The organism is Stutzerimonas decontaminans (assembly GCF_000661915.1).
In the GTDB taxonomy this organism is placed as follows: Bacteria; Pseudomonadota; Gammaproteobacteria; order Pseudomonadales; family Pseudomonadaceae; genus Stutzerimonas; species Stutzerimonas decontaminans.
This window is the reverse complement of sequence record NZ_CP007509.1, coordinates 2,187,501-2,245,171: the sequence shown is the minus strand read 5'-3', so window position 1 is coordinate 2,245,171 and position 57,671 is coordinate 2,187,501. Positions and strand designations below refer to the sequence as shown.

General features: G+C 60.6%; 49 protein-coding genes, 2 tRNA genes and 3 rRNA genes (2 of these 54 cut by a window edge). 29 read left to right on the top strand and 25 right to left on the bottom strand.

The window, feature by feature from the left end; genetic code table 11:
* Positions 1–496 carry the end of a substrate-binding protein gene (locus tag UIB01_RS10435; RefSeq protein ID WP_038659835.1) on the top strand. 743 nt of this gene lie to the left of the window's left edge, so the window shows 496 of its 1,239 coding nt (coding positions 744–1,239); its start codon lies beyond the left edge, outside the window; it ends in the stop codon at positions 494–496.
* A 5-nt stretch (positions 497–501) separates the two neighbouring features.
* Here UIB01_RS10435 and UIB01_RS10430 read toward each other — a convergent pair whose 3' ends face one another.
* Genes UIB01_RS10430 through pedF form a run of 4 tightly spaced genes read right to left on the bottom strand, consistent with a single transcriptional unit; the run spans position 502 to position 3,627 of the window.
* The gene (locus tag UIB01_RS10430) at positions 502–1,431 is read right to left on the bottom strand and encodes a quinoprotein relay system zinc metallohydrolase 1 (protein ID WP_038659834.1); all 930 of its coding nucleotides are present in this window, start codon (positions 1,429–1,431) and stop codon (positions 502–504) included.
* A gap of 47 nt (positions 1,432–1,478) precedes the next feature.
* Positions 1,479–2,225, bottom strand: coding sequence for a quinoprotein dehydrogenase-associated SoxYZ-like carrier (locus UIB01_RS10425; protein WP_038659831.1), 747 nt, complete (start codon positions 2,223–2,225; stop codon positions 1,479–1,481).
* A gap of 50 nt (positions 2,226–2,275) precedes the next feature.
* On the bottom strand, positions 2,276–3,190 hold the full coding sequence (locus tag UIB01_RS10420; RefSeq protein ID WP_038659828.1) for a substrate-binding periplasmic protein: 915 nt from the start codon (positions 3,188–3,190) through the stop codon (positions 2,276–2,278).
* On the bottom strand, positions 3,190–3,627 hold the full coding sequence (pedF, locus tag UIB01_RS10415) for a cytochrome c-550 PedF (RefSeq protein WP_038659825.1): 438 nt from the start codon (positions 3,625–3,627) through the stop codon (positions 3,190–3,192). Before pedF ends, UIB01_RS10420 begins: the two co-directional genes overlap by 1 nt.
* A gap of 310 nt (positions 3,628–3,937) precedes the next feature.
* Here pedF and exaA point away from each other — a divergent pair, with 310 nt between their 5' ends.
* The 4 genes from exaA (at position 3,938) to UIB01_RS10395 (ending at position 8,803) form a co-directional block, all read left to right on the top strand.
* Positions 3,938–5,809, top strand: coding sequence for a quinoprotein ethanol dehydrogenase (exaA, locus tag UIB01_RS10410; protein ID WP_038659822.1), 1,872 nt, complete (start codon positions 3,938–3,940; stop codon positions 5,807–5,809).
* 161 nt (positions 5,810–5,970) lie between these two features.
* Positions 5,971–6,624: a pentapeptide repeat-containing protein gene (locus UIB01_RS10405; RefSeq protein ID WP_038659819.1), complete on the top strand. Its 654-nt coding sequence runs from the start codon at positions 5,971–5,973 to the stop codon at positions 6,622–6,624.
* 123 nt (positions 6,625–6,747) lie between these two features.
* The gene (locus tag UIB01_RS10400) at positions 6,748–8,064 is read left to right on the top strand and encodes a methyl-accepting chemotaxis protein (RefSeq protein WP_038659816.1); all 1,317 of its coding nucleotides are present in this window, start codon (positions 6,748–6,750) and stop codon (positions 8,062–8,064) included.
* A 103-nt stretch (positions 8,065–8,167) separates the two neighbouring features.
* A complete protein-coding gene (locus UIB01_RS10395) occupies positions 8,168–8,803 on the top strand; it encodes a 3'-5' exonuclease (protein WP_080695079.1) in 636 nt (211 codons plus the stop codon).
* 27 nt (positions 8,804–8,830) lie between these two features.
* Here the strand turns inward: UIB01_RS10395 and UIB01_RS10390 are convergent, their stop codons facing one another.
* From UIB01_RS10390 to UIB01_RS10375, 4 genes are all read right to left on the bottom strand, one after another.
* A complete protein-coding gene (locus UIB01_RS10390) occupies positions 8,831–9,994 on the bottom strand; it encodes an MFS transporter (RefSeq protein WP_038665667.1) in 1,164 nt (387 codons plus the stop codon).
* A 516-nt stretch (positions 9,995–10,510) separates the two neighbouring features.
* Positions 10,511–11,170 carry a response regulator transcription factor gene (locus UIB01_RS10385; RefSeq protein WP_038659812.1) on the bottom strand — a complete coding sequence of 220 codons (660 nt, stop codon included), beginning with the start codon at positions 11,168–11,170 and terminating at the stop codon, positions 10,511–10,513.
* Positions 11,167–12,432 (bottom strand): sensor histidine kinase, encoded by a 1,266-nt coding sequence (locus tag UIB01_RS10380; RefSeq protein WP_038659809.1) that lies wholly within the window; start codon positions 12,430–12,432, stop codon positions 11,167–11,169. The genes UIB01_RS10385 and UIB01_RS10380 overlap by 4 nt, the downstream gene beginning before the upstream one ends.
* Positions 12,433–12,473: 41 nt before the next feature.
* On the bottom strand, positions 12,474–12,911 hold the full coding sequence (locus UIB01_RS10375; RefSeq protein ID WP_038659806.1) for a cupredoxin domain-containing protein: 438 nt from the start codon (positions 12,909–12,911) through the stop codon (positions 12,474–12,476).
* 391 nt (positions 12,912–13,302) lie between these two features.
* On the opposite strand from UIB01_RS10375, the gene UIB01_RS10370 reads away from it, so the two are divergent.
* The 8 genes from UIB01_RS10370 (at position 13,303) to UIB01_RS10335 (ending at position 21,252) form a co-directional block, all read left to right on the top strand.
* The gene (locus tag UIB01_RS10370; RefSeq protein WP_038659803.1) at positions 13,303–15,474 is read left to right on the top strand and encodes a methyl-accepting chemotaxis protein; all 2,172 of its coding nucleotides are present in this window, start codon (positions 13,303–13,305) and stop codon (positions 15,472–15,474) included.
* A gap of 138 nt (positions 15,475–15,612) precedes the next feature.
* Positions 15,613–16,800 carry an ABC transporter substrate-binding protein gene (locus UIB01_RS10365; protein ID WP_038659800.1) on the top strand — a complete coding sequence of 396 codons (1,188 nt, stop codon included), beginning with the start codon at positions 15,613–15,615 and terminating at the stop codon, positions 16,798–16,800.
* A gap of 8 nt (positions 16,801–16,808) precedes the next feature.
* A complete protein-coding gene (locus UIB01_RS10360) occupies positions 16,809–17,282 on the top strand; it encodes a tetratricopeptide repeat protein (protein ID WP_373278847.1) in 474 nt (157 codons plus the stop codon).
* Positions 17,283–17,300: 18 nt separating this feature from the next.
* Positions 17,301–18,272 carry a YVTN family beta-propeller repeat protein gene (locus UIB01_RS10355; protein ID WP_038659794.1) on the top strand — a complete coding sequence of 324 codons (972 nt, stop codon included), beginning with the start codon at positions 17,301–17,303 and terminating at the stop codon, positions 18,270–18,272.
* Positions 18,269–19,000 (top strand): ABC transporter ATP-binding protein, encoded by a 732-nt coding sequence (locus UIB01_RS10350; protein ID WP_038659791.1) that lies wholly within the window; start codon positions 18,269–18,271, stop codon positions 18,998–19,000. Before UIB01_RS10355 ends, UIB01_RS10350 begins: the two co-directional genes overlap by 4 nt.
* Before the next feature lie 76 nt (positions 19,001–19,076).
* The gene (locus tag UIB01_RS10345; protein WP_038659788.1) at positions 19,077–19,868 is read left to right on the top strand and encodes an ABC transporter permease; all 792 of its coding nucleotides are present in this window, start codon (positions 19,077–19,079) and stop codon (positions 19,866–19,868) included.
* Between the two features lie 103 nt (positions 19,869–19,971).
* A complete protein-coding gene (locus UIB01_RS10340) occupies positions 19,972–20,535 on the top strand; it encodes a PQQ-dependent catabolism-associated CXXCW motif protein (protein WP_038659786.1) in 564 nt (187 codons plus the stop codon).
* 51 nt (positions 20,536–20,586) lie between these two features.
* Positions 20,587–21,252: a response regulator transcription factor gene (locus UIB01_RS10335; RefSeq protein WP_015276861.1), complete on the top strand. Its 666-nt coding sequence runs from the start codon at positions 20,587–20,589 to the stop codon at positions 21,250–21,252.
* Between the two features lie 28 nt (positions 21,253–21,280).
* Here the strand turns inward: UIB01_RS10335 and cysG are convergent, their stop codons facing one another.
* The 6 genes from cysG to ftsK form a co-directional block, all read right to left on the bottom strand.
* A complete protein-coding gene (gene cysG / locus UIB01_RS10330) occupies positions 21,281–22,675 on the bottom strand; it encodes a siroheme synthase CysG (RefSeq protein ID WP_038659783.1) in 1,395 nt (464 codons plus the stop codon).
* A 120-nt stretch (positions 22,676–22,795) separates the two neighbouring features.
* The gene (gene serS / locus UIB01_RS10325; protein WP_038659780.1) at positions 22,796–24,076 is read right to left on the bottom strand and encodes a serine--tRNA ligase; all 1,281 of its coding nucleotides are present in this window, start codon (positions 24,074–24,076) and stop codon (positions 22,796–22,798) included.
* Between the two features lie 72 nt (positions 24,077–24,148).
* Positions 24,149–24,523 (bottom strand): fluoride efflux transporter CrcB, encoded by a 375-nt coding sequence (gene crcB / locus UIB01_RS10320; RefSeq protein ID WP_038659777.1) that lies wholly within the window; start codon positions 24,521–24,523, stop codon positions 24,149–24,151.
* Positions 24,520–25,845, bottom strand: a complete 1,326-nt coding sequence (locus tag UIB01_RS10315) for a replication-associated recombination protein A (RefSeq protein WP_038659773.1) — start codon at positions 25,843–25,845, stop codon at positions 24,520–24,522. Before UIB01_RS10315 ends, crcB begins: the two co-directional genes overlap by 4 nt.
* A gap of 61 nt (positions 25,846–25,906) precedes the next feature.
* The gene (gene lolA / locus UIB01_RS10310) at positions 25,907–26,533 is read right to left on the bottom strand and encodes an outer membrane lipoprotein periplasmic chaperone LolA (protein ID WP_038659770.1); all 627 of its coding nucleotides are present in this window, start codon (positions 26,531–26,533) and stop codon (positions 25,907–25,909) included.
* Positions 26,534–26,550: 17 nt separating this feature from the next.
* Positions 26,551–29,004: a DNA translocase FtsK gene (gene ftsK / locus UIB01_RS10305; protein ID WP_180983623.1), complete on the bottom strand. Its 2,454-nt coding sequence runs from the start codon at positions 29,002–29,004 to the stop codon at positions 26,551–26,553.
* A 161-nt stretch (positions 29,005–29,165) separates the two neighbouring features.
* On the opposite strand from ftsK, the gene trxB reads away from it, so the two are divergent.
* The 4 genes from trxB to infA all read left to right on the top strand — a co-directional run bounded on the left by trxB (position 29,166) and on the right by infA (position 31,924).
* The gene (gene trxB / locus UIB01_RS10300) at positions 29,166–30,113 is read left to right on the top strand and encodes a thioredoxin-disulfide reductase (RefSeq protein WP_038659764.1); all 948 of its coding nucleotides are present in this window, start codon (positions 29,166–29,168) and stop codon (positions 30,111–30,113) included.
* A 51-nt stretch (positions 30,114–30,164) separates the two neighbouring features.
* Entirely contained in the window at positions 30,165–30,845 is a 681-nt protein-coding gene (aat, locus tag UIB01_RS10295) for a leucyl/phenylalanyl-tRNA--protein transferase (RefSeq protein WP_038659762.1), read from the top strand.
* A 52-nt stretch (positions 30,846–30,897) separates the two neighbouring features.
* Complete coding sequence (locus UIB01_RS10290; RefSeq protein WP_038659759.1) at positions 30,898–31,605, top strand: arginyltransferase; 708 nt, start codon at positions 30,898–30,900, stop codon at positions 31,603–31,605.
* Between the two features lie 100 nt (positions 31,606–31,705).
* Positions 31,706–31,924 carry a translation initiation factor IF-1 gene (infA, locus tag UIB01_RS10285; RefSeq protein WP_002553999.1) on the top strand — a complete coding sequence of 73 codons (219 nt, stop codon included), beginning with the start codon at positions 31,706–31,708 and terminating at the stop codon, positions 31,922–31,924.
* Positions 31,925–32,066: 142 nt separating this feature from the next.
* Here infA and clpA read toward each other — a convergent pair whose 3' ends face one another.
* On the bottom strand, positions 32,067–34,337 hold the full coding sequence (gene clpA / locus UIB01_RS10280; RefSeq protein WP_038659756.1) for an ATP-dependent Clp protease ATP-binding subunit ClpA: 2,271 nt from the start codon (positions 34,335–34,337) through the stop codon (positions 32,067–32,069).
* Between the two features lie 29 nt (positions 34,338–34,366).
* Positions 34,367–34,729, bottom strand: a complete 363-nt coding sequence (clpS, locus tag UIB01_RS10275) for an ATP-dependent Clp protease adapter ClpS (protein WP_038665664.1) — start codon at positions 34,727–34,729, stop codon at positions 34,367–34,369.
* Positions 34,730–34,947: 218 nt separating this feature from the next.
* On the opposite strand from clpS, the gene cspD reads away from it, so the two are divergent.
* A complete protein-coding gene (gene cspD / locus UIB01_RS10270) occupies positions 34,948–35,211 on the top strand; it encodes a cold shock domain-containing protein CspD (protein WP_038659753.1) in 264 nt (87 codons plus the stop codon).
* Between the two features lie 62 nt (positions 35,212–35,273).
* On the opposite strand, the gene icd is transcribed toward cspD, so the two are convergent.
* Positions 35,274–36,530, bottom strand: coding sequence for an NADP-dependent isocitrate dehydrogenase (gene icd, locus UIB01_RS10265; protein WP_038659750.1), 1,257 nt, complete (start codon positions 36,528–36,530; stop codon positions 35,274–35,276).
* Between the two features lie 361 nt (positions 36,531–36,891).
* On the opposite strand from icd, the gene UIB01_RS10260 reads away from it, so the two are divergent.
* From UIB01_RS10260 to UIB01_RS10210, 11 genes are all read left to right on the top strand, one after another.
* The gene (locus UIB01_RS10260; RefSeq protein ID WP_038659747.1) at positions 36,892–39,120 is read left to right on the top strand and encodes an NADP-dependent isocitrate dehydrogenase; all 2,229 of its coding nucleotides are present in this window, start codon (positions 36,892–36,894) and stop codon (positions 39,118–39,120) included.
* A 101-nt stretch (positions 39,121–39,221) separates the two neighbouring features.
* The gene (locus tag UIB01_RS10255; protein WP_038659744.1) at positions 39,222–39,662 is read left to right on the top strand and encodes an NUDIX hydrolase; all 441 of its coding nucleotides are present in this window, start codon (positions 39,222–39,224) and stop codon (positions 39,660–39,662) included.
* A gap of 69 nt (positions 39,663–39,731) precedes the next feature.
* On the top strand, positions 39,732–40,859 hold the full coding sequence (gene mnmA / locus UIB01_RS10250) for a tRNA 2-thiouridine(34) synthase MnmA (protein WP_146031070.1): 1,128 nt from the start codon (positions 39,732–39,734) through the stop codon (positions 40,857–40,859).
* Entirely contained in the window at positions 40,856–41,494 is a 639-nt protein-coding gene (gene hflD, locus UIB01_RS10245) for a high frequency lysogenization protein HflD (RefSeq protein ID WP_038659738.1), read from the top strand. Before mnmA ends, hflD begins: the two co-directional genes overlap by 4 nt.
* Before the next feature lie 87 nt (positions 41,495–41,581).
* On the top strand, positions 41,582–42,952 hold the full coding sequence (gene purB, locus UIB01_RS10240) for an adenylosuccinate lyase (protein WP_038659734.1): 1,371 nt from the start codon (positions 41,582–41,584) through the stop codon (positions 42,950–42,952).
* Positions 42,953–43,028: 76 nt separating this feature from the next.
* Entirely contained in the window at positions 43,029–44,195 is a 1,167-nt protein-coding gene (locus tag UIB01_RS10235) for a ribosomal protein uL16 3-hydroxylase (protein ID WP_038659731.1), read from the top strand.
* Positions 44,188–44,613, top strand: a complete 426-nt coding sequence (locus UIB01_RS10230; protein WP_015276841.1) for a GNAT family N-acetyltransferase — start codon at positions 44,188–44,190, stop codon at positions 44,611–44,613. Before UIB01_RS10235 ends, UIB01_RS10230 begins: the two co-directional genes overlap by 8 nt.
* Positions 44,614–44,619: 6 nt before the next feature.
* On the top strand, positions 44,620–45,249 hold the full coding sequence (locus UIB01_RS10225; protein WP_038659728.1) for a DUF7931 domain-containing protein: 630 nt from the start codon (positions 44,620–44,622) through the stop codon (positions 45,247–45,249).
* On the top strand, positions 45,246–46,055 hold the full coding sequence (locus tag UIB01_RS10220; protein ID WP_038659725.1) for a secretin N-terminal domain-containing protein: 810 nt from the start codon (positions 45,246–45,248) through the stop codon (positions 46,053–46,055). Before UIB01_RS10225 ends, UIB01_RS10220 begins: the two co-directional genes overlap by 4 nt.
* Before the next feature lie 483 nt (positions 46,056–46,538).
* Entirely contained in the window at positions 46,539–48,134 is a 1,596-nt protein-coding gene (locus tag UIB01_RS10215) for an isocitrate lyase (RefSeq protein WP_038659722.1), read from the top strand.
* A 189-nt stretch (positions 48,135–48,323) separates the two neighbouring features.
* Entirely contained in the window at positions 48,324–50,318 is a 1,995-nt protein-coding gene (locus UIB01_RS10210) for a PhoX family protein (RefSeq protein ID WP_038659719.1), read from the top strand.
* Between the two features lie 53 nt (positions 50,319–50,371).
* Here UIB01_RS10210 and UIB01_RS10205 read toward each other — a convergent pair whose 3' ends face one another.
* The 8 genes from UIB01_RS10205 to UIB01_RS10170 form a co-directional block, all read right to left on the bottom strand.
* A complete protein-coding gene (locus UIB01_RS10205; protein ID WP_038659717.1) occupies positions 50,372–51,430 on the bottom strand; it encodes an AI-2E family transporter in 1,059 nt (352 codons plus the stop codon).
* Positions 51,431–51,553: 123 nt separating this feature from the next.
* Entirely contained in the window at positions 51,554–52,870 is a 1,317-nt protein-coding gene (locus tag UIB01_RS10200) for a Na+/H+ antiporter family protein (protein WP_038659713.1), read from the bottom strand.
* 233 nt (positions 52,871–53,103) lie between these two features.
* On the bottom strand, positions 53,104–53,460 hold the full coding sequence (queD, locus tag UIB01_RS22760) for a 6-carboxytetrahydropterin synthase QueD (RefSeq protein WP_102857212.1): 357 nt from the start codon (positions 53,458–53,460) through the stop codon (positions 53,104–53,106).
* A gap of 220 nt (positions 53,461–53,680) precedes the next feature.
* Positions 53,681–53,796: ribosomal RNA gene (rrf, locus tag UIB01_RS10190) — 5S ribosomal RNA — on the bottom strand.
* Positions 53,797–53,945: 149 nt separating this feature from the next.
* Positions 53,946–56,836: ribosomal RNA gene (locus tag UIB01_RS10185) — 23S ribosomal RNA — on the bottom strand.
* Positions 56,837–57,091: 255 nt separating this feature from the next.
* Positions 57,092–57,167 (bottom strand) — tRNA-Ala (locus tag UIB01_RS10180).
* Between the two features lie 30 nt (positions 57,168–57,197).
* Positions 57,198–57,274, bottom strand: a tRNA-Ile gene (locus tag UIB01_RS10175).
* Between the two features lie 91 nt (positions 57,275–57,365).
* Positions 57,366–57,671 (bottom strand): 16S ribosomal RNA (locus UIB01_RS10170) (it continues 1,231 nt past the right edge of the window).
* The 16S, 23S and 5S rRNA genes sit together here with 2 tRNA genes alongside, the layout of an rRNA operon.

The window sequence follows — 57,671 nt, the reverse complement described above, 5'->3', positions numbered from 1 at the left end:
GATCATCGTGCCCAACCTCACTCAGAGCATCGTCGAGCAGGCCGGACCACTGGTGATGGAAAACGTCATCGGCACGGAAGCCTGGACTTGGCGCGTGCCGAAGCTGGTCGGCCGCACCGAAGGCCAGGCGTTTGCCGATCGCTACATCGCACTGCACCAGGCCTATCCCGGCAGTACCGCTGCCTCAGCCTATGGCATCGTCCGGCAGTGGGCGGACGCTGCCCAACGCGCCGGCAGCACTGACGCCGAAGCGGTGATCGCGGCCTTGGAAAACCACCGCTACCAGCTACTCAAGGACGAGCAGTACTGGCGCGACTTCGACCACCAGAACGTGCAGAGCATCTACGCCGTGCGGGTCAGGAACCGCAGCGAAATCATGCAGGACCGCTTCAAGCAGGACTACTTCACCATCATTCATCGCATGGACGGCGAAGCGGCTGCCCCGAGCCTGGATGACTGGCAGCAGGAGCGCGGTGATCAGCTGGAGCTGCAGTGACGCCTTTACTGGTCGACGCGCTGCAGCGCGTCGACCTCGTAACGCGGGTACAGGTGGCTGACGCTGCGGATCAGCTCGTAACGGGTCAGGCTGATGCCGGCGAAACGCTCGGGTATCGGGCTCTGGATCACCTCGTTCATGTCCGCCCCGCTACGCGCCGCATCGCGCAGCAGGCCGTCCAGCCAGCCGAGGTAATCACGCATCTGCCGGAACGGCTCGGCGTCGTCAGCAACCGGGCCGTGGCCGGCAACCAGCCGTTTCCAGGGCAACGCCTCGAGTGTCGTCAGATCGTCCAGCCAGACGTCCAAGCCCGGGCTGTTCGGCGTGGTCAGGGCGCGCTGGAAGAAGAGAATGTCGCCGGCGAAGAGCACGCCACTGCGCTCGTCGAGAATGGCCAGATCGGCGCCGGTATGCCCGCGCAGTGCCAGCAAGCGCAGGGGCCGCCCAGCCACTTCCAAGGTGCCGGGGGCAAGGGTTTCGTTCGGCAATACCACTTCGGTGCCGCGCATCCAGTCGCCAACCAGACGATACATGTTCTCGGCCATGGCGTTGCCCTGCTCGCGCAGCAGCTCGGTGGTGCCTGCCAGCGCCGCGATAGGCACATCGGCGAAGGCCTGATTGCCCAACACGTGATCGGGGTGATGATGAGTAAGCAACACCTTGACCACCGGGCGGTCGGTGACGCGGGAGATGGCCGCGCGCATTGCCTCGCCATAGAGCCTGGACGGACCAGTGTCGATAACGATGACCCCTGCATCACCGACAATGAAACCTGTATTGACAATATTGCCGCCATTGCGCTTGTCGAAATTGTCGGTCGAGCCTTCCAGCAGCCAGACCCCATCGGCGATCTGCCGTGGCTGCAGCGTGTAGCTCAGCTCGGCCTGCACGGGTAGCGTCACACAGAAGGCGAAGATCAGCATGAACAGGCGCATGACACCTCCTTGGCTTGGTTTGCTTACTCGCAGATTGCGCGGTGCAGTCAGAATGCGGCTTCGAACTCGTTGCCGTTGTTGTCGCGCAGCCACAGACGGGTTTCCTGACCGCCCTTCACTTCCAGGCTCAAGTTCGGGTTTTCGGCAACGGCGGGATACAGCTCCAGCTCCGCCATCACCTTGCCGTCTGCATCGCGCAATTCGGCCTGGTTGAGGAAGAACTCCGGAATGCCGCCGACCAGGCCGTTATCCATGGGGTGGGAGACCTGCAGGCGCAACCGGCTGAACTCGCCGCGGGGAAAGCGCGCACCCACCACCTCACCCAGGCGGTCTTCCCAACCTGCCTCGGCGCGCACGACGCTTGGTGCCGTGCAGCCGCCACCGGCCGCATCGACCCGCGCCGAGCCGATGTGCCAGACGCCATCGCGGGTCAGCACAGCGGCACGGATCGGCGTCGCCTGTTGCACCCGAATGCGAATGGCCACCAGCGGCACGACCTGATCGCCTGGGGTAAATGTGAAGATACGTGGGATCGGGTTGAGGTCGGCCCAGGCCTCGATGCGCACCACCTCGTCGCCCAGGGCGCGGGCGTCGATATGCACCGGCACCTGGCGCGAATCCTCGGCAAACGGTGGCACCTGCACCTGTACGCGCTCGTCGAACACGTAAGGCTCGCTGTTGAGCAAGCCCTTATGGTGGTACTCCCACATCACCGATTGCAGCGGGTCGGCCTCGGCGGCCAATGCGCTCGATGCATGGAAGGCAAACAGCAGCAGCAAGGCTCGGATGCTCATGTCGACTCCTCGAACGGCGATCCGCAAGCGGATCGGCATGGCGCAGCCGGTCAGTTCCCGGCCACGTCGCTCTCCACATCCTGGTACAAGCCAGGCAATTCGTAGGTCAAACCGTGGCGGGTGTAGAGCTTCTCCAGCTCGCCGTCGAGGATAAGCGGCTCCAGCACTTCCTCCAGCGCGTACGCCAGCTGCCGGTTGGATTCATGGACCGCCATGCCCAGATCCCAGACCTGCTTACCCATGTTCGGGTAGGCATTCTCGGCGAGTTTCAGGTGGTCATCGCTGGCCTGGTGGAGCAACCACTCGACTTCCCCGCGCATGGCCATGGTGGCGTCCACTTCGCCTTGCTGCATGGCGGCGAACGCCTGCGACACACTCGGGTAATGATGGGTGTTTTTCGCCAACCGGCCCTCGAATACCGAGGACAGGTAAAACGAGGGCACGCTGTCCACTTCGACGCCGATGGGGTGGTACTGGAAGATCGCCACACTGGGCACTTCGTCGATCCTGCGCTCGTCATAAGCGGCCTGCCAGCGCTCGCGCTGGTACGGGCCGAACATCACCACCAGTTCGTTGATCACCTCGCCCAGCTCGTTGCGCTTGTAGGCAAACTCGCGGTCGTAGGGCACGCGCAGCATGACGTCGGCCAGCACGTCCGGTCGCAGGTAGTGCCCCTTCCAGATGAAATTGCGCAGATCGTCGTCGAGGGTTTCGTCCGGCGTCACCCACAACACCTGCAGCGTCAGGCCCAACCCTTCGGCGAGCTTGTGCGCAAGCTCCACATCGACACCACGCGGCTCGCCCTCATGCTGGTAGCTGTACGGTGGGAAATTCTCATACATCGCCACCTTGAGCACGCCAGACTCGATGATGTCATCGAAGGCGCGCACCTTGACCACGTCGGCCTGCGCCAGTGCACAGCACAGCGTCAGCCACAGCGCGAAGACCAGCCGCGCGGCGTTCATCACTGCTTGGCCGCTTCGCTTTCAATGTAAGTGCGGATCGCCCACAGGGCTTCCTGGCTGAGGGTGTCGGCCATGCGCGGCATGTACACCGCGCCATCGCGAACGGCCCCATTGATCACCCGTTCCTTGTACCACTCGTCGCCATCGTAGCTGGCTTCCAGCTCGCGCAGGTCGGGTGCGATACCGCCGGAAATGGCTTCCAGGCCATGGCAACGGGCGCAGTTCTGGTTGTAGGCGGAAGAACCGATCTGCACGGCCAGATCGTGATGCTCGCTCGGTGCGCGGTAGGGGTTTTCTTCCAGCCATTCTTCACCGAGCGCAGGCAAGCCCTTGGTGTTGACCGCTTGTGGTGTCACGTCGCCATGCGCCAGAACCAGGCCGGACATACCGAGGACACCCGCTGCCAGCAGTGAGCGCAAAAAGATCTTGTTATTCATGACTACCACCCTCTATTCGAGAACCTGTGCAAGGCAGCCCCATCGGAGCGCATGGTGGTCATGTTGGCCGCGTCAGTGCATCGGCAGAATCCTGCTTTGGATGCCTGCATCTCCTCCCTTGGTACTGGGTTTTGCTACCGCCTCCCGCCCCCCAGAGGTAGCAAGGCTAAATCATCTGGGGTTCGGGAAGGATTCCCGGCATCGGCGGGAGCTTTTCCGTGTCGGCGCCCGCGACGCACTCCCAATAATCGAATCGCCAGGCCACCGCTATACGGCGGCCTTGTCCGAATCGACCAAGGGAATCGCAACCATGACAACAAGATCGCACCCCGGCAGCAAACGTCCCCTCGCCATTGCCGTGCAATGCCTGGCGCTGACCGGCAGCCTCGCACTGGCCGCTGCCGCCCAGGCCAAGCCGGTCAGCTGGGAAGACATCGCCAACGATCACGTAACCACCAGCAACGTCCTGCAGTACGGCATGGGCACCAATGCCCAGCGCTGGAGCCCACTGGCGCAGGTCAACGAGAGCAACGTGTTCAAGCTGACGCCAGCCTGGTCGTTCTCCTTCGGGGACGAGAAGCAGCGCGGCCAGGAATCCCAGGCCATCATCCATGACGGCGTGATCTACGTGACCGGGTCCTATTCGCGCGTCTTCGCCCTCGATGCCAAGACCGGCAAGCGCCTGTGGAGCTATGCCCATCGCCTGCCCGACGACATCCGCCCCTGCTGCGACGTGGTCAACCGCGGCGCTGCCATCTACGGCGACAAGATTTACTTCGGCACCCTCGATGCCCGTGTGGTCGCACTGAACAAGGACACCGGCAAGGTCGTCTGGAACAAGAAGTTCGGTGATCACGCCGCCGGGTACACCATGACCGGAGCGCCGACGCTGGTGAAGGACGGCAAGACCGGCAAGGTGCTGCTGGTGCATGGCAGCTCAGGCGACGAGTTCGGCATCGTCGGCAAACTGTTCGCCCGCGATCCGGATACCGGCGAAGAAGTCTGGATGCGTCCGTTCGTCGAGGGCCACATGGGCCGACTCAACGGCAAGGACAGCACGCCCACCGGCGACATCAAGGCGCCGTCCTGGCCGGACGATCCCAACCACCCGACCGGCAAGAAGGAAGCCTGGAGCCAGGGCGGCGGCGCGCCGTGGCAGAGCGCGAGCTTCGACCCGGAAACCAACACCATCATCGTCGGTGCCGGCAACCCCGCCCCGTGGAACGGTTGGGAGCGCACCAGTGATGGCGGCAACCCGAAGGACTACGACAGCCTCTACACCTCAGGCCAGGTCGGCGTCGATCCGAGCACCGGCGAGGTGAAATGGTTCTACCAGCACACCCCGAACGATGCCTGGGACTTCTCCGGCAACAACGAGCTGGTGCTGTTCGACTACAAGGACAAGAACGGCGAGACCGTCAAGGCCACGGCCCACGCCGACCGCAACGGCTTCTTCTATGTCGTCGACCGCAAGGACGGCAAGCTGCAGAACGCCTTCCCCTTCGTCGACGGCATCACCTGGGCCAGCCATATCGATCTGAAAACCGGTCGACCGGTGGAGAACGAGGGCCAGCGTCCACCCAAGCCGGAGCCGGGCGAGAAGCACGGCAAGTCGGTTGAAGTCTCCCCACCCTTCCTCGGCGGCAAGAACTGGAACCCCATGGCCTACAGCCAGGACACCGGCCTGTTCTACGTACCCGCCAACCACTGGAAGGAGGACTACTGGACCGAGGAAGTCATCTACAAGAAAGGCTCGGCCTACCTGGGTCAGGGTTTCCGCATCAAGCGCATGTACGACGACCACGTCGGCATCCTGCGCGCCATGAACCCGACCACCGGCAAGATCGAGTGGGAACACAAGGAAAAACTGCCGTTGTGGGCCGGCGTACTCGCGACCAAGGGCAATCTCGTCTTCACCGGCACCAGCGATGGCTATTTCAAGGCCTTCAACGCGAAAACCGGTGACGAGCTGTGGAAATTCCAGACCGGTAGCGGCGTGATCTCCCCGCCAGTGACCTGGGAACAGGACGGTGAGCAATACATTGGCGTGACCGTCGGCTACGGCGGCGCCGTGCCGCTGTGGGGCGGCGACATGGCCGTGCTGACCAAGCCGGTCGCCCAGGGCGGCTCCTTCTGGGTGTTCAAGCTGCCGGATTGGGAGAAGAAGACCGCCAAACGATAAGCCGAGCCGCGCCCGCCACCGCGGGCACACCGAAAGCTCTCAAGGTACAGCGGTTCGCGCGGCATGCCTGGCCCAGCCGGCTCCGGGTTGGCGCTCTCGTCGACAGGCCAGAAACGCCGCGCAACCGCTTTTCACTCCCGCCCTGCCCCTGGTGACTCCACATGAACATCCCTTGCTGCTTGCTTCTGCCACTAGCCCTGATCGCCAGCACCTCTGTCTTCGCCACGGATGACGGCCCTCTGACCATCAACGGATGCCTGCTTCAGCCCGAGAGCCAATGTGCCAACGTCGACCTGCGCGGCGCCGACCTGAGCAACCAGGACCTGCGCCGCATCAACCTCGCCGGTGCCAACCTGGCCGGCGCCAACCTGCGTCACGCTAACCTCGACCTGGCCAATCTGGAAAAAGCCGACCTCACCGGCGCCACGCTGAACCGCGCCAGCCTGCAACAGGCCAATCTGCGCCTGGCCAATTTCGCCAACGCCCGGCTGATCGCCGTGCAGGGCTGGGGGCTGTTCGCGCAAGCGGCACAGTTCAAGGGTGCCGATCTCACGGGGGCCTATCTGGAATTCGCGCACATGAGCGGCGCGAAGATGCACGGCAGCAAGCTGAACGCCGCCGACCTGGAGATGACCTGGCTGAGCAAGGCCGATCTCAAGGGTGCCGACCTGACCGATGCCAACCTGCAGGAAGCCAAGCTCAATGACGCCAACCTGGCCGACGCCGTGCTGACCGGCGCGCGCCGGCATTACGCGACCTTCCAGGGCACCAACATGGAAGGCTGCAAGGACTGCCCAGTCGATTGGGAGAAATGAAACCGCGGCGATAGCCCAGGTCAATTGCGGGTATAGAAGAAATGATCAGCGCTCAAGCTCAGGAAAATCCCCTTTGCGCCGATCAAGTGGCTGGGCGGTCTTGCCCTCCACTGGATGCAAATAATGTTCAACAAAAACCTGAAACGGGAACTGGCGGAGTTGCGCGAGGAAGCAGCAACCAACCGGCAGATCAAAGACTCGTTGTACAGGGAGATGATGGTCCTGGAACTGGACCCGCAAGGACGCATTCAGCACGCCAACGAGTTGTTCCTCAGCGAAATGGGCTATCGCCGTGACGCTCTCATCGGACGCTCCGGCGACGAGCTATTCAGCCAGCAGTTTCGTACCGAACCGAACTACGCACGCCTCAAGACCGCCATGCAGCGCGCCGAGCATCTCAGCGGCGCCTACCGACTGCTGCGGGCTGACGGCCAGGAAGCCTGGCTGCGTTCCATCTGGCAGCCGATCAAGGGCTCGGATGGCGCGCTGCACCACTACACCCTGTGCGCTACCAACCTGACCCGCACCATCGAAACCTCTCGCGCGCACGAGAGCGTGATCAACGCGCTCCTGCGCTCCACCGCGGTGATCGAGTTCGACCTCGGCGGGCATGTCATCACCGCCAACCAGCGATTTCTCGACGGCATGGGCTACCGCCTCGAGCAGATCAAGGGCAAGCACCACCGCATGTTCTGTGAGCGTGAGGAAAGCGAGTCGCCGGCGTACCGCGAGTTCTGGGCTAGCCTCAACCGTAGCGAGTACATCGCCGAGCGCTTCAAGCGTATCGATGCCTATGGCCAGACCGTCTGGCTGGAGGCGTCCTACAACCCGGTGCTCGATGCCTACGGCAAGCTGTACAAAGTGATCAAGTTCGCCACCGTCATCACCGACCAGGTCAACCGGGAGATGGCCGTGGCGGAGGCCGCAACGATTGCCTACGACACCTCCCAGCACACCGACCTCAGCGCCCAGCGCGGCGCGCAGGTGGTTCAGCAGACTGTGGATGTGATGCATCGCATCGCCCAGCAGATGCAGGAAGCCTGCGACGGTATCGAGGCGCTGGACAAGCAGTCACAGCTGATCGGCGCGATCCTCAAGACCATCAGCGGCATTGCCGACCAGACCAACCTGCTGGCCCTCAACGCCGCCATCGAAGCGGCGCGGGCCGGTGATCAGGGCCGTGGCTTCGCCGTGGTCGCCGACGAGGTACGCCAGCTGGCGGCCCGCACCAGCAAGGCCGCTGAAGAGATTGTCGGCGTCGTGCAGAAGAATCAGGACCTGGCGCAAGCGGCCGTGCACAGCATGTCCGCGAGCCGCGGTCAGGCCGAACAGGGCCTGGAATTCGCCAATCAGGCCGGCGCGGTGATCGTCGAGATCCAGGACGGTGCACAGCGCGTGGTCAGCGCGGTCGGGCAGTTCGCCAGCCAGTTGAAGAATTGATGGCACGCCTTTCGACTGCTGATGGGCAGGAGGGCCGTGCCGCGGCCGCGCCGGCACGGCCGCCGCAGGCTGACTCGATCATCCGCGTTCGGAGGACGCCAGCTTGACGCAGAAGCTGATCATTCATATCCGCCAGCATACGAACATCGACGGGCTGCCGCGCTTCGATGGACTAGCCCCGGCGAGCATCGTCACACCCGCGACGACCGACCAGTTTCGTGCGGCTGTGGAGGAAATCATGGACGTTGCCTGCGTCGGTTTCGATACCGAATCCAAACCGACCTTCAAGGTGGGCGAAGTCTCCAACGGTCCGCATTTGATCCAATTCGCCACCCCGGTTAAGGCTTACCTGTTCAGGATCGGCATGCCCGGCTGCATCGACGCGGCCAGCGCCATTCTGCAATCGCCCGCACTGGTGAAGATTGGTTTCGGGCTGAAATCGGACCGTTCCAGGCTGCACAGCAAGCTGGGCATCCGCGCACCCCGTCTGCTGGACCTGGGTTCAGTGCTTCGCTATCAGGGCAAGAAGGGTCAGGTCGGCCTGCGCGGTGCGGTGGCCGCGGTACTCAACGCTCGGATCGACAAATCCCGCAGCGTGGCTACCTCGAACTGGTCGAATCCCGCGCTGACCGAGGCGCAGCAAGCCTACGCGGCCAATGATGCCTACGCCGCGCTGCACGTGTTTCTCGGGTTGGACGCGGACCAGCAGGCAATGCTGCTCGCGGCGCTACCGCGCTGACAGCGCTTCGGCGGCGGTCAACAGGAGTCAGGCCAGCCCATGCGCCCGGCGTTGCAGAAAGGTCAGCGCGGCGTACGCCAGCACGCCCAACCCCGCAGACAGCCACAGCGCCCGCGTGCCGAAGTCATCGATCAGCAGCGCGAACACCAGCGGCGAAAACGCCTGGGCGAAACGTGCCGGCACCATCAGCAGGCCCTGGCGCAGACCGTAGCCATGGGGCCCGAATATCGCCAGCGGCAAGGTGCCTTTGGCGATGGTCAGAATGCCGTTGCCACCGCCATGCAGAAGCACGAATGCGGTAGTCGCAGGCGCACCGGCAAGCATCACGCCAGCCGCGCCAATGGGGTGGGCGATGGCGGCGAGACGGGCCGAGATCAGTGGATGGAAGCGCTGCAGCAGGACGAACTCCAGGCAGCGCGCCCCGACCTGGGCCGGCCCGACCAGCGCCGCGATTCCGATGGCCGCGGCCGCTGACAGCCCGGACTCCTGCAACAGACGTGGCAGGTGCGCGGCCATAGCCGTACTGGTAAACCAGGTGGCGGCGAAGACGAAGGCCAGCAGCGCCATGGTCAATCCCGTACCTGAGCGTCCATTGGCCTGCGCTTGTTCGGCCGGGGTCGGAGCTGACTGAACGCCAACCGGAATCAGCAGCCGGTTCAATGGCAACCCAAGCAGCAGATGCGCCCCGGCCCATGTGAGGCAAGTGGCGCGCCAGCCGAACTCGGCATTCAGCCACCCGCTGATGGGCCAGCAGACTGTACTGGCGAAGCCGGCGAGCAAGGTAATGCCAGTGATCGCGCCGCGCGCATCGCGACCGTAGATGCCGGTAAGCGTGGAGAAGGCCGACTCGTAAAGGCCCAGCGCCATACCGATGCCGATCACCAACCAGCCGACCCAGAGCATCAGCGGCCCGTTGGCGAAGCCGAGCATGGCCAGGCCAACGGCAAAAATCACGCTGGATAACGCCAGCACATCGCGCCCACCGTGATGGTCGATGCGTTTGCCGGACAGCGGCCCGAGAATGGCAGTAACGATCAGCGCCAGAGAAAAAGCCGCAAACACGTTGCCCGTGGAGATGCCCAGTTCGCCGGCCATTGGCTCGGCGAGAATGGCCGGCAGGTAGTAAGTCGAACCCCAGGCCAGGGTCTGTGCGCTGCCGAGTGCGAGAACGATGCGCAGGCGTGACGACATGCTCAGCGGCACCCGCCAGAGGTTCGTTGCGAGACGTGGGTATTGCGATGGATGCGGTTCATCCTTGCTCCTGTGCTGCCGTCAACCAATCAGCCAAGCTCGCCAGCATACAGAATCAGCCGTGACGATTTGGCGTCAGCGCTTGTGCCGGGCGCAGGCCGAGCTGGGCATGCCGGCCTGACGCAAAGGCGCCGAGCGTAAAAGCCCCGCGCGCGTTCTTGCTGCTATGACTGATCGGTTATAGCGCATCCCAGCGATAACGTACGCCAGCGAGAATGCAAGCTCCGGAGCGGCAGATGGATTGGTCTTGTCGCCAGCGCAAGCGCATTGGCTCAGTCCCACGACGTTGGAAAGATGCAGGCGCCCCGCCCCGCCTTGTAAAGGCTGGGCGGAGTTTCCTTGAGAACAGGTGGGGAGGTGCTGCGGCTTCAGCACACAGGTATGTCGCGCTGCATCGCCCGCCGAAGCGAACCCACAGCGTCAGGTGCCAGGAAAACCGAAACGGTTAAAGGCCGATCAGGCCTCGCACACCATGCGGTCACCGACGCGAAGCAAACCCTGGTCGATGGCCAGGTGCACGAGCTCAGCCTGAGAGCTGACCTCCAGCTTGCTTTTCAGCAGAGCCATATGGTTCGAGACGGTCTTGCTGCTGATGCATAGCCGCTCAGCGATCTCGCGATTACCGATGCCACGCACGAGCATGATGAAGATTTCCATCTCACGCGGCGTTATCTCGGCCAGCCGTCCCTTGGCCGGTGAATGCGACGACCGCTGGCACGCGAGGTCCGTAGCCAGCGGCTGCTCGATGAAGGTTTGCCCAGCGAGCACCTTGCGTACCGCCTCGACCAGCACGTCCGGCGCGCAGCGTTTGGTCAGGTAGCCTGAGGCACCGGCATCCAGCGCCTGCCGGACCAGTGCCAGCTCGTCGTGCATGCTGAACACCAGCACCGGCAACAACGGCAACCGCTGACGCAAGCGCCTACAGGTTTCCAGACCGCTGATGCCCGGCAGTCCGAGGTCGAGCACGACCAGGCTGGGAATCGATTCCTGCACCTGCTCCAGCGCCTGCTCACCGCTGGCGGCTTCACTGACTGTCACTTCCGGAAGCAGTGCCTTGAGCAGGCTCGCGTAGCCCTGACGCACGACCGCGTGATCATCCACCAGCAGAATCTTCATGACGTGGCTCCTTGCAAAGGCAACTTGAGATAGAGCGCCCAGCCTTTGCCGGCGCGGTGGCGCACACGCAGCTGGGCACCCAGACAGCGCGCGTGCTCGACCATCGAACGCAGACCGACGCCCGGCCGTTCCGGCGGCAGCCCATGGCCATCGTCCCGTAGCAACAGGCGCAACCCGTGGTGATCCCCACACAGATGCAGGCACACGCGAGTCGCGCGCGCATGCCGCGCCACGTTGGTCAGCGCCTCCTGCACCATGCGATAGAGGTGCAGCTTGGCTTCCATCGACAGCGCGGGAATCGGGCCGCGCAGCTGGACTTCGCACGCGATGCCCTGGGTGCTCTGCCACTGCTCGGCGAGTTGCCTGATGGCGTCTTCCAGGTTCAGGTGATCGAGCATCACCGGATACAGGTCACGCACCAGCGTGCGGAAGCCGTTCTGCAGATCGAGGCTGTGCTGCTCGAGGTGCGCCGCGGTTTCACGGACGGCGTCGGGCTGGTCCGCCTGGATGCGCAGCAGGCAGGCCCGCGCGCGGATGCCGGCCAGATACTGGCCGAGGTCGTCATGCAGTGCTTGCGCCAGCCGGGTGCGCTCACGTTCCTGCAGCGCCAACAGCGCCTGGGTCAGTTGCTCGTTGTCGGCCCGCGCATCTTCGAGTGCAGCGGCCATGTGATTGAAGCGTTCGGCGAGCTTGCGCGACTCGGCGAAGCGATGCGACGGCAGGCGGGTGTCGAGTCGGCCGTCGGCGATGCTCACCAGTGCACCAAGCAATTCGCTGAGTACTTGCATGCCGGGGCGCACGGCCCAGCGAATCGCCAGCAGGCACAGCAGCAGCGCCAGGCCGAACAGCACCAGCAGCTGCAGCAACGAATCGCTGACCTCTTCGACTTCGTCATGCGGATCGACGCTGATGTGCAGCCGCTGGCCGTTGGACAGCTGGAGGACGCTGGGTGACGACAGTTCGGCGGGGTACAGCCAGGCACCTAGCCAGCCGTCGAGCGCTGGATCGACATCGGCTGGCATCGATTCAGAGGCATCCAGCCAGCGCACGCGAATGTGGCGCAGGCTATCGGTCAGGCCCGGGCGCAGGGAGTCGGGATCGCGCTCGGCCATCTCGCCGAGATAGCCAACCACCGCCGCCGCGGCATCGAGCTCACGCTGCACATCGTGGGCGGCCTGGCGCAGCAATACCGCCAGACAGACCATGGTGATCAGGGTGAAGAGCAGCGTGACCAGCAGATTGATTCGCCAGAGCGCGGACATATCGGCAACTCCCGGTGATCAGCGCCGTGCGCCAGTCCGCTTCACTTGACCACGAACCGGCCTTCCATGCCCTTGTTCTGCAGCCCCTTGCAGTAGAACGGGTAGCTGCCCGGCTTGACGGGCAGGAAGAAAATTTCCGCTTCGCCGGCATCCTCGAACTCCAGCTCGACCAGCGTGATCGCCTTGATCTCGACGCCACCGGCCTCGACCTTGCGCAGATAGATCGACTGGGCGAACTCGGGCGCCTGAAACGCGCACTCCTTCTGGCCATCGGAGCTGACCTTGAGCTGGTAGGCGACGCCGGTTTCCAGCTGGTACTCCTTCTGCGAGACGGCGTAGTCGCTCTCTTCGGAGCCGAACCTGAGATCCGGCAGTGCCTGAGTCCGACGAGTCAGGTCACCGGCAGCGTGGCTGTGGTCGAAGCCGATCAGGCTGCCAACGAACAGCAGGTTGAGCAGCAGCGCTTTGTAAGTGGGCATGGGGGGTGGCCTCGTTATTGTTGTCGGTGTCGCCATCCTAAGGCGCTGCGCCCGGCCCAGCTTCCTACCTTGGTATCGCTCAAGAGCCGCTAAATCGGGTGCGCCAGCTACGTTCTTGCCAGTTGCCGCTAGCCAAATCCACCGAAACACCGGCTGCCCCACCCGTTTTGGCAGCTTGAAGACGCGGCACCCAATTAGCAGCCGAGCCGAACCAGTACCAAAGTCGCAGTACCAAGGTACCGATCAACTTCCGGCCCGCGCGGCCGCAATATCCAGGCATACATGATGCCGTTTGGACATCATCCGATCTCTGGCCGCCCCGCGTAGACTCTCAACGGCCCCGGGGCCCGCCGCCGCTGGTTCTTTTGCGTTATCAGGAGTAGGAACCGTGATGTCACTCAGATCCATACAGCAGCGAATAGCGATCACCGGTGGTTTATGTCTGCTGGCGACGGCAGGCATCTTGATCGGATACAGCGTCTACCTTGCCAGCTCGACCCAGCACCTGGTGTCCGACCGGGTCAGTCAGCAAGCGCAGGAAGAGGCCTTGCAGACCCTGCAGCACCTCGGCGGGAAATACGCCGGAGAAATCCGTTCCGAGTTCACCGAAGCGCTGGAAGCGGCCCGCGGCATGGCGACGACCTTCGCGGTCGGCAAGTCGAATTCGGCGAACTCTGGAAGCCTTGAGATCGGTCGTGATCAGGTCAACTCAATCCTGCTGAACGTGCTCAAGAGCCAGCCAAACTTCAACGGCACCTATTCGTGCTGGGAACCGGACGCAATCGACGGCCAGGATTTCCTCTTCACCGATGGACTGAACGGCAACAACGAGCAGACCGGCCGCTTCACGCCGTACTGGACACGCGGTGCCGACGGCAAGATCGCCGTGCAACCGCTGGTGGAGTACGACACCATGGACAAGCACCCCAACGGCGTACTCAAGGGTGGCTGGTACATCGGGCCGCGGGAAACGCTCAAGGAGAGCGTGCTTGGCCCGCTGCCCTACATCGTGCAGGGCAAGCAGGTGTGGCTGGCGACGCTTTCGGTTCCGATCATCGTCGATGGCCGCTTCATGGGCGTGGCAGGCACCGACTACAACCTCGACTTCGTGCAGAAGATCAGCCACGAAGTATCCGGAAAGCTGTTCGATGGCCGAGGCGAAGTGGCGATCATCAGTGACCAGGGACTGATCGTGGCGGAGAGCCGCTCGCCAGATCTGATCGGCCAGCACTTCCAGAAGGTATTGCCGAACGAGTGGCAGACGGCGTTAAGCGCTGTGCAGAAGGGTGAAGAACTCGCCCGGCTGGACGCAGATGGCACGATCGTGGTGTTTGCGCCCATCGAGCTCGGCCGCACCGGCAAGCCCTGGTCGATGATGCTGAAGATTGACAAGGAAATCGTGCTGGCCAAGGCCACCGAGCTGAAGGCCGAGATGGATGCAAAGAGCGATCAGAGCATGCTGCAGCAGATCGGCGCAGGCGTGCTCATCTCGATACTCGCCGTGATTGCGCTGTGGTTTTCTTCCCGCTCGATCGCCCTGCCCATTCGCAAGGCCGCGCAGCTGGCCGGTGCCATCCAGAAAGGCGACTTTTCCCAGCGTCTTGGGCACCAGTCCGCGGACGAAGTCGGGCAGCTATCCGCCAGTCTCGACCGGATGGCCGACAGCCTGCAGGAGCAGGTACACGTGGCTGAACGCATCTCCCAAGGCGACCTGGCGGTGGAAGTTCGCCTGGCATCGGAGCACGACCAGCTCGGGCTGGCGCTCAGGCGGATGGTAGACAACCTCAACGAACTGGTATCCCAGGTCCAGCAAAGCTCAGGGCTGATCAACGACAAGGCCGGTCAGGTGACGAGCCTCAGTCAGGACCTTTCCAGCGGTGCAACGGAATCGGCCTCCGCGGTGACCGAGATCAGCGCCACCATCAGCCAGATGGCTGCGCAGATCCGCCAGACCTCCGAATACGCCAGCGAAGCCAACGCCCTCTCGCGTGATTCCGAGCATTCGGCCCGTGGTGGCAACGAGTTGATGGTCACGCTGAAAGCGGCGATGCAGGAGATCAACCAGTCGGGCCTCGACATAACCAACATCATCAGGGCAATCGAAGAGATCGCTACGCAAACCAACCTGCTCGCACTGAACGCAGCCATCGAGGCGGCCCGTGCCGGCGAGCATGGCCGCGGGTTCGCGGTGGTCGCCGATGAGGTCCGTCAATTGGCGGCGCGCAGTGCCGAGGCCGCACAACGCTCTACCCGTCTGATCCAGGAGTCCAACGCGCGGACGATCAAGGGCATGGAGCTCACCGACGACACGGCACGAGCACTGGAAGCGATCGTTCAGGGCGCGGCACAGGTTTCGCAGCTGGTCGACGAGATCGCCTCGGCGTCGAGCCAACAGGCATCCGGTATCGAACAGGTCAGCCTGGCCATCGGCCAGATCGATGAAGTGGTGCACCACAACAGCAGCAACTCCGAGCAATCGACCCAGGCCGCACAGGAGCTGACGCAGCAAGCACAGCAGATGATCCTGCAGGTCGGCCGATTCAAGGTCAGGCGAGTCCGCTAAGGGCCGGGGCGGCGCAGGGCCTGCGCCGCCTTTTCATCGTCACTTCTACGACCTTGGTACACAGCGACTGGTACTTTCTGCATATTCCCCCGCTCTGCCATGGTTCCTATGCTGCCTGCAACGTCACAGGAGCTGCCCATGAGCCACGTATTACGACGAGCCGGTTTCCTGATCGCCCTCACTTGCTGCTCGCAGTTCGCTGCAGCGGCTGCCAGCACGGAGCTGGCGATACGCATCGGTTATCTAGGTTATCGCCCAGACACCGGCCCGGTGCTCTCCAACGTCATTCCCGAGCCCGAAGACGCCGGCCTGCGCGGCGCCGAACTGGCGATCACCGACAGCAACAGCACGGGACGTTTTCTCAAGCACAGCTATGTGCTCGAAGCGGCCACCAGCGAAACGCCAGAAGAACTCCTGGAACAGGCGGGCAAGCAGTACGCCGACGGTCTGCGCCTGTTCGTGGTCAACGCTCCGGCTGCTTCCCTACGCCAGCTGGCGGACGCCATGCCGGAAGCGCTGCTGATCAACGCCGGCAGTGCCGACGATGCACTGCGTAGCCAGAGTTGCCTGGCCAATGTCCTGCACACCCTGCCTAGCCGCAGCATGCTCGCCGATGCACTCGGCCAGTTCCTCGCGGCACGCCGCTGGAACCGCTGGATGCTGATCGTCGGCCCGACCGCTGAGGATCAAGCCTATGCCGATGCGTTGCGCCGCGCGGCCAAGCGCTTCGGTCACCGCATCGTGGCGGAGAAGCCCTGGAGCTTCGATAACGACCAGCGCCGCAGCGCCCAGGCCGAGATGCCCCTGTTCACTCAGGGCGCCGAATACGATGTGGTACTGGTGGCCGACGAGCGAGGTGACTTCGGTGAGTACGTGCCGTATCACACCTGGTTGCCGCGCCCGGTAGCCGGCACCCAGGGCCTGACTGCCACCGGCTGGCACAAGACGGTGGAAACCTATGGCGCCGCCCAATTGCAGAAACGCTTCGAGGCGCATGCCAAGCGCTGGATGAACGACCACGATTTCGCCGCCTGGATGGGCGTACGCAGCCTTGCGGCGGCGGTCACTCGCCTGCGCAGCACCGACGCCACAGCAATCCGGCAGTTGTCACTCAGCGGTGAGCTGCCGCTGGATGGCTTCAAGGGTCGCAAGCTGAGCTTCCGCCCATGGAATGGCCAGCTTCGCCAGCCGATCCCGCTGGTACACCCGCGAGCGCTGGTATCGAACTCGCCGCAGGACGGCTTTCTGCACCCCACCAGCGAACTGGACACCTTGGGCTTCGATGCTCCGGAAAGCAGCTGCCGCCTGAGCGAGGGCCACCCATGAGTCGCCGGATGTTTGCCCTACTGGCCATGGCGAGCCTGCCCGTGCACGCGGACGAAATGGGCTACGAGGCCTACATCGACAGCCCCAAGCGGATCAAATGCCTCTACGGCTACGTCACCGCTAAAACCGGTAACTTCGATGCCGCCAGAGCGATCTTCGAAGACTGCGTGGTGCGCTGGAACGACGTCTATTCGCTGATCTCACTGGCGCAGATGTACGAAAGCGGTAATGGCGTCGAGAAGGACCTGAGCAAATCCGCTGCGCTGCTCAAGCAGGGCGCGGAGCAGCCGGACGACGTTAGCTATGTCAGTCTGGCGCGCTATCACTGGGGTGTCGCCCTGGCCGAGGGCCGCGGTGTCGATGCGGATCACGATGCCGCACGCACTTGGTTGCGACGCGCCGCCGCCGATGGTCAGCCAGAAGCTGACGAATACCTGCAGCGGCTCGATGAAAGCCGCGCGCCAGCGCCAATCACACAATAACGACAAGAGAACCAGGCCATGCCTAGAACCGCCCTTGCCACCGCCATTGCCCTAGCCTTCAGCGTCGCTGCCGGTTCGGCCGCCGCTGCCACTGCCTACGTTTCCAATGAGAAAGACGACAGCATCAGTGTCATCGACCTGAACAAGATGGAAACCGTCGAAACCCTTCAGGTCGGCATGCGCCCACGTGGTCTTACCCTTTCCCACGACAACAAGCTGCTCTACATCTGCGCCAGCGACTCGGACACCGTTCAGGTGATGGACCTGGCCACGCGGCAGATCATCAAACAGCTGCCATCCGGCGCGGACCCCGAACAGTTCGCCCTGCACCCCAACAACAAATGGCTGTACATCTCCAACGAGGACGACGCTCTGGTGACTGTGGTCGACGTCGACAAGGAGGAAGTGCTGGCGCAGATCGATGTGGGTGTCGAGCCGGAAGGCATGGCGGTGAGCCCGGATGGCAAGTGGGCGGTCAACACCAGCGAAACCACCAACATGCTGCACTGGATCGACACCAGCACCAACGAGCTGGTGGACAACACCCTGGTCGACCAGCGCCCACGACACGTCGAGTTCACCAAAGACAGCAAGCAGCTCTGGGCCTCCGCAGAAATCGGCGGCACGGTCAGCGTGGTGGACGTGGATAAACGCGAGATCCTCAAGACCCTGACGTTCAAGATCAAGGGCGTGCACCCGGATAAGGTGCAGCCGGTAGGCATCAAGCTCTCCGCCGACGGCAAGTACGCCTTCGTCGCGCTCGGCCCGGCGAACCACATCGCAGTGGTCGACGCGAAAACCTACGAGGTGCTCGACTATCTGCTGGTAGGCCGACGCGTCTGGCACATGGCGTTCAACCCCGATGAAAGCCTGCTGCTGACCACCAACGGCGTCAGCGGCGATGTTTCGGTGATCGACGTAAGCAAGCTGAAAGTCACCAAGTCGATCAAGGTCGGGCGTTATCCATGGGGCGTGGTGGTCACGCCATGAACGCACTGGAGGTCAGCGACGTCGGCTTTGCCTACGGCGCCAGGCGGGCGCTTGATCAAGTGAGCTTTACCGCGGCGCAAGGGCGCTTCACCGCATTGCTGGGTCCGAATGGAGCAGGAAAGTCGACGCTGATTGCACTGTTGACTCGTCTGTACGATCTGCAACAGGGCCAGATCCATATTGCCGGCTTCGGTTTACGCGAAACGCCACGCAAGGCTTTGGCCCGACTGGGCGTGGTGTTTCAGCAGAGCACGCTGGATCTGGACCTGACCGTGGAACAGAACCTGCGCTACCACGCGGCGCTACATGGCATGCCGCGAGCCGTGGCTAACGAGCGCATCGAAGTTGAACTGCAGCGTCAGCAGCTCGGCGATCGCCGCCGTAGCAAGGTACGCGAACTCAACGGCGGGCATCGTCGGCGGGTGGAGATCGCCCGTGCATTGCTGCACCGCCCCGACCTGTTGCTACTCGACGAAGCCAGCGCCGGACTTGATCCCGCCAGCCGCCAGGCGCTCAACCAGCATGTGCGCATGCTCTGCCAGGAGCAGGGCATGAGCGTGCTATGGACCACCCACCTGCTCGATGAGGTCCGCGCTGACGATGATCTGCTGGTGCTCAATCGTGGCCGCCTGGTAGCCCAGGGCCACGCCCACGAGCTGGCCGAGAACGGCGATACGCTGGAGCAGACCTTCAATCGACTGACTCGCAACGAAGCGGCGGTGGCCTGATGAACAGACAAGACTCGCTCCCGGTACCCTGCGTGGCATCGTCCGCATCCGTCGAGAATGCTCGGGAGCGCTCGACATGACGCTTTACTGGGAATGCCTGCGGGGAATCGTCGTACGTGAATGGCTGCGCTTCGTTCAGCAGCGCTCACGCTTCTTCAGCGCCCTGGTGCGGCCGCTGCTGTGGCTGGTGGTGTTTGCCGCCGGCTTTCGCGCGGCGCTCGGCATCGCCATCATCGAGCCCTACGACACCTACATCACCTACGAAACCTATATCGTGCCGGGTCTGACCTGCATGATCCTGCTGTTCAACGGCATGCAGGGTTCGCTGTCGATGGTCTATGACCGCGAGATGGGCAGCATGCGCGTGTTGCTGACCAGTCCGCTGCCGCGCAGCTTTCTGCTGGCCAGCAAACTCGTCGCCACGGCGCTGATCTCCCTGCTACAGGTCTATGCGTTTCTGGCGATCGCCTGGCTCTATGGCGTGCAGCCTCCACCGCTCGGACTAATCGTCGCCCTCCCCGCTCTGCTGCTGGTGGCGCTGCTGCTCAGTGCGCTTGGCTTGTTGCTCTCCAACGGCATTCGTCAGCTGGAGAACTTCGCCGGGGTGATGAATTTCGTCATCTTCCCGATGTTCTTTCTCTCCTCGGCGCTGTATCCGTTGTGGAAGATGCGAGAAGCCAGCGAGTGGCTGTACTGGATCTGCGCAATCAACCCGTTCACCCATGCCGTGGAGCTGGTACGAAACGCGCTCTATCTGCGCCTGGCGCCCACCGCCCTAATGGTCTGCCTTGGCCTGACGTTGCTGTTCAGTCTGCTCGCGGTTATCAGTTTCAATCCACAACACGCCGCACTGCGCCGCTCGGCATAAGCGAATTACTACTTTGGTAGCGGTTTTCCCCTCCATCGTAGGATTTAAAAGACAGGCCCATTGCTCTGTAATCGACCTATCGAAACGCCATGGAATACGGACTATGTTCAGGTCGCTGCTGCCCTTGCTGATCGCCGCGCTGCCTGGGATCTATATGCCCGTGATTGCCGCGGCCGAAGAACAGCTCGCCCTGTTCTCTGCCGACGGATATCGGCAGACGCAGTACCGCAGTCCGACACCTGCCACCGCGGAAGGCGCGCAGACCCTGGATACCTCGGCTCTGCGGACGTTACTCGCGAAAGAACCGGACGTGGTGCTGGTGGACGTGTATCGCAGCCAATGGCTGGCCGGTCGGTTCATTGACAGCGAACCCCATGCCAACCTGCCCGGCAGCCTCTGGCTGGCCAACACCGGCGATGGCGATCTGCAGCCCCAATGGGCAAGCTACTTCAGCGATAATCTCGCACGCGCCAGCCAGGGCAATCTCGAGCGACCAATCGTGTTCTACTGCCGCTCCGACTGCTGGCTCGGCTGGAATGCCACCAGGCGCGCCCATGCGCTGGGCTATAAGAAACTGTACTGGTATCGCGACGGGGTGGACGGCTGGGAACAGGCGGGCCTGCCCTTGCACCCTGCTACACCGGAGCCCCTGCCTGGCGACGACTAGCATCACTAACCAGCACGCCCCACCATAATCACAACAAAGAGGTGACCGGCCTTGTACAAGATTCTGATCGCGGACGACCATCCGCTGTTTCGTGAAGCCATCCATAACGTCATTCGCGACGGCTTTCCCGACAGCGAAATCCTCGAAACTGCCGACCTGGACAGCGCCCTGGCGCTGACGCTGGAGCACGATGATCTCGATCTGGTGCTGCTGGATCTGAACATGCCAGGCATGCATGGGTTGAATGGCCTGATCAATCTGCGCAACGAAGCGCCGACCATCCCGGTGGTTATCGTCTCCGCGGAGCAGGACAAGCAGATCGTGCTGCAGGCGATTACCTATGGCGCCGTCGGCTTCATCACCAAATCTTCGCCACGTGCACAGATGACCGACGCCATCGAGCAGATTCTCAACGGCAACGTCTACTTGCCTTCGGACATCATCCGCAGCCAGAAGCCGACCAGCCGCCACTCCCATCACAACGAACAGTCGATTCCACCGGAATTGCTGCAAGCGCTGACCCGCAAGCAGCTATTAGTACTCGAGCGCATGACCAAGGGCGAGTCCAACAAGCAGATCGCCTATAACCTCGATATCGCCGAAACCACCGTGAAGGCGCATGTCTCGGCAATCCTGCGCAAGCTCAACGTGCACAACCGTGTCCAGGCGATCCTCTCGGCTGGCGATATCGACTTCACGGCCTACCTGCGCCGCTGAAGCGCGGCGCCTCAGCGCTGGGCTGAAGCTAGGCGCTCGCCTGGGCGCCTTCGAACCAGGCCAGTTTCTCGCGTAGCTGAACCACTTCACCAATGATCAACAGGGTTGGTGCCTGGACCTGCTCCTGCGCGATCAGCTCGGCAAGCGTCTCCAGCGTGCCGGTGAAGACTCGCTGATTGCTGGTGGTGCCCTGTTGCACCAGGGCCGCCGGCGTACCCGCCGCGCGACCATGGGCAATCAGCTGCTGGCAGATAACCGGCAAGCCCACCAGGCCCATGTAGAACACCAGCGTCTGTGCTGGCGCGGCGAGCTCCGTCCAGGGCAGATCGCAACTGCCATCCTTGAGATGACCGGTGACGAAGCGCACCGATTGCGCGTGATCGCGATGGGTCAGCGGGATGCCGGCGTAAGCGGCGCAGCCGCTGGCGGCGGTAATACCGGGCACCACTTGGAACGGCACGCCATGGGCCGCCAGCTCTTCGATTTCCTCGCCGCCGCGACCGAAGATGAACGGATCACCGCCCTTGAGCCGCAGCACGCGCTTGCCTTCCTTGGCCAGGGTCACCAGCTTCTGGTTGATTTGCTCCTGCGGCACCGCGTGTTCCGAGCGCTGCTTACCGACGTAGATGCGGTCGGCATCGCGTCGACACAGGTCGATGATCGCCGGCGCCACCAGTCGGTCGTAAAGCACCACGTCGGCCTGCTGCATCAGGCGCAAGGCACGGAAGGTCAGCAGATCAGGGTCGCCCGGCCCGGCACCGACGAGATAGACCTCGCCCAGCGCACGCGGCGCAGCACCGGCGAGCTTTTCCGCGAGCAGGCGCTCGGCTTCGACGCTACGACCGGCCAGAGCCTGCTCGGCGATCGGCCCCTGAAAAGTCTCCTCCCAGAACACCCGCCGCTGCTGCACATTGGCAAACTTGGCTTTGACCTGAGCACGAAACTGCTTGGCCAGACCGGCCAGCTGGCCGTAAGCCGCGGGAATCCAGGTCTCGATACGCGCCCGGATAAGCCGTGCCAGCACCGGTGCATCGCCGCCGCTAGACACCGCAATCACCAGCGGCGACCGGTCGACGATTGCCGGAAAGATCACGCTGCACAGCTCTGGCGAGTCGACCACGTTGACCGGCATGCCCAGCGCATTGGCCTGCTGCGATACCGATGCGTTCAGCGGCTCGTCATCAGTGGCGGCGATGGCCAGCACACAGCCCTGCAGGTCCTGTGGGTCATAGCCGCGATCCAGACACTCGCCGCCGCCCGCCTCGACCAGCTCGACCAGTTGCGGTTCGATGCTAGGTGCCACCACCCGCAACCGCGCTCCAGCTTCACTCAACAGTCGGGCCTTGCGCAGCGCAATCTCGCCACCACCGACGACCAGCACCGTGCGGCCTTTGAGGTTGTGGAACAGCGGAAGGTATTCCATGGGCGAATCCTGGAGGGTCATTGGAGGTACGGGCATCACAGCCATTACGGCGGTAATGCCCCTTGTCGAATATCAAGGATCCAGTCTGATGCCTGGATCGCGATGCCGCAGCGTCAGATATCAGCCGATGATGTCGATGCCGCCCATGTAGGGCTTCAGCACTTCCGGTACTACCACGCTGCCGTCCGCCTGCTGGTAGTTCTCCAACACGGCGACCAGGGTACGGCCAACGGCCAGACCCGATCCGTTGAGGGTGTGTACCAGTTCGGGCTTGCCGGTTTCCGGGTTGCGATAGCGCGCCTGCATGCGTCGTGCCTGGAAATCGCCACAGTTGGAGCAGGAGGAAATCTCGCGATATTTGTCCTGGCTCGGCACCCAGACTTCCAGGTCATAGGTCTTGGTCGCGCCGAAGCCCATGTCGCCCGTGCACAGCGACAACACACGGTACGGTAGCTGCAGCAACTGCAGCACCTTCTCCGCATTGCCAGTCAGCTCTTCCAGCGCCTCGAAGGATTTCGACGGCTCGACGATCTGCACCATCTCAACCTTGTCGAACTGGTGCTGGCGGATCATGCCGCGAGTGTCACGACCGGATGCACCGGCCTCGCTGCGGAAGCACGGTGTATGGGCGACGAACTTCAGCGGTAGCTGCTTGGCATCGAGAATCTCGCCGGCAACGATGTTGGTCAGCGACACCTCGGCGGTCGGGATCAGGTAGAAATCGGCTTCGCCCTCACGGCTGATCTTGAACAGATCCTCCTCGAACTTCGGCAGCTGACCGGTGCCCTGCAGCGCCGGAGCCTGGACCAGATAGGGGGTGTAGGCCTCTTCGTAGCCGTGATCACGGGTGTGCAGGTCAATCATGAACTGCGCCAGGGCGCGATGCAGGCGGGCGATCGGGCCACGCATCAGAGCGAAGCGGGCACCGGACAGCTTGGCAGCGGTCTCGAAGTCCAGCCAGCCATGCTGCTCGCCCAGAGCGACGTGATCCTGAACGGCGAAGTCGAAAGTCTTCGGCGTACCCCAGCGGCGAACCTCGATGTTCTCGTCCTCATCCGCACCGACCGGCACCGACTCATGCGGCAGGTTGGGGATGCTCAGCATCAGCTGGTCGAGTTCGCTCTGGATGCGGTCCAGCTCCTGCTTGCCGGATTCGAGTTCCGAGCCCATGCGATCCACGTCCGCGAGCAACGGCGCGATGTCCTCACCGCGCTGTTTGGCCTGACCGATGGATTTGGAGCGCGCGTTGCGCTCGGCCTGGAGTTGTTCGGTGCGGGTCTGCACGGTCTTGCGCTGAGCTTCCAGCGCTTCGATGCGCGCCACGTCCAGCTGGTAGCCACGGGTGGCCAGGCGGGCCGCCACGTCCTGTAGCTGAGTGCGTACCAGTTTCGAATCAAGCATGGTGGGTCTCGTCTGTGAAAGCTTGGATGAAGGGCGAAGAGGGAGCGAAGTTTACTGTGAACGGTCGTCGGTTCATAACCTTGCGAGCGTGAGCCCAACCCAGGCTGCCAGTAGGCCGCCGAGCACGCTGCCGCCGACGTAGGCGAAGGCAGTCGCAAATTGACCACTTTCTAGCAACCGCAGTGCGTCCAGCGAGAAGCTGGAGAAAGTCGTCAAGGCGCCGAGAAAACCGATGATCAGCGCACCACGCAGCTCCGGCGAGATATCCGGCCGAGCGAGGAAGGTCGCGTAGAGATAGCCGATCAGCAGGCAACCCACCAGGTTCACTGCCAGCGTGGCCAGGTAGAAGTGCCGCGGCCACTGGGTGCTGACCCAGGTGGCAGCAGCGAAGCGCAGCAATGTTCCAATCACACCGCCGCAGGCGACGGCGAAGGCCATGCGGATCATCCCTTTCTCCGTTGTAGTGGGCTTTCGCGATCGAGCCGTGCCAGATGCTCGAGCTTGTCGCGGATCTTGCTTTCCAGTCCGCGCGGGGCCGGATGGTAGTAACGCCGCGGCTCCATCGCTTCGGGGAAATAATCCTCGCCGGCGGCATAGGCATCCGGTTCGTCGTGGGCGTAGCGGTATTCGTTGCCGTAGCCGAGTTCTTTCATCAGCTTGGTCGGCGCGTTACGCAAGTGCAGCGGCACTTCCTGCGAGCCGTTCTCGGCGGCATCGCGCATCGCGGCCTTGAACGCGGTATAGACGGCGTTGCTCTTCGGCGCGCAGGCGAGATAGACAATCGCCTGCGCCACGGCCAGCTCCCCTTCCGGGCTACCCAGCCGCTCCTGCACATCCCAGGCATTCAGGCACAGTGGCAGCGCGCGCGGGTCGGCATTGCCGATTTCCTCGCTGGCCATGCGCACGACGCGCCGGGCGATATACAGCGGGTCGCAGCCGCCATCGAGCATGCGCGCGAACCAGTACAGCGCCGCATCGGGATTGGAGCCGCGTACCGATTTATGCAGCGCCGATATCTGGTCATAGAACGCCTCGCCGCCCTTGTCGAAACGGCGTCGACTATCACCCAGCAAATCCTGCAGCAGGTCGGTGCTGATGCTTCCGCCCTCCTCGGCCAGGTCGGAGGCGTTCTCCAGCAGGTTGAGCAACCGCCGCCCGTCGCCATCGGCCGCCGCCAGTAGCATCTGGAAGCTTTCTTCCGGCAGTTCCAGATGCAGATCACCCAAGCCCTTGGGCTCGTTCAGCGCGCGCGCCACCAGTTTGCGCAAGGCCGCTTCGTCGAGGCTTTTCAGTACGTAGACACGAGCGCGCGAGAGCAAGGCGTTGTTGAGTTCGAAGGATGGATTCTCGGTGGTTGCACCGATGAAGATCAGCGTGCCGTCTTCAACGTAGGGCAGAAAGGCGTCCTGCTGCGATTTGTTGAAGCGATGCACCTCGTCGACGAACAGGATGGTGCGTCGGCCATATTGAGCCGCCTGCTGCTTGGCGATCTCGACTGCCTGACGGATCTCCTTGACCCCGGCGAGCACCGCCGAAACCGTCTCGAAATGGGCGTCGGAGACCTTGGCCAGCAGCCTCGCCAGGGTGGTCTTGCCGACTCCGGGCGGGCCCCAGAACACCATGGAGTGCAGCGCACCCTGTTCCAGCGCCTCGCGCAATGGCTTACCACGCGCGAGGAGGTGCTCCTGCCCGACGTACTCATCGAGGCTGGCGGCGCGCAAGCGCGCGGCAAGTGGCTGAGCGACTGGTTCGCGGCTGAACAGGTCCATTGCGGACGGTTACCTCGATTGCAGCGGCCTGCAGCTGCGCAGGCCGAGTGTCAGATGACGGTCACTCGGAAATGACGTCGGCGCCCTCGGGGATTTCGAAGGTGAACAGGTCCGCCTTCAGCGGCTGGTTCATCTTCACGCCCATGAACAGGATATTGGTGCGCTGACCGACGCTGTCGATCAGTTGCATGTCGTTAATCACGCCACCGCGAAACGAAAGGCGCAGATTATCGAACAGCGTGTCCTTGGCCTTCGGCTTGAGGGTGAAATCCACGACCTCGCCGGCCTCCTTATGGGAGACCTCGAAGTTCTCACTAATGGTCGACACGTCACCAGAGAGGAGCAGCGCCGGGGTATGCGTCAGACGCTGGTCGAGTTGCTGGACGGTCACCTGCTCCAGGTCAGGGTCATACAGCCAGACCTTCTCGCCGTTGGAGACCAGTAGCTGCTCCATCGGCGCATCGGTGTGCCAGCGGAACTGGCCGGGGCGCTTGAGCGCCAGCTCGCCGGAGGTTTCCTGCAGCTGGGTGCCGCTACCGTCGAGCGACAGCTGCGAGAAGCGGCCGGTCAGGGTTTCAGCCTGGCTGAGCAGATCAGTCAGTCGTTTGGTGGATGCAGCCTGGTCGGCGTGAGCCGGGGCCAGGGCAACCATCAGGACAGATGCACACAGCAAACGGATCAATTGCATGTAGCCCTCGAAGCGATTCAATCGCGCATAGGCGGCGGCGCGATGACTTCGCGCGAGCCATTGGTGTTCATGGAGGTCACCACGCCAGCCATTTCCATGGCTTCGATCATTCTCGCGGCGCGGTTATAGCCAATCTTGAGTTTGCGCTGCACGGCGGAAATCGACGCGCGGCGGCTTTCGGTGACGAAGCGAACGGCCTCGTCGTACAACGGGTCTTCTTCGCTGCCCTCTCCGCTGCCATCGCCACTGCTGCCATCGAAGCCGCTACCCGCCTCTTCGACGCCCGCGAGAATGTCTTCGATGTAGTCAGGCGCGCCTCGGGCCTTCCAGGCTTCGACGACACGGTGCACCTCTTCATCGGAAACGAACGCGCCATGTACGCGAATCGGCAGGCCGGTGCCAGGCGGCAGGTAGAGCATGTCGCCGTGACCCAGCAACTGCTCGGCACCGCCCTGATCGAGGATGGTCCGCGAATCGATCTTGCTCGATACCTGGAACGCCATGCGGGTAGGAATGTTGGCCTTGATCAGGCCAGTAATCACATCCACAGATGGGCGCTGGGTGGCAAGGATCAGGTGAATACCCGCCGCACGTGCCTTCTGCGCGATACGGGCGATCAGCTCTTCGACCTTCTTGCCGACGATCATCATCATGTCGGCGAATTCGTCCACCACCACGACGATAGTCGGCAGGGATTTCAGCGGCGGCGGCTGGTCATCCATGCTCTCGCGACGGAACAGCGGATCGGTAAGCGGCGTGCCCGCCTCTTCCGCTTCCTTGACCTTGCGATTGAAGCCCGCGAGGTTACGTACCCCCATGGCCGCCATCAGCTTGTAGCGGCGCTCCATCTCGGCGACGCTCCAACGCAGTGCGTTGGCCGCCTCCTTCATGTCGGTGACTACCGGGCAGAGCAGGTGCGGAATGCCTTCATAGATAGACAGTTCGAGCATCTTCGGGTCGATCATGATCAGCCGCGCCTCTTCCGGCGTGGACTTGAACAGGATCGACAGAATCATCGCGTTGACGCCCACCGACTTACCGGAGCCGGTAGTACCGGCCACCAGCAGGTGCGGCATCTTCGCCAGGTCGGCGATGACCGGCTTACCTCCGATGTCGTGGCCGAGCGCCAGGGTGACCGGCGATTTGGCGTCGTCGTACGGGGCCGAAGAAAGCACCTCGGAGAAGCGCACGATCTGGCGATCCTCGTTGGGAATCTCGATGCCTACTGTGGTCTTGCCGGGAATCACTTCGACCACCCGCACACTGATCACGGCCAGCGATCGCGCAAGGTCCTTGGCCAGGTTGGAGATACGGCTGACCTTTACACCGGCCGCTGGCTGGATTTCGAAGCGGGTGATCACCGGGCCCGGATGTACCGACTCGACGATGACCTCAACACCGAATTCCTTCAGTTTGATCTCCAGCAACCGCGACATCGCTTCCAGTGACTCAGGCGAGTACTGCTTCTGCTGTTTTTCGGCAGCGTCGAGTATCGAGATCGGCGGCAGGCTGCCCTCAATCAACGGGTCGACGAACAGCGTGGTCTGTTTTTCCTTCAGGACGCGCTTGCTCGGCTCTGCAGGCTTGGGCTGCGCAGGCGGCGCGATCACCGGCGCCACACGCTTGTCCCGCTCACTCATATGCTTAGCCAAGGCTTCGTCGCGCTCGATGATGCGCTCTTTGACCTTGGCTTGCTCACGGCGGTCTCGCACCATTGGCGCTGCCACCTCGCTCACCACATCGTCCGCTTCGCGCAGCTGCGCGACGAGTTGCTTGCGTTCGGCGCGGGCATTCCACCAGCGGCTGAAGAAGCTCTGGATCAGCTCGATCAGATCCAGGGTGATCTTGCCGGTGATGTCCATCACCTTGAACCACGACAGATCGGTGAACACCGTCAGGCCAAACAGGAAGAACGCCAGCAATGCCAGGGTGCTGCCCTGCACATTCAAAGAAAGCACGGCCAACTGGCCGAGGCTTTCACCCAGCGCGCCGCCAGCGGACGCGGGCAAGCCCGGTGCTGCCTGAAAATGGATATAGGCCAGTGCCGAACCCGACAGGACCAGGAATACCAGCCCAATCAGGCGCCAGGAGAACAGCCAGCCGTTCCATACCCAGGGCTGATGGCGGGCACGGAATACCTGCCAGGTCTTGACCCCGAGCAACAGCGGAAACAGGTAAGCGAAATAGCCCAGAGCCATGAACAGCACATCGGCAAACCAGGCGCCAGCACGCCCCGCCGCGTTGCGCACCTGATCGACGTTGCTGGTATGCGTCCAGCCCGGATCGCCCGGATCGTAGGTCAGCAAGGCCATCCACAGATAGACGCAGAGCGCACCGAGCGCTATCAACGCGCCTTCCTTGAGGCGATAGTGCAATTGTTGTCGCCAGACGGTTGCCGGCGCGGTAGATGAGGAATTCTTCAAAACGCTTTCTTTCCTGCGCCTGCGGCGCGATGAACCGTAGTCAGCCAGAACCCCGGCATTGTACGGGTTTGTCGATTCGATGGCATGCGGGTTCCGCGGCGGCTTGGGCTTTTGCCAATGCTTCGGTGTAGCATAAACGCCCGATTTCCCGGCGCGGCTCGACTGGAGCACGCTTCTCTATTTGCAACAAAGGCTTATGAGGGCTTTTTATGAGTGAAGTCAAGCATTCGCGTCTGATCATCCTCGGCTCGGGCCCGGCCGGTTATACCGCTGCGGTATACGCTGCCCGCGCTAACTTGAAGCCTCTGATGATCACTGGCATCCAGCCCGGCGGCCAACTGACCACCACCACTGAAGTCGACAACTGGCCCGGCGACGTCGAAGGGCTCACCGGCCCCGACCTGATGGTCCGCATGCAGAAGCACGCCGAGCGCTTCGACACCGAGATCGTCTTCGATCACATCCATACCGCAGAGTTGCAGCAGCGCCCGTTCACCCTGCGCGGCGACAGCGGTGTCTACACCTGCGATGCGCTGATCATCGCCACCGGCGCCTCGGCGCAATACCTCGGTCTACCCTCGGAAGAGGCCTTCGCCGGCCGCGGTGTATCGGCCTGCGCCACCTGCGACGGGTTCTTCTACCGCAACCAGGTGGTCGCGGTGATCGGCGGTGGCAATACCGCGGTGGAGGAAGCGCTGTACCTGTCCAACATCGCTAAGGAAGTCCACCTGATCCACCGCCGCGACAAGCTGCGGTCGGAGAAGATCCTGCAGGACAAGATCATGGACAAGGCGACCAACGGCAACATCCGCCTGCACTGGAACCATACCCTCGAGGAAGTGCTTGGCGATGCCAGCGGCGTGACCGGTGTGCGTTTGAAGAGCACCCTAACCGGCGAAGAGAACAAGCTGGACCTCGCCGGCGTATTCATCGCCATCGGCCACAAGCCGAATACCGACCTGTTCCAAGGCCAGCTGGAGATGAAGGATGGCTACCTGAAGATCCGCGGCGGCGGCGACGGCGACGCCACCTGCACCAGCATCCCCGGCGTATTCGCTGCTGGTGACGTGGCTGACCACGTCTATCGCCAGGCGATCACCTCTGCCGGCGCTGGCTGCATGGCTGCCCTGGACGCTGAAAAGTATCTCGACAACTGATCAAGCGGCGGGCTTCGGCCCGCCCTCCCCTATCTGCATTTGCGTGGCGATATGCTGACCTGGCTGAAGCGCGACGACCTCGATTTCCCCCCTCTCGAAACGGCTCTGCGCGAACCCAACGGCTTACTGGCGGCCGGAGGCGATCTGAGCCCTGAGCGGCTGCTGGCGGCTTATCGCCATGGCTGCTTCCCGTGGTATCAGGACGGCCAGCCACTACTGTGGTGGTCCCCCGACCCGCGCACCGTGCTTTACCCGAATGAGCTCCATGTCTCGCGCAGCTTGCGCAAGCGCATTCGTCAGGGCGACTTCCAGGTGACCCTCGACCGCGCCTTCAACGACGTGATTCAGGGCTGTGCAGGCCCTCGCAGCTATGCGGACGGCACTTGGATCACCACACCGATGCAGCAGGCTTACATCCAGCTGCACGAAATGGGCGTGGCGCATTCGGTAGAGGTCTGGCAGGACGGGCAGCTCGTCGGCGGACTCTACGGGCTGGCCATCGGTAGGCTATTTTTCGGCGAGTCGATGTTCAGTCGTGCGACTGATGCGTCCAAGGTCGGCTTCGTTACTCTGGTAGAACGGTTACGCGCGTGGAATTTCGCGCTGATCGACTGTCAGATGCCAACACAGCACCTGGAAAGCTTTGGCGCCCGTAGCATTCCCCGTGAGGCCTTCGCAGCAGCGCTTGCCGAGCATCTGGATCGCTCCAGTGTGGCCGACTGGCGCGCCTAGTCGGCTACAGCAAGCTGACCTACACTGAGCTCATGATTTCTGAGAGTTGACCATGACTTCACTGGCTCGCCTCAAGTTCTACGCCACCCAGCCGCATGCGTGCAGCTACCTGCCCGACGAACAGGCCACCACCCTGTTCCTCGACCCCAGCCAGCCAATGGACGCTCAGGTGTACGCGGAACTGTCGGAAATGGGCTTTCGGCGCAGCGGCGACCACCTCTACCGCCCGCACTGCCAGCGCTGCTCGGCCTGCATTCCGGCGCGCATTCCGGTAAACGCGCCGAACCTCAGCCGACAGCAGAAGCGGATCCTCAAGCGCAACGCTGACCTGCAGGTTCGCTGCGTCCGCCCAGCGTTCAGCGAGGAGCTTTATACGCTCTACGCCACCTATATCGAGAAGCGGCACGCGGATGGCGATATGTATCCACCCAGCCGCGAGCAGTTCAATACTTTCCTGGTGCGCGACCTGCCGCTCTGCCGGTTCTATGAGTTCAGGCTAGAGGGGCGATTGCTGGCGGTCGCCGTCACTGATGTACTGCCCAACGGGCTGTCAGCGGTCTACACCTTCTACGATCCAGATGAAGAACGCCGGAGTCTGGGGCGCTATGCGATTCTCTGGCAACTCGGCGAAGCGGCCCGTCTCGGCTTGAAGGCCGTCTATCTCGGCTACTGGATCAAGAACTGCAGGAAGATGAATTACAAGACCGAATATCGTCCAATCGAACTACTGGTCAACCAGCGCTGGGTGACACTCAGCTGAAGTCCTTGGCTCATCGACCCATTTCGGGCACAATGCTTGCCGCTTTTGCCCGCGCACGCATGCGCCGGGTCACTCATTTGGACACCGAGGACTTTACTGAATGTCGAAAGAAGACAGCTTCGAAATGGAAGGTACTGTCGTCGACACCCTGCCTAACACCATGTTTCGTGTGGAGTTGGAAAACGGGCACGTCGTTACTGCGCACATCTCCGGAAAGATGCGCAAGAACTACATCCGGATTCTTACCGGTGACAAGGTTCGCGTGGAATTGACCCCCTATGATTTGAGCAAGGGTCGCATCACCTACCGCGCCCGCTAAGCGAGCTGCGAGAAAAAACGCCCGGTTCTGACCGGGCTTTTTTGTTGTGCCGGAAAAGGCGCAGCCCGGGATACATCAGATCGGCACTCACAAACGAAAACGCCCAGCTAAAAGCCGGGCGTTTCCGATACAGCGCTTACTGTCACGCCAGCTCGGCTGTGGTCTCGAATTCGAAGAACGGCTCCCCGTCGCGAATATCGATGTGCACCACCCCGCCATGTTCAGCCAGTTCTCCAAACAGGATCTCTTCGGCCAACGGCCGCTTGATCTTGTCCTGAATCAGCCGTGCCATCGGACGTGCTCCCATCTGCGCGTCATAACCATGCTCCGCCAGCCAGCTCCGTGCAGCATCGGAAACCTCCAGAGTCACATGCTTGTCTTCGAGTTGCGCCTGCAGCTCTATGAGGAACTTGTCGACGATGCTCTTGATCACGTCGTGGCTCAGGCGACCGAACTGAATGATGGTATCCAGACGATTCCTGAATTCCGGCGTGAAGCTCTTCTTGATGACCTCCATCGCATCCGATGCATGGTCCTGCAAGGTAAAGCCGATGGAAGCGCGCGCTGCGGTTTCCGCACCCGCATTGGTGGTCATGATGATGATCACGTTGCGGAAGTCGGCCTTGCGACCGTTGTTGTCCGTGAGCGTGCCATGATCCATGACCTGCAGCAGCAGATTGAAGACTTCGGGGTGCGCTTTCTCGATTTCGTCCAGCAAGAGCACGCAATGCGGCTGCTTGGTGATTGCCTCAGTCAACAGGCCACCCTGGTCGAACCCAACATATCCCGGAGGCGCACCGATCAAACGAGACACGGTATGGCGCTCCATGTACTCGGACATGTCGAAGCGAATCAGCTCGACCCCCAGAGCGCGCGCCAGCTGACGCGCAGCCTCGGTCTTGCCCACACCGGTCGGACCGGCAAAGAGGAACGAGCCGACTGGCTTGTCTGGCGCCTTCAGTCCTGCACGAGAAAGCTTGATGGCGGTCGCCAGCGAGTCGATAGCGTCGTCCTGTCCGAACACAGTGAGCTTGAGGTCGCGCTCAAGATTACGCAGCAACTCCTTGTCCGAACTGCTGACGTGCTTCGGAGGAATCCGCGCAATCTTCGCAACGATGTCTTCGACCTGCTCGACATCGATGCATTTGACCCGTTGATCCTCCGGCTGCAGACGCTGATAGGCGCCGGCTTCATCGATGACATCAATGGCCTTGTCAGGCATGTGCCGATCGTTGATATACCGCGATGCCAGTTCTGCCGCGGCACGAAGCGCCTCATCGCTGTACTCGATATGGTGATGCTGCTCGAAGCGCCCTTTCAGGCCACGCAAAATGCCAATGGTGTCCTCGACCGAGGGCTCGGAGACATCGACCTTCTGGAAGCGCCGCGCCAGAGCGCGATCCTTCTCGAAGATTCCGCGAAACTCCTGGAAAGTCGTGGAGCCAATGCAGCGAATTTCCCCCGAAGAAAGCAGCGGCTTGAGCAGGTTGGACGCGTCCATCACCCCGCCCGAAGCGGCACCGGCACCGATGATGGTATGGATCTCGTCAATGAAGAGAATCGCATGCGGCCGCTTGCGCAGCTCGCCGAGCAGAGCCTTGAAGCGTTTCTCGAAGTCACCCCGGTATTTCGTACCAGCCAGCAGTGCACCCAGATCCAACGAATAGACGACGCTATCGGCCAGCAGATCCGGCACTTGGTTATCCACGATTCGCTTGGCCAATCCTTCGGCAATTGCCGTCTTGCCGACCCCAGCCTCGCCGACGAGAAGCGGATTGTTCTTGCGCCGACGCGCAAGAATCTGCGCAACACGCTCGACCTCGTTTTCGCGCCCTACCAGCGGATCGATCCGGCCCTGACGCGCGAGTTCGTTGAGGTTACTTGCGTAAGCATCAAGCGGATTCCCGGAGGCACCTGGCTCGCCGCCGTCTTCATCCTGCATTTCTGCATCGTTTTCCGGGCTGCCAGCGTTGCCGGGAACCTTGGAAATCCCATGCGCGATGTAGTTGACGACATCGATGCGCGCCACGTTCTGCTGCTTGAGCAGGAATACGGCCTGGCTCTCCTGCTCACTGAAGATGGCGACCAGCACGTTAGCGCCTGTCACCTCACGCTTGCCAGAGCTCTGCACATGGAAAACTGCACGTTGAAGAACGCGCTGGAACCCTAAAGTCGGCTGGGTTTCACGCTCTTCATCGTGCTGTGGAATAAGTGGAGTGGTGGAATCAATGAACTCCTGCAAGTCGTGGCGCAGCTTGTCCAGGCTTGCGCCACAGGCCCGCAACACGGTCGCAGCCGCTTCATTGTCCAGTAGGGCCAACAGGAGGTGCTCAACCGTCATGAACTCATGACGCTTGGTACGTGCCTCTTTGAAAGCCAGATTCAGAGTGACTTCGAGCTCACGGTTCAACATAGCTTTCACCTCTTCCCCAGCATTCGGAGTTAACCGTCCTTCTCGATCTCACAAAGCAGCGGGTGCTGGCATTCCCTTGCATATTGATTCACTTGCATCGCTTTGGTTTCGGCGACGTCGCGGGTATATAGCCCGCAGACTGCCTGCCCCTCGGTATGGACGGCCAGCATGATCTTGGTGGCCTGCTCCCTGCTGTGATTGAAAATGCCTTCCAGCACCTCGACGACGAAATCCATCGGCGTGTAGTCGTCATTGAACATGACAACTTTATACATCGGTGGTGCCTTCAATTCCGGCTTGGCCTCCTGAACAGCGAGGCCGGACGCGTCGTCTTCGTCCCCTAAGGGCCGATCCTGATTGAATGTTAGTCGAATCTGAGCAAATGCATGCATGCGCATAACGGTTCTAGGTCGTGGCACCGGGGCCAGATAAATATGGACAGCTTCGCAGCCAGCTGACGAGTCGCCTTGACTATCGGCAAAACGGTGATACAAACAGTATGTGCCTACAAGGGCAAACGGGTTGCGCAACATGAGGCCTCGGGCTGCATAAGCGCGGAATGAAATGGATGTTACTCCAGTAATGGACTCCTTTGCAGAGGGATAACAGCATGCTAAGCGGTAAGGTCAAGTGGTTCAACAACGCCAAAGGCTATGGCTTCATCGTAGCAGACGGCGGCGATGAGGACCTGTTCGCCCACTACTCGGCCATCCAGATGGACGGCTACCGAACTCTGAAAGCTGGGCAAGCGGTCATGTTCAACATCCTGCAGGGTCCGAAAGGCCTTCACGCGACCGACATCAGGCCACAACAGGCCATGTCTGAAGCGACGACCCCTGCTGCTGCACAGGGCATTTCTACCGTAGACGCCTGACGTTTTATGAAACAAACAAAAAGGCCGATCAATTGATCGGCCTTTTTCATTTCTGACCCCAGTTACATATGACTGATCATTGCGTCGCCAAACTGCGAGCATGACATCAGCTGAGCACCCTCCATCAAACGCTCGAAGTCGTATGTGACCGTCTTCGCGGCGATGGCGCTCTCGGTCGACTTGATGATCAGGTCAGCCGCTTCCACCCAGCCCATGTGCCGCAGCATCATTTCGGCAGAGAGAATCAGGGAGCCCGGGTTGACCTTGTCCTGCCCGGCATACTTCGGCGCGGTCCCGTGGGTAGCTTCGAACATGGCAACGGTGTCGGACAAGTTGGCCCCCGGGGCGATGCCGATACCACCAACTTCCGCTGCCAGCGCGTCGGACAGATAGTCGCCGTTCAGGTTAAGCGTGGCGATGACATCGTACTCGGCCGGACGCAGCAGAATCTGTTGCAACATCGCGTCAGCGATGGCGTCTTTTACGACGATGTTCTTGCCGGTGTTCGGATTCTTGAACTGCATCCAAGGGCCACCGTCCAGCAGCTCGGCGCCGAACTCGTCGCGCGCCACTTCATAGCCCCACTCCTTGAAGGCACCTTCGGTGAACTTCATGATGTTGCCCTTGTGGACGATGGTCACCGAGCTACGGTCGTTGTCTACCGCATATTGCAGCGCCTTGCGAACGAGACGCTTGGTCCCCTCCAGAGAAACCGGCTTGATGCCGATACCGCAGTTCTCGGTAAAGCGGATCTTCTTGACGCCCATTTCTTCGGTCAGGAACTTGATGACCTTCTCCGCTTCCGGAGAGCCTGCTTTCCACTCGACGCCGGCGTAGATGTCTTCTGAGTTCTCGCGGAAGATCACCATGTCCACGTCACCCGGTTTCTTGACCGGGCTCGGCACGCCAGTGAACCAGCGAACCGGACGCTGACAGACATACAGGTCGAGCTCCTGGCGTAGCGCAACGTTCAGGGAGCGGATGCCACCGCCGACCGGAGTGGTCAGGGGGCCCTTGATCGACACAACGTAATCACGGACGGCTTCCAGCGTTTCCTTGGGCAGCCAGGTGTCCTGGTCGTAGACCTGCGTGGCCTTCTCGCCCGCATAGATTTCCATCCAGGCAATCTTGCGCTTGCCGCCATAGGCCTTCTGAACAGCAGCATCCACCACCTTGATCATCACCGGACTGATATCCACGCCGATGCCGTCCCCTTCTATATAAGGAATGATCGGGTTGTCGGGGACATTCAGAGAGTTATCGGCGTTAACGGTAATTTTGTCACCGCTGGATGGCACCTGGATCTTTTGGTATCCCATGCTGGACTCCGTCTTCGTGGTTAGACATCGATCGTCGTTTGAGGGTAACCCACTCGAATCGCCTGAAACTACATGTTCGTTCGTCGTATGCGCAATGCCGTTCTGCCAGAGGGTGGCTCAATGGTATACTGCTGCGATGACTCACAAGTCATAAGGGACGAGCCTGTCTTGTACAAGACCCGCCTCTTGAAACCCAGGAACTGCTATCGCGGCCCCTGGGTTCAAATGCTCGACACTCTATTGGTGCATCCATCATCACCGCGGCGAATCCCCTTCTGGTTTATCTAGACGGAGAACCAGGGCGCCTACCCGGCGCACTCGGGATTCTGTGCACGCCCAGCAAGAAGAGAGTTAACGCTAAATGTCCACCCCCTCGAAGATCATCTATACCTTCACCGACGAAGCCCCAGCCCTGGCCACCTACTCGCTTCTTCCCATTGTAGAAGCCTTCGCAGCCTCCGCTGACATAGCCGTCGAAACACGCGACATCTCTCTTGCAGGACGCATTCTTGCGAGCTTTGCCGACCAGCTGGACGCGGACAAGAAAGTCGATGACGACCTGGCCAAGCTCGCCGAGCTGACCAACCAGCCTGACGCCAACATCATCAAGCTCCCTAACATCAGCGCCTCCGTTCCGCAGCTCAAGGCCGCCATCGCCGAACTGCAAGCTCTCGGTTACAACATCCCCAACTTCCCGGAAGACCCTCAGACCGACGCCGAGAAAGATGTGCGTGCGCGTTACAGCAAGGTCCTCGGTAGCGCTGTGAACCCGGTTCTGCGTGAAGGTAACTCCGACCGCCGCGCGCCGGCCGCCGTCAAAGCCTATGCCCGCAAGCACCCGCACTCCATGGGCAAGTGGAGCAAGGCGTCGCAGTCCCACGCCGACTACATGCGTGGCGGCGACTTCTTCTCCAGCGAACAGTCGATCACCATGGACAAGGCTGGTGACGTACGCATCGAGTTCGTCGGCAAGGACGGCAAGGTGGAAGTCAAGAAGCAGCTCGCCCTGCTGGAAGGCGAAGTGCTGGACGGCATGTTCATGAGCTGCAACAAGCTGCGCGCCTTCTTCGAGGAAACGCTGCAGGACTGCAAGGAAACCGGCGTGATGTGGTCCCTGCACGTCAAGGCCACCATGATGAAGATCTCGCACCCGATCGTCTTCGGCCATGCGGTCAGCGTTTACTACAAAGACGTGTTCGACAAGTACGGCGAGCTGTTCAAGGAACTGGGCGTCAACCCGAACAACGGCATCAGCAGCGTCTACGACAAGATCAAGTCGCTGCCGGCTTCGCAGCAGGAAGAAATCCTCCACGATATCCACGAGGTCTACGCCCATCGCCCGGAAATGGCCATGGTCGACTCGGTCAAGGGCATCACCAACCTGCACATCCCGAGCGACGTCATCGTCGACGCCTCGATGCCGGCGATGATCCGCAACTCTGGCCAGATGTGGGGCAAGGACGGCAAGCAGAAAGACACCAAAGCGGTAATGCCGGAAAGCACCTACGCCCGCATCTACCAAGAGATGATCAACTTCTGCAAGACCAACGGCGCCTTCGACCCGGTCACCATGGGCAGCGTACCGAACGTCGGCCTGATGGCGCAGAAAGCCGAGGAATACGGCTCGCACGACAAGACCTTCGAGATGCAGGCTGACGGCACCATGCGCGTCGTTCTGGCCGATGGCACCGTGCTGATGCAGCACGAAGTTGAGAAAGGCGATATCTGGCGCGCATGCCAGACCAAGGACGCCCCGATCCGCGACTGGGTCAAGCTGGCCGTTACCCGCGCCCGCCAGTCGAACACCCCGGCTGTCTTCTGGCTGGACCCGGAGCGTGCCCACGACATGCAACTGCAGAAGAAAGTCGAGACCTATCTGCAGGAGCACGACCTGAGCGGCCTGGACATCCGCATCATGGGCTACAACGAGGCCATTCGCCTGAGCATGGAGCGCATGATCCGCGGCAAGGACACCATCTCCGTCACCGGCAACGTGCTGCGCGACTACCTGACCGACCTATTCCCGATCATGGAGCTGGGCACCTCGGCGAAGATGCTTTCCATCGTTCCACTGATGGCCGGCGGCGGCATGTACGAAACAGGCGCTGGTGGTTCCGCGCCGAAGCACGTGCAGCAGTTGGTCGAAGAGAACTACCTGCGCTGGGACTCGCTGGGCGAGTTTCTGGCATTGGCGGTTTCCCTGGAAGAAACAGGCATCAAGACCGGCAACACCAAGGCCAAGATCCTCGGCAAGACCCTGGACCAGGCCACCGGTAAGCTGCTGGACAACAACAAGTCGCCGGCGCGCAAGGTCGGTCAGATCGACAACCGCGGCAGCCACTTCTACCTGGCACTGTACTGGTCGCAAGCCCTAGCAGCGCAGGACGATGACGCTGAGCTGAAAGCTCACTTCACCCCGCTGGCCAAGCAACTGTCCGAGCAGGAAGCGGCTATCGTTGCCGAACTCGCTGCCGTTCAGGGCAAGCCGGTCGACATCGGCGGCTACTACCGCTCCAACCCCGAGCTGACCAGCAAGGTGATGCGCCCCAGCACCACCTTCAACTCAGCCCTGGCCGCACTGAACGCCTGATTTCAGGCTTGAGCGTCACCACGAACCCCGGCCCAGCGCCGGGGTTCGTGCTTTCTGCGAGCAGCGTCCTTATCATCCAGTCATTTGCACGAGGCGTTCCTATGGATTGGCAACCGCATATCACCGTCGCGACCGTGATCGAAAATCAGGGCCGCTTTCTGCTGGTGGAAGAGCTCAAGGCAGGTCGTCTCGTGCTCAATCAGCCGGCCGGGCATCTTGAGGCCAACGAGAATCTGCGTGAGGCAGCGGTACGCGAAACGCTGGAAGAAACCGGCTGGGAGATCGAGCTCATTGGCCTGATCGGCATCTACCTGTACACCGCGCCGAGCAACGGCGTGACCTATCAACGCGTGTGCTTTGCCGCCAAGGCCTTGCGCCATGATGCGCAGCGCCCGCTCGACGAAGGTATTGTCGCGGCCCGCTGGCTGAGCCGAGAAGAGCTGGAGCGGCAGCCCGAACGCTGGCGCAGTGAATTGGTGCCCCGCTGCATTGATGACTACCTGACCGGCCCGCTGCACTCGCTAGACGTCATTCGCAACTGATTCACGGCTTCGTCAGCCAGCGGCAGCCTGTTAGAATTGCGCCCCCTTGCAAAACCTCAGCGTATTCCTATGCCTGTAACGACCCTCACCGCCCCGGAAAAAACTCGCGTAATCGTCGGCATGTCCGGCGGAGTGGACTCTTCCGTTTCGGCCCTCCTGCTTCTCGAGCAGGGTTACCAGGTCGAAGGCCTGTTCATGAAGAACTGGGAAGAGGATGACGGCACGGAATACTGCACCGCCAAGGAAGACCTGGCTGATGCCCAGGCCGTATGCGATCGGATTGGCATCAAGCTGCACACCGCCAACTTTGCCGCCGAGTACTGGGATAACGTATTCGAGCACTTTCTTGCCGAGTACAAGGCTGGGCGTACGCCCAACCCTGACATCCTGTGCAACCGGGAAATCAAGTTCAAGGCCTTCCTCGACTACGCGCTGATGCTCGGAGCAGACCTCATCGCGACCGGCCACTATGTACGCCGCCGAGACGTGGGCGGGCGCAGCGAACTGCTCAAGGGGCTTGACCCCAACAAGGACCAGAGCTACTTCCTGCACGCTGTTGGCGGCGAGCAGCTGAGCAAGACGCTGTTTCCTGTCGGCGAGCTGGAAAAGCCCGAGGTACGGGCAATCGCCGAAAAGTACGGCCTCGCCACGGCGAAGAAGAAAGACTCAACCGGCATCTGTTTCATCGGCGAGCGGCGCTTCAGTGATTTTCTCAAACAGTATCTGCCCGCGCAGCCCGGCGACATCGAAACCATCGACGGTGAAGTGATCGGCCGCCACCACGGCCTGATGTATCACACCATCGGCCAGCGCCAGGGGTTGGGCATAGGCGGTCTGAAAGATGCGTCGGATGAGCCCTGGTACGTTTTGAGCAAGGATCTGCAACGCAATGTGCTCGTAGTCGGCCAGGGTAATGACCATCCATGGCTGTTCTCGCGCGCCCTGTTGGCATCTGAGATTTACTGGGTCAACCCCATCGACCTCGGTTCGCCACTCAAGCTGACCGCCAAGGTCCGCTATCGCCAGAGCGATCAAGACTGCACATTGGAAAAAACGGCAGGTGGTTATCGTGCCGTATTCGAGGCACCACAACGAGCGGTAACACCGGGCCAGTCGGTCGTGCTCTACGACGGTGAGGTGTGCCTGGGAGGTGGTGTGATCGAGCAAGCCGAACCCTGGTTCGAGGGTCGAGCATGAGCACGCTGGATGAGCAGCTGATTGCGCTCGGCGCGGTGTTCGAAGCAGCAACACTGGTGGACCGCATCGCCCGCACCGGCCAAGTTCCAAGCGCCTCGCTTGGCTGCATGCTTGGCAGCCTGCTTGCACGCAACCCGGAAACCACCCTGGAAATCTATGGCGGAGACGATCTCAACCTGCGAGACGGCTACCGCGCATTGGTTGGTGCTCTGGAGCGTGACAGCAGCACACTGCAGCGGGAACCACTGCGCTATGCGCTGGCAATGATCGGCCTGGAACGACAGCTGGACAAACGCGATGACATGCTACAGGTCATCGGCAATCGTCTGGATCAGATTCAGCAGCAAGTCGAGCACTTCGGCATTACCCACGAAAATGTCGTCGCCTCGTTTGGCGGGCTGTACCAGGACACCCTCAGTACCTTCCGCCAACGCATACAGGTTCAGGGCGACATGCGCCACCTGCAGCAAACGGACAATGCCTCCAAGATTCGCGCCTTGCTGCTGTCCGGCATCCGTTCGGCTCGCCTCTGGCGCCAGCTCGGCGGGCATCGCTGGCAGCTGATCTTCAGCCGTCGCAAGCTGCTCGATGCGCTCTACCCGAGGCTTCGCTCCACTCAGAGCGAAGACCATTGACCGCGGCGAATGTGCCGGGCCCCACCGGTACATTCGTGTATAATCTGCGCCCTCTTTTCGTTGCCTGACTGTCCGAGAATGCCCTCTATGCAGCTTTCCTCGCTCACGGCGGTTTCCCCCGTCGATGGCCGCTACGCCGGCAAAACCAGCGCCCTGCGCCCGATCTTCAGCGAATTCGGCTTGATCCGCTGCCGTGTTCAGGTCGAAGTCCGCTGGCTCCAGCGCCTCGCTGCTCATCCAGGCGTTCCGGAAGTTGCGCCCTTCTCCAGCGAAGCCAATGCCGTGCTGAATCAGCTGGCCGAGAACTTCCAGCTGGAACATGCCGAGCGCGTCAAGGAGTTCGAGCGCACCACCAACCACGACGTCAAAGCCGTGGAGTATCTGCTCAAGGAGCAGGCCAAGCAGCTGCCCGAGCTCGCCAAGGTCAACGAGTTCATCCACTTCGCCTGCACCAGCGAGGACATCAACAACCTGTCCCATGCGCTGATGCTGCGTGAAGGTCGCGACAGCGTGCTGCTGCCGCTGATGCGCCAGGTCGCCGAATCGATCCGCAGCCTCGCGGTGCAGTTCGCTGACGTGCCGATGCTATCGCGCACCCATGGCCAGCCAGCGTCGCCGACGACGCTTGGCAAGGAGCTGGCCAATGTGGTCTATCGCCTGGAGCGCCAGATCGCCCAGGTCGCTGCTGTTCCGCTGTTGGGCAAGATCAATGGCGCGGTAGGCAACTACAACGCCCACCTGAGTGCCTATCCGGACATCGACTGGGAAGCTAACGCGCGCGAGTTCATCGAGGGCGATCTTGGCCTGACTTGGAACCCCTATACCACGCAAATCGAGCCGCACGACTACATCGCCGAGCTGTTCGACGCCATCGCGCGCTTCAACACCATTCTCATCGACTTCGACCGTGACGTCTGGGGCTACATCTCCCTCGGCTACTTCAAGCAGAAGACCGTTGCGGGCGAGATCGGCTCGTCCACCATGCCGCACAAGGTCAACCCGATCGACTTCGAAAATTCCGAAGGCAATCTCGGCATCGCCAACGCGCTGTTCCAGCATCTGGCGAGCAAGCTGCCGATTTCCCGCTGGCAGCGTGACCTGACTGACTCCACCGTGCTGCGCAACCTCGGCGTCGGCTTCGCACACAGCGTCATCGCCTACGAAGCCAGCCTCAAGGGTATTGGCAAACTCGAGCTGAACGCCGCCCGCATCGCCGAGGACCTCGACGCCTGCTGGGAAGTGCTGGCTGAACCAGTGCAGACCGTCATGCGCCGCTACGCCGTGGAGAACGCCTACGAGAAACTCAAGGATCTGACCCGGGGCAAAGGCATCACGCCGGAGGCATTGCAGACCTTCATCGACGGCCTCGACATTCCCGCCGAAGCCAAGGCGGAACTGCGCAAGCTGACCCCGGCCAATTACATCGGCAACGCTGTTGCCCAGGCCAAGCGCGTCTGACCAACCACATGCTTGCACGCCCGGCTGTGCCGGGCGTTTTTATTTTAAGCTCTCTATATAGAGCAAGGTGTTACGCATGACTTCTGATATTCCTCTTCAAATTCTGGGCGGCATCAGCGCTCGGGAATTTCTGCGCGACTATTGGCAGAAGAAGCCTCTCCTCATCCGCCAGGCCATTCCGGACTTCCAGAGCCCCATCTCGCCCGACGAACTGGCCGGGCTTTCTCTAGAGGAAGAAGTCGAATCCCGCCTGGTCATCGAGCACGGAGAAAGTCCTTGGGAGCTCCGCCGCGGCCCCTTCGCCGAGGATACCTACCAGAAGCTCCCCGAGCGTGACTGGACGCTGCTGGTACAGGCCGTGGATCAGTTGGTACCGGACGTCGCCGAATTGATCGAGCACTTCCGCTTCCTGCCCAACTGGCGCATCGATGACGTGATGATCAGCTACGCCGCACCGGGCGGCGGCGTCGGCCCGCACTTCGACAACTACGACGTATTCCTGCTGCAGGCCCATGGTCAGCGCCGCTGGCGTATCGGGCAGATGTGCGACAGCGAAAGCCCCATGCTCGCCCATGGCGATCTGCGAATCCTCGCCGATTTCCAGGGCACCGATGAGTGGGTGCTGGAGCCCGGCGACATGCTGTACCTGCCGCCCCGTCTTGCCCACTTTGGAACCGCTGAAGACGCGTGCATGACCTATTCGGTCGGCTTTCGCGCCCCAAGCGCTGCTGAAGTCCTGACGCATTTCACCGACTTTCTCGCGCAGTTTCTACCCGACGAGGATCGCTACAGCGACGCCGACCTGCAGCCGAGCGACGATCCCTACCAGATTCAGAGCGATGCACTTGATCGACTGAAAGCGCTGCTCGCTGAACATATGAGCGACGAGCGCCTGCTCCTTACCTGGTTCGGCCAGTTCATGACCGAGCCCCGCTATCCCGAGCGTGTGGAGGGGCCTGAGCTGAACGAGGGCGACCTGCGCTCGGCGCTCGAGGACGGCGCCCTGCTGGTCCGCAACCCGGCGGCACGGCTGGCCTGGAGTGAAGTGGATATCGGCCTGCTCCTGTTCGCCAGCGGCCAGAGCCGGCTGCTTCCCTCTAAGCTTCGTGAGCTGCTTAAGCTGATCTGCTCGGCCGATGCGCTGCATCTCGATAATGCTGGCGCTTGGCTGAGCGACAACGATGGACGTAGCCTATTGTGCGAACTGGTCAAACAAGGAAGTCTGGAGTTTGCTGATGAATAGCGTTCAGGTACGGATAGCCGACTGGCAACAGGACAATGCCGAACTGCGGCGCATCCGCGAAGCAGTTTTCATTGCCGAACAGGCTGTTCCGCCCGAGCAGGAATGGGACGCCGATGACGCTGACGCTATCCATTTTCTCGCTCTGGAAGGTGACTATCCGATCGGCACCGCCCGGCTGCTAGCCGATGGACAGATAGGACGAGTAGCAGTGCTGCGCGACTGGCGCGGCATGAACGTCGGCGATGCGCTGATGCGTGCGGTCATTGCCGAGGCCGAACGCCGCGGCCTAGCTGAACAGAAGTTGACGGCTCAGGTTCATGCCACCGCGTTCTATGAGCGGCTTGGTTTCGAAGTCGTCAGCGACGAGTTTCTCGAAGCCGGCATTCCGCACGTCGACATGCTCCGCCGCAGCCACTGAGCCCTCATGAGCGATAACGCCTCGGACGAACAAGAAGATCAGGCCGAACTTCCGGCCATCGACTTCCATTCCCCGGGGCGTTTCTCAGTGCACAACCCCCAGGCCGACATCCCCGAGCCCCAAGCATGGGCCCCCGCCCCCTACCACTTGGGCCAGAACACCGCGCTGCAACGCTTCAGCAAACCCATCGAAGTTCGACAGCATGCATTGGCCATGCTGCAGCAGGCAAAGCGTTGCGTCTGCATCTTCACCACCGACCTCGAACCATGGCTGTATCACCACAGCAGCGTCCAACAGGCGTGCACCCGGCTGCTGCTGTCTCATCCGCGCAACCAGCTGCGCATTCTGGTCGCCGATCCAACACGTGCAGTCAAGGAGGGCCACCGCCTCCTGCAGCTAGCCCGTCGGCTCACCAGCAACGTGCATATCCGCAAGCTGAACCCCGACCATCCCACGACCAGCGGCACATATCTCATCGCTGACGACTGCGGTCTACTGGAACGGCCCAAGGCTGACCAGTACGCCGGATATGCCCTGTATCGTGACCTCGGTCGGGTGCGCATGCGCCAGGCAGAGTTCGACAAGGCGTGGGATCATGGGCTATCGGATGCGAACCTACGGAGCTTTCTGCTATGACCCTTCGTACCTTACTGCTGGCGGCCACGCTCAGCCTTTGCCTGCCGCTGCATGCAGCGACGGAAGTCATCGAACTCAACAACCGCATGGCCGAAGACGTGATTCCCGTGGCCGAGTCCGTGCTGGGCAACCAGGGACGAGTTACCGCTTACGGTAATCAGCTAATCGTCAACGCACCGGACTCGGTGATCAGCGAGCTGCGCCGAGTAATCGACCAGCTAGACGTCGCCCCGAAACGCCTACTCATTAGCGTTGACACTCAAGACTCGGCGAGCAGCAGTGCAGGTGGTTACCAGGTAGATGGAACCCTGCGCTCCGGAGACGTTGAATTTGAAACCGGACGTGGCGAGATAGGGGGGCGCGATCGGGTGCGAATCATCCGGCGCAGCACCAACAGCCGGGATGGCGGAGTTCAGCAGATTCAGGCGAGCGAAGGTTATCCAGCCCTGATCCAGGTTGGCCAGAGCGTACCGCTGACTACTCAGGGCACTGACGGTTACGGCCAGATCTACCAGCAGACGCAATATCGCGATGTGCTTCGAGGCTTCTATGCGACGGCTACGGTGCACGGTGACCGCGTACAGATCACCATCAGCAGCACTCGTGATCGACTCGCGCAGGGCCGCAGTGGCGTCGTCGAGGTACAGAACGCCGATACCCGAGTCAGCGGACGTGTTGGCGAATGGATCACCGTCGGCGGCATCGATGAAAGCGCAAGCTCCGAGCAACACGGCACCTTACGCCGCTATTCCACACAAGGCAGCCAGAACCTGTCGATGCGTCTGAAGGTGGACGTTCTGGACTGACTGCATCACGTTTCCTCCGTCTTTACGAGCGATGTAGTGCCATAAAAAAAACACTACAAAACGATTGACGATGCCAATTCAGCGGAGCATTATTGCCCCGCTCCCGCTAACCAGGGGCCCTGGCAAGGGTCTCCGGGGCGTGCTCAAGCCAACCAGCCGAGCCGTTCCGTGACTGTACTGCCCACAAGGCGGACTGACGAGGTTGCGACTGGAACGAGTCGTCCTGAGGGACGGGGTAGCGATTGACGCATCAGCCAGACTGACAGCTTTTCGTTGTTGTAACGCACACGGCAGCCACGCCGGCTGTGGGCGCAACAAGCGGAACCAGCCCGGCGATCGTATCCCCCCTTCTCTTGGTTCAATCCTCGTCCCGGTCGATATTTCGACGCTCTGCCGCGTGTTGCCCGCAATGATCAGCGATAGCACGTAGGTTTCGGTGGGAAAAGTCGGTGCTCAACCACACTCATTTTTGAAGGATTGAACATGTCCGCATATCAAGACGACATCAAGGCAGTTGCCGCCCTGAAAGAGCAATACGGCAGCAGCTGGGCCGCCATCAACCCTGAGTCCGTCGCTCGCATGCGCGCCCAGAACCGCTTCAAGACCGGTCTGGAGATTGCTCAGTACACCGCCGACATCATGCGCAAGGACATGGCCGAGTACGACGCCGACTCGTCCGTCTACACGCAGTCCCTTGGCTGCTGGCATGGCTTCATCGGCCAGCAGAAGCTGATCTCCATCAAGAAGCACCTGAAGACCACCAACAAGCGCTACCTCTACCTGTCTGGCTGGATGGTTGCTGCTCTGCGCTCCGAGTTCGGCCCGCTGCCGGACCAGTCCATGCACGAGAAGACTGCCGTTTCCGACCTGATCGAAGAGCTGTACACCTTCCTGCGTCAGGCTGACAGCCGTGAACTGGACCTGCTGTTCACCGCTCTGGACGCCGCTCGCGAAGCCGGCGACGGCGCCAAGGCTGCCGAGATCCAGAACCAGATCGACAACTACGAAACCCACATCGTACCGATCATCGCCGACATCGACGCTGGCTTCGGTAACCCGGAAGCCACCTATCTGCTGGCCAAGCGCATGATCGAAGCGGGCGCTTGCTGCATCCAGATCGAAAACCAGGTTTCTGACGAGAAGCAGTGCGGCCACCAGGACGGTAAAGTGACCGTTCCTCACGCCGACTTCCTCGCCAAGATCGCAGCCGTACGTTACGCCTTCCTCGAGCTGGGTATCGACAACGGCGTGATCGTTGCTCGTACCGACTCCCTGGGTGCTGGCCTGACCAAGCAGATCGCCGTGACCAAAGAGCCGGGCGACCTGGGCGACCTGTACAACTCCTTCCTCGATTGCGAAGAAGTCTCCGAAGCCGCACTGGGCAACGGCGACGTCGTGATCAAGCGCGAAGGCAAGCTGCTGCGTCCCAAGCGTCTGCCGTCCAACCTGTTCCAGTTCCGTGCTGGCACCGGTGAAGCTCGCTGCGTACTGGACTGCATCACCAGCCTGCAGAACGGCGCCGACCTGCTCTGGATCGAAACCGAGAAGCCGCACGTTGGGCAGATCGCGGCCATGGTTGACGAAATCCGCAAGGTCATCCCGAACGCCAAGCTGGTTTACAACAACAGCCCTTCCTTCAACTGGACCCTGAACTTCCGCCAGCAGGTGTTCGACGCCATGGTTGCCGAAGGCAAGGACGTTTCCGCCTACGACCGCGCCAAGCTGATGAGCGTCGAGTACGACGAAACCGAACTGGCTCAGGTTGCTGACGAGAAGATCCGCACCTTCCAGCGCGACGGTTCGGCCCACGCCGGTATCTTCCACCACCTGATCACCCTGCCGACTTACCACACAGCGGCCCTGTCCACCGACAACCTGGCCAAAGGCTACTTCGCCGACCAGGGCATGCTGGCCTACGTGAAGGGTGTCCAGCGTCAGGAACTGCGTCAGGGTATCGCCTGCGTCAAGCACCAGAACATGGCTGGTTCCGACATCGGCGACAACCACAAAGAGTACTTCGCTGGCGAAGCTGCTCTGAAGGCAAGCGGTAAAGACAACACCATGAACCAGTTCCACTAAGAACGGGTTCGCAGCCTTCATAGCTGCGGTGTAGTGAAAAAGCCTCGGCCCATGCGCCGAGGCTTTTTTTTCAGCCAAAAAAGTGCCGCGCGCCGGCGCTTCGTCGGCCAAATACACAACTGTCATTCTGCTGTCGCATATGCAATTTAGCGTCATGGCTCCGACAACAAATCGTTATGGAGCTGCGCCGTGATTACTGAGAACAACGACATTCTGTTCGGCAACGGGGACGAGTTGCCCAGTAACCATTCAACGAACCCGCATATTCAGGATGTGATCTCCATTGGTCGCCGAAAAGTGCTCGCCGGCGGCGCAGCAATCGGCGCCCTGGCGTTTCTTGGCGCGTCGCTTCCGGGCCTCGTACAAGCAGCCGAGCCGGCAGCGCGGGGACTCAAGGATATTCCGTTCAAGCGCCGTACCCGGCTGCCCTTCACGCCGGTTGCAGTTACTCGGGCAGATGCCATCACGGTACCTGCCGGCTACTCTGCCACCACCTTCATTCCTTGGGGTACGCCTATTACCGGTCGCTATCCGGCCTGGCTCGAAGATGGCAGCAACAGCGCAGAAGACCAGGCTCAGCAGGTGGGCATGCACCACGACGGGATGCACTTCTTTCCAATGAACGCAAAACTCGGCGGGCGTCAGAGTGACCATGGCCTGCTGGTGCTCAATCATGAGTACATCGACGCCCCCCTGCTCCACCGCAATGGTCCGACCGTAGTGGGTGGCAAGCGCACCAATGTCGACGAGGTGCGTAAAGAGATCAACGCGCACGGCGTGTCCGTCGTGGAGATACGCCGCGGCCCGCGTGGCGAATGGTCAGTGCTGCCGACGGCGCGCAATCGCCGCATCACTGGTGCCACCCCAATGCGCATTGAAGGCCCCGCTCGCGGTCATGCACTAATGCGCACGCGTTACAGCCCGAGCGGTACGTCGACCCGCGGCACTCTCAATAACTGCGCTAACGGGCACACCCCTTGGGGCACCTACCTGACATGTGAAGAGAACTGGGCCGGCTATTTCGCCACCACCGACACTGAACTACCACGCGAGCTCAGCCGCTATGGTGTACGCAGTAGTAGTCGTTACGGCTGGGAAACAGTCGCCGGCGATGAATTCGAGCGGTTCAATGCAACCCGCATGGCCGCCGCTCCACAGGCCGATTACCGCAACGAGCCGAATACCTTCGGCTGGGTAGTCGAGTTAGATCCATTCGACCCCAACGCGACCCCGGTGAAACACACTGCGTTAGGTCGTTTCGCCCATGAAGGTCTGGTGTTCGCCCCGGTCAAGCCAGGCCGCCCCGTCGTTTGCTACTCAGGCGACGACTCGCAGAACGAGTACATCTATAAGTACGTTAGCCGCGATAAGTACCGGCCACAGCGCAGCGATGGCCGCCTGCTGGACGACGGCATTCTCTATGTGGCGCGTTTCAACGCCGACGGCAGCGGCGACTGGCTCGCCTTGGATCATGCCAATCCGGCATTCAAGCGCGCCTGCGAGGCAGCCGGCGTCCAGTTCGCCGATCAGGGTGAAGTCTTGATCAACACCCGTTTGGCGGCAGACATAGTTGGTGCGACCAAGATGGACCGGCCAGAGTGGGGCGCGGTGAATCCTGATACCGGCGAGGTCTACTTCACTCTCACCAACAACAGTGGCCGTCAGGAGGCAGATGCCTCCAATCCACGTGCACCTAACCCGTTTGGGCATATCATCCGGTGGCGCGAGGGGAGCAGCGACTTCGCGGGCACAAGATTCCACTGGGACATCTATCTTCTCGCCGGCCCGCAGGAGAATAGTCGCGGTCCGAAAGGGAAACCTCTCGATGAAAGCAGCATCTTGGCCAGCCCTGATGGGCTATGGTTCGACGATGAAGGTCGCCTTTGGATCCAGACCGACATGAGCGGCAGCCAACTGAACTCAGGACCATTTGGTAACAACCAGATGCTGGTATCAGACCCCAAAACAGGCGAGACCAAGCGGTTCCTCGTCGGACCTAAGGGCGCTGAGGTGACCGGGATCGCGACAACGCCGGACTTCCGGACGATGTTCGTCAATATCCAGCACCCAGGTGAAGGCTCGACCACTACGAACTACACAAGTACATGGCCGGATGGCCCGGGCCGCAGGCCACGCTCAGCAACGGTAATAATCACCCGCGAAGACGGAAAGCGTCTGATGTGACCAGCAAGGGGGCTGGCTGGTGCTGGCCCCCTTCCTTTGACAGCTAAGCCCCACTACCCCACCCCAGGCTCTTCCGGAGAAGTAAAAAGTCCCCAGGTCGAGATGAACAGCGCGGCTACCAAGGGGCCGATGACAAAACCGTTCAGACCAAACAGCGCCAAGCCACCCAGCGTCGAGATGAGTACAACGTAATCCGGCATCTTGGTGTCCTTCCCGACCAGAATTGGCCGGAGTATGTTGTCTACCAGCCCAATCACCAGCACGCCGTAAAACGTTAGTACCACGCCTTGCCAGATCGCTCCGGTCATCAGGAAGTAGATGGCAACGGGCGTCCAGATCAGGCCAGCCCCCACCGCCGGCAACAGCGACAAAAACGCCATCAGCACGCCCCACAGCAAAGCGCCAGAAATCCCCAGCACCGCGAAGATGATCCCTCCCAGCACGCCTTGTGTGACGGCGACGACAATGTTCCCCTTGACCGTTGCTCGGACCACGCGTGTGAACTTGTTGAACAGCCGCCGCTTCTGCCCATCGCTGAGCGGAATTGCCTTTCTAATCCGTGCAACAAGCTCGCGGCCGTCCCGGATGAAGAAGAACAGTAGATACAGCATCACGAAAAAACTGATCAGGAACTGGAAAGTGCCTTGGCCAAAGCTGAATGCCTTGGTAGCCAGGAACTGACTTCCCTCCAGAGCGCCAGAGGCAAGCCGCTCCCGCATCGACTCAAGGTCACCGAAACCGAAGCGCTGCAGTTGCAGCTGCACCGACTGAGGCAGCAGATCCCGGAAGCTCGCTACCCAGCCGCCGATATCCAACTCCCCGCTTTCGATCTGCTTGTAGAGTGTCGCCCCTTCCTGAACCAGCATCCCAGTAGTCAGGATCACCGGCAAAACGGCAACCAGCAAGCAAACCAGCAGCGTAAATAGCGCTGCCAGATTACGTCGCTGATTCAAGCGGCGGTACAAATACCGCTGTAGCGGAGCAAAGATGATCGCGAGGATAACTGCCCAGAAGACTGCCCCGTAGAACGGCAGCAGGATCCAACCGAAAGCGAGAGAAACCACTACCAGCAGAGCAAGGAAGACCTTTTGCTCGAGCGTCGAATTGACCATTGTTGACCCTGCAGCCACGTCCAGTTCTGTTTAGTCAACGGGCGACGGTACGAGTGCGGGCCAGGCGATCAATCGATGTAGGGCAGTCAGCAAGCGGACGGCTCTAATCTGAACTCAGCGGAGTTACAGGGTCATCGCCGCTAGCCAGCCAAAAGCCAGCAGTGGAAGGTTGTAGTGCAGGAACGTCGGCACGACGGTGTCCCAAATATGATTATGCTGGCCGTCTGCGTTCAGGCCGGCGGTCGGGCCCAGCGTCGAGTCGGAGGCCGGTGAGCCGCCGTCACCCAGAGCACCCGCAGTCCCGACCAGACTGACGATCGCCAGCGGGCTAAAACCAAGCTCTACACCAAGTGGTACAAAAATCGCTGCGATTATCGGCACGGTAGAGAAGGATGAGCCGATGCCAATGGTCACCAGAAGACCGACCAGGAGCATCAACAGCGCGCCAACGGCCTTGCTACCTCCAATCCATTGAGCCGAGGTGTCTACCAGCAGTTTCACTTCGCCAGTTTCACGCATAACTTCAGCAAATCCGGCGGCCGCGATCATGATGAAGCCGATCATAGCCATCATCTTCATACCATCGGTGAACAGATCATCCGCTTCTCGCCAACGTACCACCCCGGAAACTGAGAAGATCACAAACCCCACAAGCGCGCCAAGTATCATCGAATCCAACCACAGCTGAATCACGAAGGCAGCTGCAACAGCTATTGCTGCGACGAACAAAGTAAGTGGACTGTAGCTAACTGCGGTTTTTTCAACCTGCTCAATCCGCGCAAGGTCGTATTCGCGGGGCTTGCGATAGCTGTAAAAAGCGATGAATAAGCCAGCAACCATCCCCATTGCCGGGATAAACATAGCCTGCGTTACTTTTATTCCAGTGACATCCACGCCGCTCTTAGCGACGTTTGCTAGCAAAATCTCGTTCAGGAAAATGTTGCCGAACCCCACCGGTAGGAACATATACGGAGTGATAAGACCGAACGCGAGAACACAGGCAATCAAGCGCCTGTCGATCTTCATTTTTGACAGTACGAAAAGGAGTGGCGGGACTAGAAGCGGGATGAACGCAATGTGTATAGGCAGAATATTCTGAGAAGCAACCGCCACCGCAAGTAGCAAACCAATCATCAGCCACTTAACCGCGCCTGCGCCTTGGGCGCCTTGCTTGCCAACCAGATTCAAGGCCCTGTCAGCGAGAGCATGCGCCAGCCCGCTTTTCCCGATCGCCACTGCGAAAGCACCAAGCAAGGCGTACGACAACGCAACCGTGGCTCCGCCGCCGAGCCCCTTATTGAACGCAGCAAGGCTACCCTCAATCCCCAACCCACCGATCAAGCCGCCGGCCAGAGCTCCGGCAATAAGGGCAACCACTACATGCACGCGGCATAGACTCAGGATCAGCATGATGCCGACTGCCGCAACAACTGCGTTCATTCGAATTCTCCTTAGAAGCGATCTAGGTCGCGTAAAAAACGCTGTACTCTGCGCGACGGGGCGAAGGTGTCAAAAGATACAGAGACTCAGGCGCTAGCTGACACGCCAAGTCGCCAGGTTGAGCAGGAAGCGTTGGCTCTTCGCTTTTAGTTAATACGGAAGGTTGCGTTTCTTAGCGGTCCGCCTGGCCAAGCGCTTGGCGGCTTGCCACTACAGAGCCCCCAAAGTAAACGCTATTCACCACGATACTCGCAGCCGCTGGTGCAAGTTTCATGAATACGGATACGCGAAAGCTCTGGAAGCAACGGCTTGAGCTCATTCCAGATCCATTTTGCCAGGTTTTCGCTAGTAGGGTTTTCCAGACCCGGGATGTCGTTCAGATAGTTGTGATCGAGCAATTCGTACAACGGCTTGAATATGGATTTTATTTCGCCGAAATCACGAATCCAGCCTGTATGCAGATCGACCGGACCACTGATATACAGCGCGACCCGGAAAGAATGGCCGTGCAGCCTTCCACATTTGTGCCCTTGCGGCACGTGGGGCAGGCGGTGGGCCGATTCGAATGTAAATTCTTTAAATATTTCCACGCTATCCACTCATCATCTGGTCACTGGATCGGGGCGCGATTCTACGCGCTTTAGCGCCGCCATACATGCATTACAAGCCGCACTGCCAGGCTTGCTGCACCCAAGCTGTTCGCCCCCCTCCTATGCGCCGAGCCAGGAGCAGCCAGCGCCCACAGCGGCTTTCTTCAGCGCAAAAGCAAACCCCCGACCGGATTACTCCGATCGGGGGTTTGGGATAAGAGCTTGACGATGACCTACTCTCACATGGGGAGACCCCACACTACCATCGGCGATGCGTCGTTTCACTACTGAGTTCGGGATGGGATCAGGTGGTTCCAACGCTCTATGGTCGTCAAGCAATTCGGTTGGGGAGTCGGTGTTGAGTCGCTTCCCCTAATTGGGTATGTGATGTCTGTTTCGATGTTACTTGCGAGTGTTGCTGATCTTCGGTTTGTTTGTCGACTTCAACCGTCTGACACGCAAACATCAAATTGTTTGGGTGTTATATGGTCAAGCCTCACGGGCAATTAGTATTGGTTAGCTCAACGCCTCACAGCGCTTACACACCCAACCTATCAACGTCGTAGTCTTCGACGGCCCTTCAGGGAGCTCAAGGCTCCAGTGAGATCTCATCTTGAGGCAAGTTTCCCGCTTAGATGCTTTCAGCGGTTATCTCTTCCGAACGTAGCTACCCGGCAATGCCACTGGCGTGACAACCGGAACACCAGAGGTTCGTCCACTCCGGTCCTCTCGTACTAGGAGCAGCCCCTCTCAAATCTCAAACGTCCACGGCAGATAGGGACCGAACTGTCTCACGACGTTCTAAACCCAGCTCGCGTACCACTTTAAATGGCGAACAGCCATACCCTTGGGACCGGCTTCAGCCCCAGGATGTGATGAGCCGACATCGAGGTGCCAAACACCGCCGTCGATATGAACTCTTGGGCGGTATCAGCCTGTTATCCCCGGAGTACCTTTTATCCGTTGAGCGATGGCCCTTCCATACAGAACCACCGGATCACTAAGACCTACTTTCGTACCTGCTCGACGTGTCTGTCTCGCAGTCAAGCGCGCTTTTGCCTTTATACTCTACGACCGATTTCCGACCGGTCTGAGCGCACCTTCGTACTCCTCCGTTACTCTTTAGGAGGAGACCGCCCCAGTCAAACTACCCACCATACACTGTCCTCGATCCGGATAACGGACCAGAGTTAGAACCTCAAAGTTGCCAGGGTGGTATTTCAAGGATGGCTCCACGCGAACTGGCGTCCACGCTTCAAAGCCTCCCACCTATCCTACACAAGCAAATTCAAAGTCCAGTGCAAAGCTATAGTAAAGGTTCACGGGGTCTTTCCGTCTAGCCGCGGATACACTGCATCTTCACAGCGATTTCAATTTCACTGAGTCTCGGGTGGAGACAGCGCCGCCATCGTTACGCCATTCGTGCAGGTCGGAACTTACCCGACAAGGAATTTCGCTACCTTAGGACCGTTATAGTTACGGCCGCCGTTTACCGGGGCTTCGATCAAGAGCTTCGCTTGCGCTAACCCCATCAATTAACCTTCCGGCACCGGGCAGGCGTCACACCCTATACGTCCACTTTCGTGTTTGCAGAGTGCTGTGTTTTTAATAAACAGTCGCAGCGGCCTGGTATCTTCGACCGGCATGGGCTTACGTAGTAAATACTTCACCCTCACCGGCGCACCTTCTCCCGAAGTTACGGTGCCATTTTGCCTAGTTCCTTCACCCGAGTTCTCTCAAGCGCCTTGGTATTCTCTACCCAACCACCTGTGTCGGTTTGGGGTACGGTTCCTAGTTACCTGAAGCTTAGAGGCTTTTCCTGGAAGCATGGCATCAACCACTTCGCTTTCTAAAAGAAAGCTCGTCATCAGCTCTCGGCATTAAGATCCCGGATTTACCTAAGATCTCTGCCTACCACCTTAAACAAGGACAACCAACGCCTTGCTGGCCTAGCCTTCTCCGTCCCCCCATCGCAGTAACTAGAAGTACGGGAATATTAACCCGTTTCCCATCGACTACGCTCTTCAGCCTCGCCTTAGGGACCGACTCACCCTGCGTCGATTAACGTTGCGCAGGAACCCTTGGTCTTTCGGCGTGCGAGTTTTTCACTCGCATTGTCGTTACTCATGTCAGCATTCGCACTTCTGATACCTCCAGCCAGCTTCTCAACTGACCTTCACAGGCTTACAGAACGCTCCTCTACCGCTCAACTTGCGTTGAACCCGTAGCTTCGGTACCTGGTTTGAGCCCCGTTACATCTTCCGCGCAGGCCGACTCGACTAGTGAGCTATTACGCTTTCTTTAAAGGGTGGCTGCTTCTAAGCCAACCTCCTAGCTGTCTAAGCCTTCCCACATCGTTTCCCACTTAACCAGGATTTTGGGACCTTAGCTGACGGTCTGGGTTGTTTCCCTTTTCACGACGGACGTTAGCACCCGCCGTGTGTCTCCCGTGCTGACACTTGCTGGTATTCGGAGTTTGCATCGGTTTGGTAAGTCGGGATGACCCCCTAGCCGAAACAGTGCTCTACCCCCAGCAGTGATACACGAGGCGCTACCTAAATAGCTTTCGAGGAGAACCAGCTATCTCCGAGCTTGATTAGCCTTTCACTCCGATCCACAGGTCATCCGCTAACTTTTCAACGGTAGTCGGTTCGGTCCTCCAGTCAGTGTTACCTAACCTTCAACCTGCCCATGGATAGATCGCCCGGTTTCGGGTCTATTCCCAGCGACTAAACGCCCTATTAAGACTCGCTTTCGCTACGCCTCCCCTATTCGGTTAAGCTCGCCACTGAAAATAAGTCGCTGACCCATTATACAAAAGGTACGCAGTCACCTAACAAAGTAGGCTCCCACTGCTTGTACGCATACGGTTTCAGGTTCTATTTCACTCCCCTCTCCGGGGTTCTTTTCGCCTTTCCCTCACGGTACTGGTTCACTATCGGTCAGTCAGTAGTATTTAGCCTTGGAGGATGGTCCCCCCATATTCAGACAAAGTTTCTCGTGCTCCGTCCTACTCGATTTCACTTCTAAGATCCTTTCGCGTACAGGGCTATCACCCACTATGGCCGCACTTTCCAGAGCGTTCCGCTAAAATCAAAGAAGCTTAAGGGCTAATCCCCGTTCGCTCGCCACTACTAAGGGAATCTCGGTTGATTTCTTTTCCTCAGGGTACTTAGATGTTTCAGTTCCCCTGGTTCGCCTCACACACCTATGTATTCAGTGTGTGATAACCATCTTATGATGGCTGGGTTCCCCCATTCAGACATCTCCGGATCAAAGTCTGTTTGCCGACTCCCCGAAGCTTTTCGCAGGCTACCACGTCTTTCATCGCCTCTGACTGCCAAGGCATCCACCGTATGCGCTTCTTCACTTGACCATATAACCCCAAGCAATCTGGTTACTGTCTAATAACGTGAAGACGACATTCGCCGAAAATCCGCAATTTTACTCGCAAATTTTACCTTGACTTGAATAACCACCAGTGAAAGTGATCACTCAAATCTACTTCTATCACATACCCAAATTTTTAAAGAACACTTCTGGCGCAAAGACCAGAAATCAATACCCTCAAACATCCGGCAGGATGCCCAAGCAGCACTCATTTCTGAGCTTTCAGCGATTATCGAGTTAATGGTGGAGCCAAGGAGGATCGAACTCCTGACCTCCTGCGTGCAAAGCAGGCGCTCTCCCAGCTGAGCTATGGCCCCATCTACAGATCGGCCACATCCCATGACAATTGGTGGGTCTGGGCAGATTCGAACTGCCGACCTCACCCTTATCAGGGGTGCGCTCTAACCAACTGAGCTACAGACCCAATCGTCTCTCTCGGGTCGAAACCCAATCGCTTTTCGCTAGTGAATCAAGCAATTCGTGTGGGAGCTTATGAAGAAGCTGAAGTCTTCGATTAAGGAGGTGATCCAGCCGCAGGTTCCCCTACGGCTACCTTGTTACGACTTCACCCCAGTCATGAATCACTCCGTGGTAACCGTCCCCCCGAAGGTTAGACTAGCTACTTCTGGAGCAACCCACTCCCATGGTGTGACGGGCGGTGTGTACAAGGCCCGGGAACGTATTCACCGTGACATTCTGATTCACGATTACTAGCGATTCCGACTTCACGCAGTCGAGTTGCAGACTGCGATCCGGACTACGATCGGTTTTATGGGATTAGCTCCACCTCGCGGCTTGGCAACCCTTTGTACCGACCATTG

Coding starts and splice junctions, on each gene's coding strand:
- UIB01_RS10430 (WP_038659834.1), bottom strand. CDS start 1,431: ATGCGCCTGTTCATGCTGATCTTCGCCTTCTGTGTGACGCTACCCGTG.
- UIB01_RS10425 (WP_038659831.1), bottom strand. CDS start 2,225: ATGAGCATCCGAGCCTTGCTGCTGCTGTTTGCCTTCCATGCATCGAGC.
- UIB01_RS10420 (WP_038659828.1), bottom strand. CDS start 3,190: ATGAACGCCGCGCGGCTGGTCTTCGCGCTGTGGCTGACGCTGTGCTGT.
- pedF (WP_038659825.1), bottom strand. CDS start 3,627: ATGAATAACAAGATCTTTTTGCGCTCACTGCTGGCAGCGGGTGTCCTC.
- exaA (WP_038659822.1), top strand. CDS start 3,938: ATGACAACAAGATCGCACCCCGGCAGCAAACGTCCCCTCGCCATTGCC.
- UIB01_RS10405 (WP_038659819.1), top strand. CDS start 5,971: ATGAACATCCCTTGCTGCTTGCTTCTGCCACTAGCCCTGATCGCCAGC.
- UIB01_RS10400 (WP_038659816.1), top strand. CDS start 6,748: ATGTTCAACAAAAACCTGAAACGGGAACTGGCGGAGTTGCGCGAGGAA.
- UIB01_RS10390 (WP_038665667.1), bottom strand. CDS start 9,994: ATGTCGTCACGCCTGCGCATCGTTCTCGCACTCGGCAGCGCACAGACC.
- UIB01_RS10385 (WP_038659812.1), bottom strand. CDS start 11,170: ATGAAGATTCTGCTGGTGGATGATCACGCGGTCGTGCGTCAGGGCTAC.
- UIB01_RS10380 (WP_038659809.1), bottom strand. CDS start 12,432: ATGTCCGCGCTCTGGCGAATCAATCTGCTGGTCACGCTGCTCTTCACC.
- UIB01_RS10375 (WP_038659806.1), bottom strand. CDS start 12,911: ATGCCCACTTACAAAGCGCTGCTGCTCAACCTGCTGTTCGTTGGCAGC.
- UIB01_RS10370 (WP_038659803.1), top strand. CDS start 13,303: ATGTCACTCAGATCCATACAGCAGCGAATAGCGATCACCGGTGGTTTA.
- UIB01_RS10365 (WP_038659800.1), top strand. CDS start 15,613: ATGAGCCACGTATTACGACGAGCCGGTTTCCTGATCGCCCTCACTTGC.
- UIB01_RS10360 (WP_373278847.1), top strand. CDS start 16,809: ATGTTTGCCCTACTGGCCATGGCGAGCCTGCCCGTGCACGCGGACGAA.
- UIB01_RS10355 (WP_038659794.1), top strand. CDS start 17,301: ATGCCTAGAACCGCCCTTGCCACCGCCATTGCCCTAGCCTTCAGCGTC.
- UIB01_RS10350 (WP_038659791.1), top strand. CDS start 18,269: ATGAACGCACTGGAGGTCAGCGACGTCGGCTTTGCCTACGGCGCCAGG.
- UIB01_RS10345 (WP_038659788.1), top strand. CDS start 19,077: ATGACGCTTTACTGGGAATGCCTGCGGGGAATCGTCGTACGTGAATGG.
- UIB01_RS10340 (WP_038659786.1), top strand. CDS start 19,972: ATGTTCAGGTCGCTGCTGCCCTTGCTGATCGCCGCGCTGCCTGGGATC.
- cysG (WP_038659783.1), bottom strand. CDS start 22,675: ATGGAATACCTTCCGCTGTTCCACAACCTCAAAGGCCGCACGGTGCTG.
- serS (WP_038659780.1), bottom strand. CDS start 24,076: ATGCTTGATTCGAAACTGGTACGCACTCAGCTACAGGACGTGGCGGCC.
- crcB (WP_038659777.1), bottom strand. CDS start 24,523: ATGATCCGCATGGCCTTCGCCGTCGCCTGCGGCGGTGTGATTGGAACA.
- UIB01_RS10315 (WP_038659773.1), bottom strand. CDS start 25,845: ATGGACCTGTTCAGCCGCGAACCAGTCGCTCAGCCACTTGCCGCGCGC.
- lolA (WP_038659770.1), bottom strand. CDS start 26,533: ATGCAATTGATCCGTTTGCTGTGTGCATCTGTCCTGATGGTTGCCCTG.
- trxB (WP_038659764.1), top strand. CDS start 29,166: ATGAGTGAAGTCAAGCATTCGCGTCTGATCATCCTCGGCTCGGGCCCG.
- aat (WP_038659762.1), top strand. CDS start 30,165: ATGCTGACCTGGCTGAAGCGCGACGACCTCGATTTCCCCCCTCTCGAA.
- UIB01_RS10290 (WP_038659759.1), top strand. CDS start 30,898: ATGACTTCACTGGCTCGCCTCAAGTTCTACGCCACCCAGCCGCATGCG.
- infA (WP_002553999.1), top strand. CDS start 31,706: ATGTCGAAAGAAGACAGCTTCGAAATGGAAGGTACTGTCGTCGACACC.
- clpA (WP_038659756.1), bottom strand. CDS start 34,337: ATGTTGAACCGTGAGCTCGAAGTCACTCTGAATCTGGCTTTCAAAGAG.
- clpS (WP_038665664.1), bottom strand. CDS start 34,729: ATGCATGCATTTGCTCAGATTCGACTAACATTCAATCAGGATCGGCCC.
- cspD (WP_038659753.1), top strand. CDS start 34,948: ATGCTAAGCGGTAAGGTCAAGTGGTTCAACAACGCCAAAGGCTATGGC.
- icd (WP_038659750.1), bottom strand. CDS start 36,530: ATGGGATACCAAAAGATCCAGGTGCCATCCAGCGGTGACAAAATTACC.
- UIB01_RS10260 (WP_038659747.1), top strand. CDS start 36,892: ATGTCCACCCCCTCGAAGATCATCTATACCTTCACCGACGAAGCCCCA.
- UIB01_RS10255 (WP_038659744.1), top strand. CDS start 39,222: ATGGATTGGCAACCGCATATCACCGTCGCGACCGTGATCGAAAATCAG.
- mnmA (WP_146031070.1), top strand. CDS start 39,732: ATGCCTGTAACGACCCTCACCGCCCCGGAAAAAACTCGCGTAATCGTC.
- hflD (WP_038659738.1), top strand. CDS start 40,856: ATGAGCACGCTGGATGAGCAGCTGATTGCGCTCGGCGCGGTGTTCGAA.
- purB (WP_038659734.1), top strand. CDS start 41,582: ATGCAGCTTTCCTCGCTCACGGCGGTTTCCCCCGTCGATGGCCGCTAC.
- UIB01_RS10235 (WP_038659731.1), top strand. CDS start 43,029: ATGACTTCTGATATTCCTCTTCAAATTCTGGGCGGCATCAGCGCTCGG.
- UIB01_RS10230 (WP_015276841.1), top strand. CDS start 44,188: ATGAATAGCGTTCAGGTACGGATAGCCGACTGGCAACAGGACAATGCC.
- UIB01_RS10225 (WP_038659728.1), top strand. CDS start 44,620: ATGAGCGATAACGCCTCGGACGAACAAGAAGATCAGGCCGAACTTCCG.
- UIB01_RS10220 (WP_038659725.1), top strand. CDS start 45,246: ATGACCCTTCGTACCTTACTGCTGGCGGCCACGCTCAGCCTTTGCCTG.
- UIB01_RS10215 (WP_038659722.1), top strand. CDS start 46,539: ATGTCCGCATATCAAGACGACATCAAGGCAGTTGCCGCCCTGAAAGAG.
- UIB01_RS10205 (WP_038659717.1), bottom strand. CDS start 51,430: ATGGTCAATTCGACGCTCGAGCAAAAGGTCTTCCTTGCTCTGCTGGTA.
- UIB01_RS10200 (WP_038659713.1), bottom strand. CDS start 52,870: ATGAACGCAGTTGTTGCGGCAGTCGGCATCATGCTGATCCTGAGTCTA.